The following is a 56,148-nucleotide window of genomic DNA, read 5'->3' as shown; positions in this document are numbered from 1 at the left end:
GCCTTGTCGACGCCCTCACGGGTGAGGTCCTTGGCCGCGCACGCCTTCTTCAGGGCCTCGCCGAACGCGGCGGCGGCGGTCCAGCCGGCCACCACGCCGTTGTCGAGGGAGTCCTTCGGGTAGGCGGCCTTGTAGTCCTCGACCAGCTTCTTGGCCTGGGGCGTGTCGGCCCCGATCGGCAGCGACGGCGAGGCCACGTAGTAGTTCGCCGTCAGGGCGGGACCCGCCTGGGTGGCGAGCAGCTGCGGGGCGAAGGCCGAGTTGTTGCCGATGATCGGCACGGGGAACTTGCCGGCCGCCGCGACACCCACCAGGGAGGCCGCCTGCCGCGGGCCCGCGCTGATCACGATGGCCTTCACCTTCGCCTGCTTCAGCGCCGCGACCTGTCCGGTCATGTCGTTGTCCGTCGGTTTGATCTTCTGCTCGACGACCTGGAGCCCCGCCTTCTTCGCCATGTACTTGGAGCCGGCCAGCGCGTTCTCGCCGTAGTCGCCCTCGAAGTACACGTGGCCGATCTTGTCGCCCTTCTTGAGGCCCTTCTCCTTCATCAGGAAGTCGATGGCGTTGATGGTCTCGATGTCGTACGTGGAGCCGATGACCCGGATGTACGGGCTGCCGAGCAGGGTCGCGGACCAGGCCTGCGGCAGGACCAGCCCCTTGTCCTGGCCGTCGATCCGCTGCTTGACCGCGGCGACGAACGGCGAGCCGATGAACTGCGTGAAGCCGAGCACCTTGGGCGCCAGCTCGGTGTACCCGGAGACGGCCTTCTGCGGGTCGTACCCGTGGTCGCGGACCGTGAGGGAGAGCTTGTAGCCGCAGACCCCGCCGCTCGCGTTGACCTGCTTCACATAGAGCTGCTGGGCCTGGGTGACGCTCTTGCCGAGGGTCGCGTACACCCCCGTCATGTCGGTGAGCACCCCGAGCGAGATCGTCTTCCCGGAGATCCCGTCACCGGTCTTCACCCCGCCCGCCGACTGCTTGTCTCCGTCGTCGTCCTTGGCCTTGGAGCTGCAGCCGGCCAGCACGAGCAGTGCCGCCAGTGCCCCGGCGGCCACCTTGGCCGTATGTGTCGTTCTCATCGTTCCTCCCCTGGAGTGGCCCCTGAACCGGGACTGACGCGGCGCCGGGCGGCCAGCCTGACCAGGCCGCCCGGCAGGAAGAGCACCACCGCCACGACGGCGGCGCCGTACAGGTACCGGGCTGCCTCGCCCGGTGCGATTCCGCCCGTCCCGGGGTCCGAGACAAGGGGCAGTGCATCGCTGTAGCGGGTCAGCAGCTGCGGCAGCAGCGAGACGAAGACGGCCCCGACCACCGCCCCGGCCACCGATCCGAGCCCGCCGATGACGATCATGGCGAGGTAGTCGAGCGAGAGCGTGATCCCGAAGTAGTCGGGCACGGTCCGCTGGAAGACCAGGGCGAGCAGGACCCCCGCCAGACCCGCGTACATCGACGACAGGACGAAGACGGCGGCGCGGTAGCGGGCGACCGGCACCCCCATCACCCCGGCGGCGATCCGGTGGTCGCGGATCGCGTTCATGGCGCGGCCGGGCCGGCCGCGCAGCACCCCCCGGGCGAAGAGGGCGCAGCCCAGCAGCAGCACCAGCCCCGCGTACCAGAGCTTCTCGGCGGAGCCGAACGGCACGGCGGCGACGACGACCTCCCGGTCGTCGAAGGTGAGGCCGAACAGACTGAGCGGGGGTACGTCGCGGCCGTTGAAGCCGCCCGTCAGGTCACGCGCGTTGAACAGCACGTGCTGGCCGATGAAGATCAGCGCCAGTGTGGCGATGCCGAGATAGGCGCCGCGCAGCCGGCCCGCGATCGGGCTGAACAGGCCTCCGGCGACACCCGCGACCAGGACGGCCAGCACGGCCGCCAGCCAGCTCGGCAGTCCCAGACCGGTCAGCCCGTCGCCCCCGTCGGCGGCGAACACGCAGTAGCCGTAGGCGCCGACCGCGAGGAAGAAGGCATGGCCCATGGAGAGCTGCCCGGTCGCGCCGGTGAGGAGATTGAGGCCGATCGCGCCGATGGCCGCGGCCATCGCGAACAGCCCGGCCTGGAGCCAGAAGCGGTCGAGATAGAAGGGCAGCGCCAGCAGCAGGACCGCACCGGCCACCCGGACCCAGGTCCGGACACCGGGCAGCCGGAGCGTGCGGTGACGAGCGGGCCGGGTGGTGCCGGTCGTCTCGTCACGGGCGAGGACGTCAGACACGGGCGAGCTCCTTGGTGCCGAACAGCCCGGCGGGCCGGATGAGCAGGATCGCGACCATGACCAGGTAGGGAGCGAGGTCGCCGAGGCCGCGTCCGAGGAAGGTGAGGTCGCTCTGGTAGCCGGTGGCGAGGGACTCGGTGATGCCGACGAGCAGCCCGCCGACCAGCGCGCCCGTCGTCGAGTCGAGGCCGCCGAGGATCGCCGCGGGGAACGCCTTCAGCGCGGCGAGGGAGGTGGCCCGTTCCAGTCCCGGTGTGGGGAAGACGGTCAGGAACAGCGCGGCGACGGCGGCGAGGCCTCCGGCCACCGCCCACGCGCCGAGCGACACCCGGCCCAGCCGCACACCCATCAGTGCCGCCGTCTCCGGGCTCTCCGCCGCCGCGCGCATCGCCACGCCCCAGGACGTGTACCGGAAGACCAGCAGGAAGGCGGTGATGAGCAGGGCCGCGGCGACGAACGCGGCGATCCGTGTGTGGGCGAGCGAGACCGGCCCGACGGTGAGCACGGCGTCGCCCCACGGGTCGCCGAGCGCGAGCACGTCGGTGCCGATGCGCCGGGTCAGTTCGGTGGTGAGCAGGATGTCGACGCCGATCGTGACGATGGCGAGGACGCTGTGGTCGGAGCCCCGGTAACGGCGCATCACCAGGAACTCCACGGCGGCCCCCACCGCCGCGGCGCCGGCGATGCCGACGAGGAGCGCGGGCCAGAAGCCGATGTCGTCGTGGAGGGTCGCGGTGACGTATCCGCCGGCGAGGAGCAGCGAGGCGTGGGCGAAGTTCACGACCTCTGTGGCCCGGAAGATGACGACGAAGCCGAGCGCGATGAGTGCGTAGACGGAGCCCAGCGAAATGCCGTTGAGCAGGAGTTCGGCGAAGGTGCTCATGAGGTGCTCTCCTCCTCGTCGGCGCGCTCGCCCAGATAGGCGCGCACCACCGCCGGATCGTTCTGTACGTCGTCGGGTGCGCCGTCGGCGATCCGGCGCCCGAAGTCGAGTACGGTCACCGCGTCCGCGAGCCGCATCACCACCCCCATGTCGTGTTCCACCAGCAGGATCGAGATGCCGAGGCTGTCGCGGACCCCCGCGACGACCGCGGCGGTGCGGCGCCGTTCGTCGGCGGTCATGCCGGCGACGGGCTCGTCCAGGAGCAGGATCCGGGGCTCCATGCACAGCGCCCGGGCGAGTTCGGCGAGCTTCTGCTGCCCGTACGGCAGTGATCCGGCGGGCCGGTCGAGGCAGTCCTCCAGGCCCACGAACGCGGCGATCTCGCGGACACGTTCGCGGTGCCGCCGTTCCTCGCGCGCCGCCGCGGGCAGCCGCAGCCCCGCGGCGAGGAAACCGGTGCGGGTCAACCGGTGGCGGCCGAGCAGCAGGGAGTCCTCGACGGTGGCGTGCGGCGGCAGGGCGAGATTCTGGAAGATCCGGGCCACGCCCAGTTCCGCGATGCGGTGGGGCGGCAGACCGGTGAGCTCGTGGTCGCCGAAGCGGACACTGCCCGACGCGGGCCGGCAGACACCGGAGAGCACGTTGAAGCACGTGGACTTCCCGGCGCCGTTGGGGCCGATGAGGGCGTGCACGGTGCCCGGCCGCACGGTGAAGCCGACCGCGTCCAGCGCGGTCAGCCCGGCGAACCGGACGGTGACGTCCCTGACGTGCAGCGGGGGGACGTCGGCGATCGTGCCGTGCGCGGGTGCGGGAGCTTCGGCGGCGTCGCCCGGCACGGCGACGCCGGAGGAGGGCTGGGCCTTGGCGGGGCCCGGTGTTGCGGCTGTTTCAGGTGTTTCCACTGGTGCTGTTCACCCCTTCCAGCGGGACAGGGCCGGCAGGCCGCCCGCTCGGGACACGTCGGCCGCCGCGTCCTCGTCGGTCACGCCCAGATAGCGGCGGCGCACCTCGTCGGAGGCGGCGAGCGTGTCGGCGGGGCCGGAGAGGGTCACCTCCCCCACCTCCAGGACGTAGGCGCGGGACGCCAGCCGCAGGGCGAGCGCGGCGTTCTGCTCGACGAGCAGGACGGAGGTGCCCTGTTCGTTGATCTCCCGCACGGTGTCGGCGATCCGGGCGGCCATCAGCGGGGCGAGCCCGAGCGACGGCTCGTCCAGGAGCAGCACCTTCGGGGAGCCCATGAGTGCCCGGCCGACCGCGAGCATCTGCTGCTCGCCGCCCGACAGCAGTCCCGCCCGCTGCTGGGCCCGGTCGGCGAGGACGGGGAAGAGGTCGTGCACTCGGCGCAGGGCACGGGCCCGCTCCGCCCGGCCGCCCGAGCCGCCGAGCGCGCCGGCACGCAGATTGTCCGCGACCGTCATACGGGCGAACACCCGCCGTCCCTCCGGGACTTGGGACACGCCTGCGGCGACCACCCGTTCCGGCGGCAGCCGGTCCAGTGGGCGCCCGCCCAGCGAGACCGTGCCGCCGGTCACCGCTCCCCCGTGGAAGGAGAGGGTCCGGCACACCGCCCGCAGCAGCGTCGACTTTCCCGCGCCGTTGCTGCCGAGAACCGCCACCACGGCGCCTTCGGGCACCTCCAGCGACACCTGACGCAACGCGCGCACGGGTCCGTATCCGACCGACAGATCCCGCACGAGCAGAGCGGATCCGCCCATGGCACCTCCCTTTCCTCGCTCGGTGTGGCGCTCACCTCAGCACCGGCGGGGACGCCCGTCCACGGGGTGCGGACGAAACGCGGCGGGAGCCCAGAGGTGACGTCGGCCGGTTGTGCGCGCGCACAACACCGCGTGTCAGGGGCCTGTCCGGCAGGGTGCCGCGGTGGCATCCTCCGGCCATGGGACGGCGCAGACCGCGGACCGGTCATGACTGGAAACTGCTCGGGGAGTCCTGCACGGCGCTGCTGGAGCGACTGCCCGAGCTCGTCGACGAGCACCTGCGTCAGCTCGCCGAGCACTCACCGGTCTACGGGCAGGTGCTGCCGTACGACCAGCAGTGGCAGGAGGCGGAGACGGCGATGCGCATCGGCATCCAGACGATCTCGGCACCGCGGGACTCCCCGCGCCGCGATCTGGAGCACGCCGAGGACGCGGGGCGCCGCCGCGCTCAGCAGGGACTCCCTCTGGAACTCCTCGTCCACGCCTACCGTGCCGCGGGCTATCTCGTGTGGGACGCGCTGCTGGAGGGGGCCGCGGGCCGGGAGCCGGAACGGCTCGCGGTGCTGATGCGGTCCGCGACGATGGTGTGGGCGGCCGTGGACGCGCAGGCCGCCGTCGCCTCCGATGCCTACCTCGCGACCGAGAAGGAGCTGCGGCGCCGCACCGACGAGCAGTTGCAGGCCCTGCTCGACGCCCTGCTCGAAGGCAAGGAGGCGCCCGGGCTGGCGGCGCGGGCCGCCGCGGGGCTCGACCTGCCGGAGCAGGGGCCGTACGCCGTGGTGGTGCTGCGGCCCGACCGCCGCGACGGACGGGACGCGTTCCCCCGGCCCATGCGGGGAGCGGGTCTGCGTTTCATCTGGCGGATGCGGACGGACTGCGAGGTCGGTGTGGTCGCGCTGGGCCCGGGGCAGGGCCTGGACGCCGTGGCGCAGCTGCTGGACGGACGCCATGCGGGGCCGGGTGGCATCAGTCCGGTGGTGTCGGGCCTCGCCGAGCTGGGCCGGGCGCGGCGGATGGCCGAGCTGGCGTTACGCACCTGTCCGCCGGACGCGACACATGTCGTACGCCTCGACCGGCGGATGCCGACGGCGCTGGTGGTGAGCCAGCCGGAGCTGGCGGGGCAGCTCGTGTCGGACGTGTTCGGCGAGCTGCTGGCGCTGGACCCGGCGGACCGGGCGGTGCTGCTGGAGACGCTCGACGTGTGGCTGGCCTGCGAAGGCTCCGCGGGCCGGGCGGCAGGGCAGCTGTACTGCCACCGCAACACGGTCTTCAACCGGCTGCGGCGGCTGGAACAGCTGACGTCGAGATCCCTGGCCCGGCCCCGCGACCTGATCGAGATGACGCTGGCGCTGGACGCGTACCGGCTGGCCGGGGGCGGGGCGGCGGCCTGAGGCGGCACGGACCCCTCCGGCCGGGGCGAGCGCCGCCCCCGCACCACGGATCCCGCCCCTCCGGCCCGCGCCGGCATCGCCCGTACCCGGAGAGCACTGCCCCCGGCAGAGGGCCCGCCGTCTCGGGGAGGATCACTGCCCCGGCCGCGGCCCCCTCACGGCGTCTCAGCCGAGGAAGTCCCGCCCGATGTTCTCCGCGACCCGCTCCAGGATGGGGCCGGCGTCCGCGATGCACTTCGCGACGTCGGGCTCGACCTCCGTCAGCGCGTACGCCCGCCTGATGCCGGCCTGTCCGAGCACCTCGGGAGGAAGGGCGAGGCGCCCGCAGACCGCGACGACCTCCTTGCCCGCCGCGCGTGCGGCGGCGGCGACGCCGGCCGGGGCCTTGCCGTGCAGGGTCTGCTCGTCGAGCGAGCCCTCACCGGTGACGACGAGGTCGGCGCGGTCGAGGGCCGGGGCGAAGCCGAGGACGTCGAGCATGACCTCGATGCCGGGACGGAAGCGGGCCCCGAGGACGAGCGCCCCGTACCCGATGCCGCCCGCCGCACCGGCGCCGGGCGCCGCCGCGTACTCGGCGGCCCGGGCACCGATCGCCTTCTCCAGGACCGTGGCGAAGTGCGCGAGCGCGGCGTCGAGAGTGGCCACGTCGTCGGGGCTCGCACCCTTCTGGGGGCCGTAGACGGCCGGGGCGCCCTTGGGCCCCGTCAGCGGGTTGTCCACGTCACTGGCGAGCACGAAGTCGACCGAGGAAAGCCGGGCGTCCAGCGCGGAGAGGTCCGCGCTCGCCACGTCGCGCAGCGCCGCGCCGCCGGGTGCGACCGGCTCGCCGTCCGCGTCCAGGAAGCGCGCTCCCAGCGCGGCCAGCATGCCCGCGCCGCCGTCGGTCGTGGCGCTGCCGCCGACGCCGAACACGATGGTGCGCGCACCGGCGTCCAGCGCGGCGCGCAGCAATTCGCCCGAGCCGTACGTCGACGCGGTGAGCGGCGCGAAGACCCCGGCGGGCAGCCGCTGCAGCCCGCTCGCCTCGGCCATCTCGACCACGGCGGTGTCTCCGCGCAGCGCGTACGCAGCGGTCACCTCGTCGCCGAGCGGCCCCGCGACGCGCAGCTCGCGCCGCTCGAACCCGGCCGCGACCGCCGCGTCCACGGTCCCGTCGCCTCCGTCGGCCACGGGCAGCGCCTCGACCTCGGCGCGCGGCGCGACCCGGCGCAGTCCGGCCGTCACCCGTTCCGCGACCTGCACGGCCGTCAGCGATCCCTTGAACTTGTCCGCGGCGATGAGCACACGCGGGGTCCGATTCACTGCAGCGTCCGCCACCTTGCATTCCCCTTGCTTTCCGGGCCTTGCTCACGTCAAGGCAGTCGCGCCGCTGCGACCTTAACCGGAGGAAGCCCCCGCCGTCATGCCCCGCCCACCTGCCGGAACCGTCCCGCTCCGTGGACCGCGACGGTCCGATCCGTGGATCACGGCGGCACGGCCCCCGGGGTCCGGTCCATGGATCACGGCGGCACGGCCCGGTCCGCGCCGCAAGGGGCCGGCACCCGGCGGCGTCCGGCGGCCCGGGGCGTGCGACGCGGCGAAATGGTCCGGCGCCCGGAGGCACCAGCCTCGCCGAACACCGCGCGCGGCCGCCCGTAATTGGGTAAACCGGAGCTATGACCCCTGTGGGCACTGAGCTCGCGGACCGCGTCCTCGGGGGCTGGCTGGGCCGGATCGCGGGCAACATGCTCGGCAAACCGGTCGAGCAGGGCGACCACTGGACGCGGGATCGCATCGACCGCTATCTGCGGCAGGCCGCGGCCCTGCCGCTCACCGACTACCTCCCCGAGCCGGCCGATGACGGCAACGGCGAGGAGTTCGCGCTGCGCCCGGAGTGGCGGAGTTGCGTGCGCGGCCGTATCCACGGCAGCTGCCGTGACGACGACGTGGACTACGCGATCCTCGGGCTGGACCTGCTGGAGACCCACGGGTTCTCCTTCAGCACCGAGCAGGTGGGCGACCTGTGGCTGCTGCGGCTGCCGTATCTGCAGACGTTCACGGCGGAGCGCGCCGCGTACCGCAACCTCGCGAACGGACTGAAACCGCCACTGACGGCCACCTACGACAATCCGTACCAGGAGTGGATCGGGGCGCTCATCCGCGCCGACGTCTACGGCTGGACCTGTCCTGGTCTTCCGCGCCGCGCCGCGGCTCTGGCCCGCCGGGACGCCGTCCTGTCGCACACCGGCAACGGCGTGTACGGGGCGATGTGGGCGGCCGCGCTGGTCTCGGCCGCGTTCACGGCACCGACCGTGCGGCACGCACTGGACACGGCGCTGACGGTGATCCCCGCGAGCAGCCGCCTCGCCCGCACGGTGCGCCGGGTGCTCACGCTCCACGAGACCCGGATGACCTGGGAGGACACGCTCAGCACGGTCGCCGAGGAGACCGCGGGCCTCGGCTGGATCCACACCGTCCCGAACGCCGCGGTCCTCACGGCGGGGCTGCTCTACGGCGACGGGGACTTCACCCGCACCATCACGCTGACCGTCCGCGGCGGCCTGGACACCGACTCGAACGGCGCGACGGCGGGCTCGGTCGCCGGGGTCCTGTGCGGGGCGGACGCGGTTCCGGAGCAGTGGAAGGACCCTCTGGAGGACACCGTGCGCAGTGCGGTGTTCGGCTTCGACGGGGTGCGGATCAGTGAGCTCGCGTCCCGCACGGTCGCTCTCGCAGAGGCCGGCAACGGTTCCTGAGCCCCTGGGCCGGTGGGCAGCTCGGCCGGTGGGCAGCTCGGCCGGTGGCCGAACTCACGCGGCTGAGCTCGCACTTCGCGCCGGTGAGTCCGGGGACGGGCGGCGCAGGCTGGTTACCCTTCGGGCATGACCACTCCGGACTTCGCCACGTACATCGCGGGTCTGCCCCGCATCCTCGCCGGGGCGGCCGCCCTGTTCCGCGACGCCGAGGGGCGGGTGCTGCTCGTCGAACCGAACTACCGGGAGGGCTGGGCCCTGCCGGGCGGCACCGTCGAGTCGGACGACGGGGAGACCCCGAGGCAGGGCGCGCGCCGGGAGACCGCCGAGGAGATCGGTCTGGACGTCGGCCTGGGCCGGCTGCTCGCGGTCGACTGGGTGCACGGGACGGCGCGGCCCCCGCTGGTGGCCTATCTGTACGACGGCGGCGTCCTCGACGAGAGCGCGCTCAAGTCGATCCGCCTCCAGGAGGAGGAACTGCTGTCCTGGCGTCTGGTGCCGCGCGAGGAGCTGACCGACCATCTGCCGGGCGCCCTGGGCCGACGGGTCCTGGCCGCCCTCGACGTCCTGGCGGACGGCGGGGGCACGGTGGAGCTGGAGAACGGCCACCGGGTGGGCTGACCGCCGTCCTCCAGTACTCCGCCTCGCCCCATCCGTGGCAGCCGCCTGTCTCACGGCGGAGTCGGCGTCCGGGCAGTGCGCCTCATGCAGCGTCGGATACAACCGCAGCAATATGACATGACCGGATCGACGTCGGCCGGCCGACCCGCGGGAGGGGCCCGGAGGTGCCCCCGAACGGCCGCACCTGGGGCCAACTGGGGCTGGTGGCCCGAAGACTGAGCCATCAGAACGCACGAGTTAGACCAATCTATGGAAAAAAGCCGTGTTGCGCCGGGGCTCACACCATGACCGGTCGCTCAGGGTCCAACCTCGCACTCGGATTCGGGACATCACCCGGACCTGATGAGGCAAGGAGCACCCTGATGAGTCCTGAGTACAGGACGACTTCACTTCTCGGGCCGCTGGCGCGGGACAGGTTCAAGAAGGCCGGAATGGTGGCCTCCCTCGCTCTGGTCCTGGCGACCAGCGTGGTGAGCCCCGCCGCCGCTTCGGCACGGGCCGTGAGCGACCACGCCACTGCGACGAGCCGCTCCGGCGGCGACAACTGCAAGGACGAGTCGAAGCCCGACAAGACGAAGTCCACCGTGCCGTACGGCGAGGACGGCAAGGACAAGTGCAAGGGCGCGACGGGTGCCACCGGCGCCACGGGGGCGACCGGCGCCACGGGCGACACGGGCGCCACTGGCGGCACCGGAGCCACCGGTGACACGGGTGCGACCGGCGGCACCGGAGCCACCGGTGACACGGGTGCGACCGGCGGCACCGGAGCCACGGGCGACACGGGTGCGACCGGCGGCACCGGAGCCACCGGCGGGACGGGCGCGACCGGCGGCACGGGCGCCACGGGAGCGACGGGGCCGTGCTCCGACATCGACGCTCAGCAGGACTCGAACAACTTCGAGCTCCGTGCCACCGAGGCCGCCGGAATCGTGTACGCAGGTGTCCACGACCTCCGGGGCAGCGACCCCCGGAACTTCCTCTGGACCGACCTCAGCGGCAACGACGACTACCCCAACGGTGGGGAGGACCCGAACGGGTTCCCCATCGGCACTCCCTGTGGGGTTTCCATCAACGGCCAGAACCAGGGTCAGGGCCAGAGCGGTGCCATCAAGATCGACACCGTCACCACGACGGGACAGGTCTGGGAGACGACCTGCGTGGTGAACGTCGGAAACGACCCGATCGACCTGACCTGCGACCAACCCTGGGTCGAGCTCAACCTCCAGCCTGAAGCCGGCGCGGTGAACGGCGGGCGGGACATCACCCCCATCCCGTGACCGGTCTGATGCGCACGGCTCGCGCGGCATGAGTCCAACCGGCCGGCACACCGCATGAGGGGCGTCCGACGGGTCGTGACAGACCGTCGGACGCCCCTTGAGGCATCTCGGAACGGACTAGTTCTCGTCCTTGCGTACGAGCAGGCTCACCGTCATACCCGTCACCGACGCGCTCGTGGACAGCTTGTACTGGCGCTGCAGGGCGTCCGCCTGCATCGGGTTGATGGCGGCGAAGGGGAAGTCGGCGCCCTGGGTCAGCAGCCAGATGCGGGGCTCGCCCTTGAGGCACTGGACCGGGACGGGGCACTCGACCGCGTAGAGGTCGTCGATCTCGGCGGGGGTCTTGGCCAGGAAGACGTCACGCAACTTCAGGTCGTGGGGCAGGTAGTACTGGACTCCGCCGTCGAGCTTCCAGGTGTTCGCACGGTCGTAGACGACCGCGTCTCCGGGCTGGTACCGCTGCTTGATCACGTCGGCCGCCGCCGCGTAGTCGAGGGTCACAGGGGCGTCATGCTCGTACGGCCCCCGCATCTGCTTCTGGTCGGACAGGGTGAGGACGGCCAGCGCCACGACGAGGGCCGCGGTGGCTCTCGGGGAACGGGAGGCCGCGGCGAGGCCGGCGCCGGCGAGGAGCGCCCAGGCCGGGAGGGTGAAGAGGACGTAGACGTTGCGGAAGTAGGAGACCTCGCCGTGCGAGGCGAGCCAGACGAGGACGGGGGGCAGAAGGGCCCAGGTACCGCACAGGAACAGGGGAGCCTTGCGCGGCGAGCGGGCCAGCAGGGCAAGGGCGATCAGCGCTCCGGCGCCCAGGGCGGAGGCGAAGACGTCACGCAGCATGGCGAGCAGTGCCCACGCGTCGGGCTCCGGGACCCAGTACAGCTGGCGATGGGCCTGGGAACGGCCGAGCAGGACGACCGGGGTGACGCAGCCGGCGGCGACCAGGAGGGCGAGGGCGGACTTCCACCACAGGGAGCGGTTCTGTCGCGCCTGGGCCGCGAGCACGCAGGCATGGGCGACCACGACGGACAGGGCGATCAGGTGGAGGAGTCCGACGACGGCCAGCGTGAGCGAGTAGGCGGCCCATCGCCAGGGGCTGCGGGGGTTGTCCAGCGCACGGAGCAACAGGAGCGTCGCCAGGGCGACCATGAAAATCACCAGAGCGTAGCTCCGGGCTTCCTGGCCATAGCGGCTCACTGCCGGGACGAGCGCGAAGAGAATTCCGGCGAGAATTCCGGCACGGTACCCGAAGAACCGGTGTCCGATGAGACTCACGACGGACGCGGCTCCGGCCACGGCCAATACAGTGGGAAGCCGCAGGGAAATGACGGAATCCCCGAAGATCCCCACCCACAGGTGCATCAGCAGATAATACGTGCCGTGCACGGCGTCGACGTTTTGGAGAGTGGCGAGGATCTGGCCGGTGCTGCGGTTCACCATGTCCCGGGTGACCAGTTCGTCGCGGCCCAGCAGCGAGTCGGCCATGCCGTGACCGACCAGGGCGAACGTGAGGGCGAACGGCCAGAGCCACAGCCCCGCCCGGCGACTTCTGGACTCGGCGGCCTCGACGCTCCGGTCTTCCTCGCGTGGAAGAGGGAGCGGCGCGGTGATTACCATGAAAATCTCCCATGCCCGACAGCAGCAACTGCTCACTTATACAGAGGCGCGGGCGGCGGGGATGGCAGGCAGGTCGAGCCACCACCTGTATGGCCGTCACACCTTCAGTTGCGGTCCTTGCATGGGGTTTCATAATTCACTAAAGTCGCCGACTGATCCTTTTCATCACAGAAAAGAAAAAGTCATGAAAACGGTCTGCCTCAATATGATCGTCAAGAATGAGGCGCATGTGATCAGACGCTGCCTCGAATCCGTGCGCCCCCTTGTCGACTCCTGGGTGATCCTCGATACGGGCTCGACCGACGGCACCCAGGACGTCATCCGCGAAGCCCTCGCCGACCTGCCCGGGGAGCTGTACGAGAGCCCGTGGAAGGGCTTCGACCTGAGCCGCAGCGAGGCGATCGGGCTGGCACGGGACCGTGCGGACTATCTCCTGTTCATCGACGCCGACGACGTGATGGAGACCGTTCCCGGCTTCACGATGCCGGAACTGTCCCACGACTGCTACGACTTCGAGGTACGCCACGGTTCCCTCGTCCACTGGCGCGCGACGATGGTGTCGACCCGCCTCCCCTGGCGGTACGTGGGCGTGCTGCACGAGTACCTGGAGTGCGACACCCGATTCGACCGGGCGACCTTCGAGGGCGCGTGCATGGTCATCATGGGCGGCGGCGGGCGTCTCCAGGGCAGTCAGCGGGAGAAGTACCTCCGGGATGCCGCGGTCCTCAAGGGCGGGCTCGCCAAGGAGCCGGACAACCCCAGGTACCAGTTCTACCTCGCCCAGAGCTGGCGCGACGCAGGTGAGACGGGGAAGGCGCTGGCCGCGTACGACCGGCGCGCCGGCATGGGCGGCTTCGCCGAGGAGGCGTTCTGCGCCCGGCTCTACGCGGCCCGGCTCGCGGTGGAGCTCAAGCGCCGATGGCCCGAGCTCATCTCCCGCTTCCTGGAGGCCCACGAGTCCCGGCCCACGCGGGTCGAACCGCTCGGCGAGCTCGCGCGCCTGTGCCGCGTGAAGGGAGAGCGCTGGCCGCTCGCGTACACGTTCGCACGACGTGCCGTCGACATCCCGCAGCCGCAGGACATCCTGTTCGTCGAGCACAGCTGGTACGAGTGGCGGTCGCTGGACGAGCTGGCGGTGTCGTCGTACTGGATGGGCGAGTACCGCGAATCGCTGGAGTGCTGCGAGAAGCTGCTGGACGGCGGGAAGCTGCCCGAGGAGCATCGTCCGCGCATCGTCGCGAACCGGGACTTCGCGCGGGGGAAACTGCGCTTGGGTGCCGGGTCGGGCGCACGGACACTCGTCGGTGGATGAGGTTCGTTCCGTGCGGGGCGAACGATATCCGTTCGACCCGGTCCCCGGCCCGACCTACCCTCGGTCCCATGAACAGGCCCCTCGTCGCCATTCTGAGCGGCGCCGGTATCAGCACGGACTCCGGAATCCCCGACTATCGCGGTCCCCAGGGGCTGTGGCGACGGGATCCCGAGGCCGAGAAGCTCGTCACGTACGAGTACTACATGGGTGACCCGGAGATCCGGCGCCGCTCGTGGCAGATGCGGCGCGGGAACCGGGCGTTGGAGGCCGAGCCGAACGCGGCGCACCGGGCGGTGGCCGAGTTGGAGCGGTCCGGGGCACCGGTGCGGGTGATCACGCAGAACGTGGACGGGCTGCACCAGCTGGCGGGCATGCCGGCACGCAAGGTGCTCGAACTGCACGGCACCGCGCGGGCCGTGGTGTGCACCGAGTGCCACGCGCGGGCGCCGATGGAGGACGCCCTCGCGCGCGTCGAGGCCGGCGAGGACGACCCGCCGTGCCTGGAGTGCGGTGGCATCCTCAAGTCGGCGACCGTCATGTTCGGCGAGCGCCTCGACCCGGTCGTCCTCGGCGAGGCGGTCGCGATCACCAAGGCCTGTCAGGTGTTCATCGCGGTCGGGAGCAGCCTCCAGGTGCAGCCGGCCGCCGGGCTCGCGGGGGTCGCCGCCGATCACGGGGCACGACTGATCATCGTCAACGCCGAGCCGACGCCGTACGACGACCTCGCCGACGAGGTCGTGCGGGAACCGATCGGCACGGCGCTGCCCGAGCTGCTGCGGGGGCTGGGGAGCTAGGGCGTTTTCGTTCGGCTCATCGGATCGTCGGTCCGGTACGTCGTCGACCGGTGCACGGTGGGCGCGGAGCGAGCCGTTGCTCCCGGACCGGCCACCGCTGCGGGGTGGCCGCTGTCAGAGCACGCCCACCAGCACGATGACCAGGGCAGGCAGTGCGATGAAGACGGTGCCGAGGTAGACGGCGAGGACCCACCGGTGCTCGGAGGCGACGCGGGCGAGGTTCTCGGCGCAGAACAGCGGTACGGGACGCAGGAGCGGTATCACGTAGATCACGACGATCGCGAAGAGGTTGTAGATCAGATGCACGAAGGCTGCCTGCAGGCCGATCTTCGCGTCCTGTCCGACGCCTGCGAACGCCGCGAAGACCACCGTGAACGTCGTGCCGAGATTGGAGCCGACGACGACGGGATACACCTGCGCCGGTGTCAGGATGCCTGTTCCGGCGAAGGGGACCAGCACGGACGTGGTGATGGTCGAGGACTGGGTGACGACGGTCACTCCCATGCCTGACGCCATGGCGAGGTAGGCGTTGCGGCCGACGGCCTTGATCAGGATGTCGCGGGCCCTGCCGACCATGAGCAGTTTGAGCAGTTTCCCCAGGTAGCGGACGGCGAGCAGGATCAGCACGGCGCCGATCACGATGGTGAACAGCGGACCGAGTGTGCTGCTGACGTGCGTGGTCGCGTGGATCACTCCGTGTTCCACCGGCCTGGTGGCCGCCCGGATGAAGTTGAAGTGGGCGGGGTTCGGCAGCCAGTCCGTGCCGTACAGCGCATCGGTGAACGTCCCGCTGATGTGTTCCAGCGGATGCCAGATCAGCTCGATCGGGAAGAAGATCAGCAGCGCGAGCCAGTTGTAGAAGTCATGGACGGTCGAGGCGCCCAGCGCCCTGCGGAACTCTGTGCGGTCGCCGATGAAGGTCAGTGCGACCAGGCTCGTCGTCACGGTGGTGCCGACGTTCGCGCCCAGGATGATGGGGATCGCGCCCTGGATGGGCAACGCGCCCGACCCCACCGCGGTGACAGCGATGGCCGTCGTCGTGGTCGACGACTGGATCAGGACCGTACCGAGAACGCCGACGCTCAGCCCTACCCACGGGTGCGCGGCGAAGGCGAACATGGTGTGCGCCGCGTCGGTGCCCAGCCCCGCGAAGCCGCGACTGATGATGCTCACGGCACAGATCAGCAGGTAGATCAGCCCGGCGACACCGCACCAGCCGAGGGCTTTGGCCCCTGCGGGGAGCTGGATGGCTCCGGCGCCGCTCTCGGCCGTGGGGGCCGTGAGCGCCGAGCCGCCGGAAGGGGTTCGCCCGGAGACGTCACCCTTTTTGTGGCTGTTGTCCGGCCCGCTGTCGGATGTGGCTTCCGCCATGGAACAAGGCTACGAGCTCCTGACGAGGGACGCGTGTGGCTGGGCGCCGTACGTGTGCCACGGACGGCCGGCGCCGTCGGCGACCGCGGTTTCTCCTGGCCCGACGCCAGGTGACCATGGTCGCCGGGCCGGCCGGGCCCTCAGAAGAGGGCTCCTCCGCTCTCGAAGTCGAGCAGTCGCTTCTTGCGGTCCAGGCCGCCGCCGTATCCGGTGAGGCTGCCGTCGGCGCCGACGACACGGTGGCAGGGCACGATGATGCCGATGGGGTTCTTGCCGTTGGCGAGGCCCACCGCGCGGGAGGCGCCGGGACTGCCGAGGGCGTCGGCCAGGTCGCCGTACGAGCGGGTCTCGCCGTAGGGGATGCGGCGCAGCTGGTCCCACACGCTGCACTGGAACGGCGTTCCCCGCAGGCTCAGTTCGAGGGTGAACTCCTTCAGTTCTCCCCCGAAGTAGGCCTCCAGCTGGTCGGCCGCCTCGTCGAAGAGCGAGTCGTCGCGGTCGCCGAAGGTCTCGTCCGACGGACGGTGGCGCTGGCCCACCATGTAGAGGTTGGACAGGACACCGTCCGTGGCGACGAGGGTCAGGGGTCCGTACGGGCTGTCGAGCACTGTGTGCCGTTTCGCTGTCATGTCGCGGAAGGTCCTTGGTCGTTGATCCTTGATCCGGTGGTCACACGGGGAGGAAGTTGATCGGGTGGCCGTCCGTCGCCCACAGGTACTGGACGGCGTACGCCCGCCACGGCCGCCAGGCCGCCGCGCGGGCGGTGAGCGCCGCGGGCGTGGAGGGCAGGCCGAGCTCCTGTGCGGCGCGGCGGATGCCGAGGTCGGTGGGCAGGAACGCGTCGGGGTCGCCGAGTGCCCGCATGGCGATGACGTCGACCGTCCAGGGGCCGAACCCCGGCAGGGCGAGCAGCCGGGCCCGGCTCTCCTCCCAGTCGCTCTCGACACCCAAGTGGAGTGTCTTGTCGGCGAGTTGGGTCACCAGCGTGGTGAAGGTGGTCCGCCGGGTGCGGGGCATGGCCAGCGACTCGGGGTCGACGGCGGCGAGCGCTTCGGGCGTCGGGAAGAGATGGGTGAGGCCGCCCTCCGGGTCGTCGACGGGATCGCCGTGCGCGGTGACCAGGCGGGCCGCATGGGTGCGGGCGGCGGCCGTGGAGACCTGCTGGCCCAGCACGGCGCGTACGGCGAACTCCGCCTCGTCGACCGTGCGCGGCACCCGCCGGCCGGGCGCCTTGTCGACGAGCGGGGCGAGCAGCGGGTCGGCGCGCAGCCGGTCGTCGACGGCGACCGGGTCGGCGTCGAGGTCGAGCATGCGGCGGCAGCGGCTGATCGCGACGGGCAGGTCGCGCAGGTCGCTGAGGGTGAGCCGGCACGCGATGTGGTCCGGCATCGGCGTCAGCGCGGCGATCCCGTGTCCGTACGGGAGCCGCAGGGTCCGCCGGTACGCCCCGTCGCGCCACTCCTCCACGCCGGGTACGGCGGTCGCGGCGAGGTGGCCGAAGAGGTTGTCGGGGTTGAGCGGGGCGCGGAAGGGGAGCCGGAGGCTGAGCACGCCCGGTGTGGCGCCGGCGCCGTTCTTCGGCCGGCGGGCGCGCAGTTCGCTCGGGGAGAGCGCGAAGACCTCGCGCACGGTGTCGTTGAAGGTACGGATCGAGGAGAAGCCGGCCGCGAAGGCGATCTCCGCCATCGGCAGGGGTGTGGTCTCGATGAGCAGCCGGGCGGTCTGGGCGCGCTGGGCCCGCGCGAGCGCGAGGGGTCCGGCGCCCAGCTCGGCGAGGAGTTGCCGTTCGATCTGTCGGGTGCTGTAGCCGAGCCGGCCGGCGAGACCGGGGACGCCCTCGCGGTCGACGACGCCGTCACCGATCAGGCGCACCGCGCGGGCGACGACGTCGGCGCGCTGGTTCCACGCGGGAGAGCCGGGGCTGGTGTCGGGCCGGCATCGCTTGCAGGCCCGGAAGCCGGCCTGCTGGCAGGCGGCGGCGCTCGGGTAGAAGGTCATGTTCTGCGGCTTCGGCGGTACGGCCGGGCAGCTGGGCCGGCAGTAGATCCGCGTCGTCAGCACCGCGGTGAAGAACCATCCGTCGAAACGCGCGTCCTTCGACTGGACGGCACGCACGCAGCGCTCGATGTCGGTGTGCATTCCGTTCCGCATGCCTCCAGCATCGGGCACCGGCGAGGGCGGGGCTGGCGAAAAAGCGACATGTACGTCGGCCTGCCTGCGGGCGCCCGGACCGCCCCGCTCACCGGCGCCACGCGGACGCGCGCAGGAGCCGTAGCCCGTTGAGTCCGACCAGCACGGTGGAACCCTCGTGACCTGCGACGCCGAGCGGCAGCGGCAGGTCTCCGAGGAGGTCCCACAGGACCAGGACGGTGATGAACGCACCGGCGAGGACGAGGTTCTGGACGACCAGGCGGCGGGCGTCCCGGGACAGGCGTACGACGGCTGGGATCGCCGCGAGCTCGTCGCGGACCACGACGGCGTCGGCCGTCTCCAGCGCGAGGTCCGAGCCGGCCCGGCCCATGGCGATGCCCGCGTGCGCGGTGGCCAGGGCCGGGGCGTCGTTGACGCCGTCGCCGACGAAGAGGACCTTGCGGCCCGCGAGGCGGCGTACGGCCTCGGCCTTGCCCTCGGGCAGCAGCCCGGCGCGCACGTCGGTGATGCCGCCGGCCCGGGCCACGCCGGCGGCGGCCCGCCGGTTGTCGCCGGTGAGCAGTACCGGCGGCCGGCCCGTGAGCGCGGTGAGCGCCGCCACGGTCCCGGCGGCGTCGGGGCGGAGCCGGTCCGCCAGGGACAGCGTGCCGACGGGGGTGCCGTCGCGGGTCACGAGCACGACCGTGTGGTCGGTGTCGGGGGTGCCACCGTCGGCCGCGGCTCCGGCGTCGCCGTCGTCGGTCACGTACGGGCCCCTGGCCGCGGCTCCGGCGTCGAGCGCACCGCCGTCGGCCGCGGCCCCGGCGTCGAAGGCACTGTCGTCGGTCGCGTCTGCACCCTTGGCCGCGCCACCGGCGTCGAGGGCACTGTCGTCGGCCGCGTACGGGCCCCTGGCCGCGGCTCCGGCGTCGAGGGCACCGCCGTCGGCCGCGGCGCCGGCGCGGGTGTCCGGCCTGCCGACGGTGACGACGGCGCCCTCGACCGTGGCGGTGACGCCCTGACCCGGGCGTGCGGCGAAGTCGCGGGCGGGCGCGAGGCGCAGGCCACGGACCCGGGCGGCGGCCACGACGGCGCGGCCCAGCGGGTGTTCGCTCCGGTGCTCCGCCGCGGCGGCCAGCGCGAGCAGGGCGTCCTCGTCCAGGCCGGAGCCGGGTGCGGGACGCACGGCGGTGACCTCGGGCGCGCCTTCGGTGAGCGTGCCCGTCTTGTCGAGGGCGGCGGTGTCGATCTCGCCGAGGCGTTCCATGGCGAGCGCCGACTTCACCAGGACGCCGTGCCGGCCGGCGGTGGCGATGGCGGACAGCAGCGGAGGCATGGTGGCCAGGACGACCGCGCACGGCGAGGCGACGATCATGAAGGTCATGGCGCGCAGCAGCGCGCCGGTGAGGTCGTCGCCGAAGGCGAGGGGCACGGCGAAGACGGCGAGCGTGGCCGCCACCACGCCCACCGCGTACCGCTGTTCGGCCTTCTCGATGAACAGCTGGGTGGGCGCCTTGGTGCGGGACGCCTCCTCGACGAGGGTGACGATCCGGGCGATCACCGAGTCGGCGGGGTCGCGGTCGACGCGGACGCGCAGCGAGCCGGTGCCGTTGAGGGTGCCGGCGAAGACGTCGTCGCCCCGGGTCTTGAGGACCGGAAGGGGTTCGCCGGTGATCGTCGCCTGGTCGGCCTCGCTGACGCCGTCGAGCACCTGCCCGTCGGCGCCGATGCGCTCGCCGGGGCGGATCAGGAGCACGTCTCCGACGGCGAGGCGCGCGGTGGGCACGGTCTCCTCGCCGTCCAGGGTCTGCCGCGTCGCCGTGGCGGGCGCCAGATCGAGCAGGCCCCGTACCGAGTCGGCGGTGCGGGCGGTGGCCAACGCCTCCAGGGCGCCGGAGGTGGCGAAGATGACGATGAGCAGGGCGCCGTCGAGGACCTGTCCGATCGCCGCCGCTCCCAGGGCCGCCACGATCATCAGCAGGTCGACGTCGAGGGACTTCTCGCGCAGCGCGCGCAGCCCTTCGAGGGCGGGCTCCCATCCTCCGGCCGCGTAGGCGACGGCGAAGAGCGGGCCGTGGGCCCAGACGGGCGCGCCGCCGAGGTCGAGCGGCAGCGCGAGCAGGAAGGCGGTGGCCGCGAGGAGTGCCCAGCGGGCTTCCGGCAGTGCGAGCAGGCGCGTCCGGCGGCGCGGGGTCGTCAGGGCGGGGCGGTCGGTGACGGGTGCTGGTGAAACGAGGGCGGGAGACACACGGGCACCATACAGGAATGCATGAAGACTCATTCATCTCTTCATGTGTGATGGGTAAGATACGACCATGGGTCATGGAGCCGTCACCGCAGCGCAGGACGCCATCCCGCGGGTACGCCTGGACGCGGCCAACGTCGCCAAGGTGGCCACCACGCTCCAGGCGCTGTCGACACCTTCCCGCCTGCTGATCCTCGCGCGGCTGCGCGAAGGGCCGCTCCCCGCCACGGAGTTGGCCGCCGAGGTGGGGATGGAGCAGTCGGCGTGCTCCCACCAGCTGCGCCTGCTGCGCAATCTGGGGCTGGTCGTCGGTGAGCGCAGGGGCCGCTCGGTGGTCTACGCGCTGCACGACCACCACGTCGCCGAACTCCTCGACCAGGCGGTCTATCACGTCGAGCACCTGCGGCTCGGCCTGAGCGACACGGCCGAGTGACGTCCCGCCGGACGGGACACGGGTGGGGTCAGCGGGCCGCTTCGCCCTGAGCCACCTCGACCTGGTGGTGGAAGGCGAGTACCCCGGCCACCGAGGCGCCGGCCGACACGCAGGCGCAGACGATCACGAGCAGGGCCAGCCAGGAGGCGGCGCGGGAGCGGCGCCGGGGAGCGGCGAGGAGGGCCGCGACGCGCCGGGGCACGGGTCCCGCGGTGACCGCGGGGGCGAAATCGGGGCGGTCCGAGCGGACCGCCTGCGTGGCCAGCGCGGCACGGGCGATGGCCCGCGCGGTCAGCTTCCGGTCCCCCACCACGGCGGCGGCCGCCTCGTCGGCGGCGCGCTCCGCGGCGAGCGCGACGGCCGCACGGACCGGGCGCAGACCTGGATGGCAGTGCGCGGCGAGCTCGGCCGCGAGGAGGAAGCGGTGGTGACCGTAGTTGTTGTGGGCGCGTTCGTGGGCGAAGAGCACTTCGCGTTCGCCGGGGGCGAGGCTGCGAAGCATCGCGGTGGTGACGACGATGCGGTGCGGGCGGCCCGGCAGGGCGTAGGCGTCCGGGTGCGGTGAGTCGATGACGCACAGGTCGCCCGCGGCGGGGCGGCGGTCGGCCTGGGTGCGGGCCACCCGGAAGGCACGGAGCTGGCGCCCTGCGGAGCGGGCGAGGGTCCAGGCGCCGACGGTGAGCACGCCGGTGGCGCCCGCGGCGGCGGGGAGGACGACCAGGTCGGACGCGGTGCGCAGCGGATGGACGAGTTCGCCGAGGCTCGCGAGGACCGGCACCTCGAGCAGGCCGTTGAGGACGAGGGCGCCGAGCGCCGCCACGGACGCGCCGGCCAGCACGAGGACCGCGCAGGTCAGCGTCCACAGCGCGGTCACCGGCGCGAGCCGGTCGAGACAGCGGCGGGCGAGCGGCGGCAGCGCGAAGGGCAGCAGCAACGGGAGGAAGAGCAGGGCCGTCATCGCCCACCCGTTTCCGGCAGGCACTCCCCGCCGGGCTCCGTCACACCGTGCTCGGCCGTTCCGGGGGAGCCGTCGGACTCCAGCAGGTCGCGCAGGAGGCGTTCGTCGTCGGGGCTGAGCTGGGCCACGAACCGGGCCAGGGCGGTCCCCCGGTCGTCGTCCCGGTCCAGCTCGGTGTGCATGCGCCGGGCGGTCAGGCCGTGCGGGTCCTGGACGGGGAAGTACGCGTAGCCGCGGCCCTGGCGCTCACGGCCGACGATTCCCTTCTCGTGCAGCCGGGACAGGATCGTCGTCACCGTCGTCCGGGCGAGGCCGGAGTCCAGCTCCGCCTGGACGCGCCCGGGCGTCAGGGGTGCGCCCGCGGCCCAGAGGGCGGCCAGCACGCCGGCCTCGAGCTCGCCCGCCGGCCGGCGTTCGTCCTTCGCACTGCTCATGGACACGATCCTCATCCCGTCATCGTCTACAGTCCAGTAGACCATCTACGGGATTGTAGTCACCGAGGTGCGCCTCGATGCTTCGACGGTACGCGCCCGTCGCGCGTGAGCGGTCGCGCGCGGACGACCGCCCCCGTGGCCGGCCCGGCCCCGCGGTGGCTCACAGGATCCGGCGTCGCACCAGTACGCCCAGCGCCATGAGGCCCGGGAGCAGGGGCAGCCAGGTGGTGAGCAGCCGGTAGCCGAGGACGGTCGAGGCCGCCGCGCTGCCGGACGCCCCCGCGAGAGTGAGCGCCAGGGCGAGGGCGGCGTCCAGCGAACCGAGGCCGCCGGGAGTGGGCAGCAGGACGGCGGCACCGCTCGCGGCGAGGTAGGCCAGGGCCACCTCGACCGGGGGCAGCGGCAGGCCGACGGACTGGGCCACGGCGACGACGACGGCCGCGTGCAGTCCGGCGAACGCGAGCGAGCCGCCCCACAACGCGGCCGCCCGCCCGGGGACCTCGTGCACCGCGCGGACGTCCGCGAGCACCGCCCGCAACGCGCGCCGCAGGAGCCCCGAGAGCGCGATCACGGCGGTGGCGAGCACCAGGACGGTCACGGCCCATGCCGCCGGGGAGACATGCGGAAGGCGCAGGGTGCCGGGGCAGGCGGGCGCCAGCGCGGCGATCAGCAGAGCGCGGGCCACGGCGCCGGCGGTCGCCTTGACCGCGAGCGCGGTCGCCGACCTGGGCACCGGCAGCCCGCACCGGTTCAGGAAGCGGAAGGTGACCGCCCCTGATCCCAGTCCCGCGGGCAACAGATGGTTGGCGGCGCAGGCCGCGAACTGGACCGCCACCAGGCGTCCGGTGGGCAGCGGCCGGACCACGGCGCCCTGTTGGGCGAGGGCCGAACATGCCCAGGTCGCCAGGGTGGCCGCGGCCGCCACGAGCAGCCAGCCGCGGTCGGCGTGGGCGAGCCGACCCGCCGCGGTCTCGATCACCGGCCAGTGACGCCAGGCCAGACAGCCGGTGCAGAGCAGGACGACCAGCGCGACCCCGGCCTGCCAAGGCGTCCGCCGGACGAGGGCGGTCGGGGCGGTGCCGGGTGGGGAACTCATGAGGCCCGGCCTCCCGGTCCGGTGGGGGCGAGGTAGGCGAGCAGGATGCCGACGCGATGGTGTTCCCAGGTCCTGGCGAACGCGGGCGGTCGCCCGCGCCGGGAGGTCAGCACCGCGACCGGCCGGCTCCGTCCGGTCCGCGCGAGGGCCTTCCCGGTCGTGTTCGCGTTGTGCCCCGAGGTCGCGACGGACGCGCACCCGGCGCGGAAGGCGATCGGGACGGCGTCCCGGCCGGTCAGGACGCACGGCGGCCGTACACCCAGCTCGCGCAGGTCGGCGGCGGCGCGGGCCCAGTCGCGACGGGAGTCCGTGGCCTCGCGGACGGTGTCGTCCAGCACGGCGTACTGGACCGCCAGATGGCCGGCGAGGCCGAGCACGACCGCGGTCACGGCCGCCGGGCGCCACGCGCCGCGCGCGACGGTGACGAGACGGACGAGGGCGCCGGCGACCGGGAGGGAGAGGAGCGCGTAGGCGGGGAGCAGGAAGCGCGGGGCGGCGTAGCCGATCATGAACAGATACGGGAACGCGGCCGTCGCGGCGCAGGCCAGCGGGAGCAGCGTGCGCGCCGTGCGCCGGGCCCTGACCGCGGCCACGAGACCTGCCGCGGCCAGCGGGAGCAGCGCGAACCACCACACCATCACGGCGGTGTCGGGCATCGCACCGGTGCAGGGGCGGCACAGGATACGTCCGCCCAGGCTGCGCATCTGGTCGTCGACGGCGATGTTCCAGCCCAGGCCGCCCTGGATGCGGGAGCCGTCGGCGAGCCTCTGGCCGAGACCTCCGTAGCCGGTGTACGCCTCGACGACCCACTCGGCCGCGCCGGCCACCAGGCCCGCGACCAGCGCGACGGGCAGCCAGGGCCGCCCTCGGCGCAGCTCCGGCACCGCGAGGACGAGCAGCGGGAGGGTCGCCCAGACCGCGTCGGTGGGCCGCATCCACGCCATCAGCGCGGCGCCCAGCCCCACGCCCCACAGCGCCGCCCGGTTCCGGGGGGCGGCGCGTGCCCGCAGGAAGCAGGCGACGCACAGCAGGGCTCCGACGGCGACCCAGTAGTTGGGCATGGCCTGCGGGCCGTAGAAGAGGGTCACCCACAGGGTCGCGAACAGGGCGCCGGCCAGGGCGAGCAGCCGCCCCGGGAACAGGTGCCGCCAGGCGCACAGCGCCACGAAGAGGCCGAGCCCCGACAGCAGGGCCAGATACACCCGCAGGAGGGCCGTGGACGACGACCAGGAGGCGACGGGGGCGACGAGCAGGGGGACGCCGCGGGCGCGGGGTGCGCTGAAGAAGGCCGCCGGTGCGTGCCCGCTGACCTGGCTGACATAGACGGTCTCGTCCCAGCCGAGTCCCATGCCGGGCCCCACCAGCAGCAGTTGGGCCAGAGTGAAGGCGACGGCCACGAGGGCGATCCCGCGCCGTCCGCCGGAGTGCCGAGCGGGCGGGTGGCCCGACGGCGGACCGGCCGCCCTTTCGGCACCGGCGAGCGGAATGTCCGCGGTCCTGACCATCGTCCACCCTCCAGCCCTACAAGCTGTAGGGTTCCCACGCCCTACGCGACGCAGGGCAGGGGTCAGATCCGTGAAATCATGGACAAATTACCGCGCGTCTCAGGGCCTCGCAGTCCGGGAACGGCATCCGGGGCGAGCGCCTCCACCCGCCTCGGTCCCCGTCTCCCCCGAGGCCCGGACCGGCCTCCGCTCCCCCTACGCGCTGTAAGGTGGCGACCATGGCTGGCACGAGCCCCCACGGCAGAGCGGACCGGCGCCGCGCGGGCGAGTTGGAGAGCGCCGTGCTCGCCACCCTCTGGGCCACCGACGACGCCCTGACGCCCGCCGAGATCCAGGGCGAGATCGGCGGCGATCTCGCCTACAACACCGTGCACACCATCCTCAAGCGCCTGTACGACAAGGGGTTGGTGCGCCGCGACGTCGACGGGCGGCGCGGCGCCTACCGGCCCACGAAGGACGCGGCCGAGATGACCGCCGACGCCATGCACGAGGCGCTCGACCGCGGGCCCGATCCGATCGCCGCCCTCCGGCACTTCGTCACCGGGCTGAGCCCGCGGGAGGAAGCGGCCCTGCGCGAGCTGCTCGACGGGGACGAGCCGTGAGGTTCGACGTCCATGCGGCGGACGTCTCCCTCGCTCGCGTCCCGTCCACCAGGTGACCGGTCGCTCGCGTCAGCGGCCGGCGGCCGGACGCCGTGGGACGCCTTCCGCGGCTGCCTTCCGGGACACGGCCGACCGGACCCTCGGCGGCTACTTCTCCTCGGAGGGGACCTGTGCGGCGAACGCCCGGTAGGCGGACTCGTCGAAGAGGACGAAGGTGACCTCCTCGACCTCCGTCGGGGTGGCCCGGACCGTCTCCACGGCGATCCTGGCGGCGTCGTCCATCGGCCACCCGTAGATGCCGGCGGACACGGCCGGAAAGGCGACCGTGCGCGCGCCGAGTTCGTCGGCGACGCGCAGGGACTCGCGGTAGCAGGACGCGAGCAGCGCCGAGCGGTCGTCCTCGCGGCTGTACACCGGTCCCACGGTGTGGATCACCCAGCGCGCGTCCAGTTCGCCGGCGGTGGTGGCGACGGCCCGGCCGGTGGGCAGGCCCTTGCCGTACTGCGAGGCGCGCAGCTTGCGGCAGTCCTCGAGGATGGCGGGGCCGCCGCGGCGGTGGATGGCTCCGTCCACGCCTCCGCCGCCGAGCAGCGAGGAGTTCGCCGCGTTGACGACGGCGTCGACGCTCTGCCGGGTGATGTCGCCCTGGACCAGCTTGATCGCGGTCATGCCTGTCTGAGTCTCCTCCACACGGCCTTCGCCGCGTTGTGCCCCGACATGCCGTGGACGCCCGGGCCCGGTGGGGTGGCGGACGAACAGATGAAGACGGCCGGGTGGGGGGTGCTGTAAGGGAACAGGGACAGTCTGGGGCGCAGCAGGAGCTGAAGCCCGGAGGCGGCGCCGCAGGCGATGTCACCGCCCACGTAGTTCGCGTTGCGGGTGGCCAGCTCCGGCGGGCCCGCTGTCGCGCGGGCGAGTACGCGGTCGCGGAAGCCGGGCGCGAAACGCTCCAGCTGCCGCTCGATCGCGTCCGTGAGGTCACCGCTCCAGCCGTTCGGCACGTGTCCGTACGCCCAGAAGACCTGCTTGCCCTCGGGCGCGCGGGTGGGGTCGGCGACGCCGGGCTGCACGGTGATCAGGAAGGGGGTGTCCGGTGCCCGGTCCTCTCGGGAGGCCGCGTGCAGCGCGCCGGCGATCTCCGCACGACTGCCGCCGACCTGCACGGTACCGGCGGCGCGCGCCTCCTTCGCGGTCCAGGGCACGGGCCCGTCCAGCGCGTAGTCGATCTTGAACACGCTCGCCCCGTACCGGTAGTGCTCGTAGAACCGGCCGAGCCCCGCGATACGGGCCAGGGCGGTGGGCGAGGTGTCGAAGACGTACGCGCGGGCGGGCGGCAGGTCGTCGAGGCGCTTGACCTCGTAGTCGGTGTGGACGGTGCCGCCGAGGTCCTTGAGGTACGCGGCGAGCGCGTCGGAGATGGACTGCGAGCCGCCGCGGGCGACCGGCCAGCCCCGGGCGTGCGCGGCCAGCGCGAAGACGAGGCCGACGGCACCGGTGGCGAAGCCGCCGAGCGGGGCGATGACATGGGCGACGAGGCCCGCGAACAGCGCCTGGGCCCGCTCGTCGCGGAAGCGGCGCATCAGCCAGGTCGAGGGCGGCAGCCCCGTGAGGCCGAAGCGGGCGAGGGTGACCGGGTCCCGGGGCAGCGCGGTCAGCGGCAGCGACATGAAGTCCTGCGCCAGCGTGTCCCACTTGGTCAGGAAGGGCGCGACCAGACGGCGGTACGCCCCGGCGTCGCGCGGGCCGAACGACGCGGCCGTCTCGGCGACGGACCGCGACAGCACCGCCGCCGTGCCGTCCGTGAAGGGGTGCGCCATGGGCAGCTCGGCGTGCAGCCACTCCAGGCCGTACCGCTCCAGGGGCATCGCTCGGAACGCGGGCGAATTGATGCCCAGCGGGTGCGCCGCCGAGCAGGGGTCGTGGCGGAAGCCGGGCAGGGTCAGCTCCTCGGTCCGCGCTCCCCCGCCCACGGTGTCCCGGGCCTCGAAGACGGCCACGGAGAAGCCGCGGCGGGCCAGCTCCACGGCAGCGGTCAGTCCGTTCGGCCCCGCACCCACCACGACGGCATCGAGCATCGACGGCACCTTCGGACTCCTTTGTCAGCCGATGGCCACTGGGGATCAGGATATGCCGCGGGACCGACAGCCTTGGCGGCGCGGGGGGTTGGGAAGGGGACACCTCCCGACGTGCGCGGGGCGGTCCACGCCCCCGGGGGCTCGGCGGAGGCACCGGCGAGCTCCCGAGCCCGCCCGGCGGCGCCCTGGTCCCGGCGCCATCGGCTCCCTGCCCCGGGCGCCCTCGGTCCAGCCCCCGGACCAGGCCCGGCGGCGGAACCGGGTGCGTCCGGGGCAGGGCCGTGTCTTTTCGAGGGGCCACTCCCCCATCGGGTTCGGGACGGCCGCGCACGACGGACTCCGCAGACGGCGGCGCACGACGGACTCCGCACGGGCAGTGGTGCCCTCACCGGGGCCGGGCCGCGGCGGCGGACTCCGGGGGCTGCGCCACGGCAGGGGCTGGGGCCGGGCCACTCCGGGAGGGCGGACGCCGACCGGGCCGCAGCGGGCCTCGGTGTCGACCGGGCGGGCCGAGCACATCGACGGCGCCGAACGGGCCGGCCGCCGGGCGGGCTCCGGTGTCACCCGCAGCCGAGCTCGTCGACGGCGGGCTCGGTGTCACGCCGGCCGACCTCACCGGCAGCCAGGACCGGGGCCGTGACCATGCGTAACCCCGGATGGCCGAGCTCGCCGCCGATCGGGGCGGGGCGCTCCGGCCGGGAGGGGCCGGGTCGGCGTCGGGTAAGGCTCACGCCGACAGCAGGGCCACCACGCGGCGGGCCGTGGCCTCGTCCCGGGCCGCGGTGAACGGCAGCGCGTTGCCCCCCGTCACGCGGAACGGCTCACCCGTGAGGGTCAGGTGGGCACCGCCCGCCTCCTCGACGAGGAGCAGGCCGGCGGCATGGTCCCACGCCGCCTCCCATGAGAACGCGACCGCGTCCAACTCCCCTCGTGCCACGGCCAGATACTCAAGGCCGGCCGAGCCGCAGGGACGCGGGACGACTCCCTCGGCGCGCAGGCCGGTCAGCGCGCGCTTCTGGTCGTCCGTGGTGTAGTCCGGGTGGGACGTGGCGACGTCCAGGTCGCGGCCGGGCACCGGCGAGCCGGAGCGCAGGCGCACGCCGTCGAGGAAGGCGCCCCGGCCGCGGATGGCGACGGCGAACTCGTCGCGCGCGGGGGCGTACGTCCAGGAGGCGAGCACGACTCCGTCCCGGGCGAGCGCGACGAGCGTGCAGAAGCCGGGATCGCCGTGCACGAACTGACGGGTGCCGTCCACGGGGTCGACGATCCAGACCGGCTCGGAGCGCTGTATCGCCTCGTAGGTGGCGGGGTCGGCGTGCACCGCTTCCTCGCCGACGACGACGGAGCCGGGCAGCAGTGCGGTGAGGACACCGGTCAGATACTGCTCGGCCTTGCGGTCGGCGTCCGTCACCAGGTCGTGCGGGCCGGACTTCTGGTCGATCTCGTGCGCTCCGAGCTGCCGGAAGCGGGGCATGATCTCGGTCGCCGCCGCCTCGCGGACCGCTTCTTCGACGTCGGAGCTGCGCCGGGCGAGAAACTCGTCGATGGTTTCGATGTCTTCGATCATGGCTCCATGAGAGCACGCGCCGCTGACAATCCCCGCATGCCCGGTGCACTCCGGGTGGAATCCGGATGAACTCCGAGGGGTCCCGCCGTCAGCGTCCGACCGCGTACCCCTGCATCCCCCGCGGATTCGCCGCGGCCGACAGCACGCCCGTCGCGGGGTCCCGCGCGACCGCGCACAGACGTCCCTCCGACCACGCCTCGCCGACCTGGACGTCGTGGCCGCGACGCCGCAGCTCGTCGACGACCGCCTCGTCCGTGCGGGACTCGACGGTGAGGCTGCCGGGGTGCATGCCGCGCGGGTAGAAGGAGCCGGGGAAGCTGTCGTTGTGCCAGTTCGGGGCGTCGATGGCGCCTTGGAGGTCGAGACCGCCGCGTACGGCGGAGCGCAGCGCCACGGCCAGGAAGAAGTGCGTCTGCCACTGGTCCTGCTGGTCTCCGCCCGGTGTGCCGAACGCCATGACCGGGACGCCGTCCCGCAGGGCGAGCGACGGGGTGAGCGTGGTGCGGGGACGGCGCCCCGGTGTGAGCGAGTTGGGCAGTCCCTCCTCCAGCCAGGTCATCTGGAGCCGTGTGCCGAGCGGAAAACCCAGTTCGGGCACGACGGGGTTGGACTGGAGCCAGCCACCGCTGGGCGTGGCGGCGACCATGTTGCCCCAGCGGTCGACGACGTCGAGGTGGCAGGTGTCGCCCCGGGTGCCGCCGTCGGCCGCGACCTCGGGTTCCGGGGCCGTGCGGGCCGACCGTGCCACGGTGGGTTCGCCCGCGCCGGGCGCCGCGAGCGCGTCGAAGCCGGGTTCCCACGGAGCGGGCACGCGCGCGTGCCCGCTCAGCCGCGGGACGCGTCCTCCGGGGCTGCCGGGACGCAGCTCGTACGACGCCTTGTCGCCGACGAGCGCCCGCCGCTCGGCGTTGTACGACTCGGAGAGCAGCTCGTCGAGCGGTACGTCGTCGGCGTCCCCGTACCAGGCCTCCCGGTCGGCCATGGCGAGCTTGCAGCCCTCGACGAGCAGGTGGACGTACTCGGCGGAGCCGTACGCGGGCAGTTCGGGCGGCAGCAGGGCCAGCTGCTGCAGCAGGACCGGGCCCTGGCTCCAGGGGCCCGCCTTGCACAGGGTCCAGCCGCGCCAGTCGTAGGTCACGGGCGGTTCGTAAGTGGCGGACCAGCCCGCGAGGTCCGCGGCCGTCAGGGTGCCGGTGTGGCGCTCGCCGCTGGTGTCCAGGGTGGGGCGGCGGGCCTGGCGCACCAGGGCCTCCGCGATGAAGCCGGAGCGCCAGACCCTGCGCGCGGCCTCGATCTGTTCCACCCGGCCGGTCTCCTCGGAGACCTCGGCGAGGAGCCGGCGCCAGGTCGCGGCCAGGGCGGGGTTGCGGAACAGCTCGCCGGGGCGGGGCGCCCTGCCGTCCGGCAGGTACACCTCGGCCGAGGTCGTCCACTCCGTCTCGAACAGCTCGCGCACCGTCTCGACGGTCTCGCCGACGCGTTCCACGGGCGCGTGGCCGTCCTCGGCGTATCCGATGGCGTACGCGAGGACGTCGGCGAGCGGCTTGGTGCCGTGGTCGCGCAGCAGGAGCATCCAGGCGTCGAAGGCTCCCGGCACGGCGGCGGCGAGCGGCCCGGTGCCGGGCACCAGGTCCAGCCCGAGCCCCCTGTAGTGGGCGACCGTCGCACCCGCGGGCGCCACACCCTGGCCGCAGAGCACCCGTACCTCGCCGCCGGCCGGGGCGAGGATGATCGGGACCTCGCCCGCGGGTCCGTTGAGGTGGGGTTCGACGACGTGCAGGACGAAGCCCGCGGCGACGGCGGCGTCGTACGCGTTGCCGCCGTCCTCCAGGACGGCCATCGCGGACTGCGAGGCGAGCCAGTGGGTCGAGGACACCATGCCGAAGGTGCCCTGGAGCGTCGGTCGGGTCGTGAACATGCCTGCCACCTCGCTGTGCCGAACGATCAACCTCGCCCCCGACTATGGCACTTGCCGCGGCCCGGACGGCAGGCCGGCCCGGCCGGAACGGACGGGCGCCTTCCGGGACGTCCGACGGACCGGACCCGCCGGTCCGGAAGAGCCCGGAATGATCGGAATCATTCGCCGCCGGCCGTCGTTGCTCCTCGTGGAACTGAACGGAGGCGGATCGGTGCACGGTGAGTACAAGGTCCCCGGCGGCAAGCTCGTCGTGGTGGATCTGGACGTCGAGGGCGCGGTGCTGCGCCACGCGCGCGTGGCGGGCGACTTCTTCCTCGAACCGGACGAGGCGCTGGACGCCGTCAATCACGCGCTGGAGGGTGCGCCGGCCGACACCGACGCGGCGGGTCTCGCCGCCCGTATCGACGCCGCACTGCCCGAGGGCACGGTCATGTACGGCCTGACGTCGGAGGGCATCGGGATCGCGGTGCGCCGGGCGCTGGCGCACGCCACCGACTGGACGGACTACGACTGGCAGTTGATCCACGAGGGGCCGCAGTCCCCGGCCCTGCACATGGCACTGGACGAGGTGCTGACCATGGAGGTGGCCGCGGGCCGGCGTGCGCCGACGCTGCGGGTGTGGGAGTGGGGCGCCCCGTCCGTGATCATCGGCAGTTTCCAGTCCCTGCGCAACGAGGTCGACCCGGAGGGCGCCGCCCGGCACGGCATCGAGGTGGTCCGCCGCATCTCCGGCGGCGGCGCGATGTTCGTGGAGCCGGGCAACACCATCACGTACTCGCTCTCGGTGCCGGAGGCCCTGGTCCAGGGCCTGTCGTTCCAGGACAGCTACGCGTATCTCGACGACTGGGTGCTGGGCGCGCTCGGTGACATGGGGATCAAGGCCTGGTACCAGCCGTTGAACGACATCGCGACGGATCAGGGGAAGATCGCGGGCGCCGCGCAGAAGCGGGTGGTCGGGCCCGGCGGCGGTCCGGGCGCCGTGCTGCACCACGTGACCATGTCGTACGACATCGACGCCGACAAGATGCTCGAAGTGCTGCGCATCGGGCGGGAGAAGCTCTCCGACAAGGGGACGAAGAGCGCGAAGAAGCGGGTCGACCCGCTGCGGCGTCAGACGGGACTGGCGCGCGAGGCGGTCATCGAGCGGATGATCGACTCCTTCCGCGGGCGGTACGGGCTGGTGGACGGCAAGGTGACGCCGAAGGAGCTGGCGCGGGCGCAGGAGCTGGCCCGCTCGAAGTTCGGCGCCCCGGAATGGACCGCGCGGGTGCCGTGAGCGGTGCCGCGCGCGGCTCCCGCCCCGGGATGGACCGCGCGAGTGCCGTGACTGATGCCGCGCGGCTCCTCCCGCCAGGGGGTTTCGTTTGGATCAGGTCGGATCGTCCGCGGCGTCCGGTGCGGTGCATCGCAAGGCGGAGGGTCACCTGCGTACTGGGCGTACTCGGGTGGTCCGACAACGCGGCGAGGTGCCGTGCCGGGCGTCGCGGACCCGGGCTGATCCAAACGAAGCCCCCTAGGGGGCCGGTGCCCAGGCCGTCGTGCCCAGGGTGTTCTCCGGGCCGATGTCGAGGGGGTCCGGCAGGCGTACGGTCGTGGTGCTCCGTCCCGCGGCCGGGGCGACCCGCAGGTAGGTGCCGTCCTCCGCGGCCATCCGCCAGTACAGGCCCGCCCGCGCGCTCTCGCCGGGACCGAGCGTGAGTGCCTCGGGGCCGGGGTCCTCGGGTGCCATGGCCACCTGGTCGGTGCCCTCCACGGTCCGCACGCCGGGGATCGGGGCGCCCTGCGCGTCGAGGACCCGGACGGACGGGTACCCCTTCAACTCGTACGCCTTCTTGCCGCAGTTGGTGAGCGTGATGGTCATGGCGCGCAACCCCATGGCCGCGTCGACGGGGCCGGTGCCGACGCGCAGGCCGGACGGCGGGCAGCCGCGGTCCTGCTGGACCGGGACGGCAGGTGACGCCTCCGGCCCTCCGGGGACGGCGGGTGACGTCTCGGAGACCGCGGGGGCGGACGGCTGGGTGGCGCGGGTCCGTGTGGCCGCGGGGGTGGGTTCCCGTGCGGGGTTGCGCTCGCGGTCCAGCTCCGCGGAGAGCCCGCAGCCGCTCAGGGTGAGCGCCAGCAGACAGGCGAGAGCGGCGGGACGGATTCGCTTCCGGTGTGTCGCGATCACGGACCGATGATCGCACGAGGCGGCCTCGACGGACGTCCTCACTCCGCGTGCCCACGCGCCGTGACGAGGCCCGACTCGTAGGCGAAGACGACCAGTTGGGCGCGGTCGCGGGCTCCCAGCTTCGTCATCGCGCGGCTGATGTGGGTCTTGGCCGTCAGCGGACTGATCACCATGTGCGCGGCGATCTCCTCGTTGGTCAGGCCGCGCGCGGCGAGCGCGGTGACCTCGCGTTCACGACGGGTGAGGCATTCGAGTCCCGGCGCCGTGGCCCGGTCGGGGGGACGGGCCACGAACTCCCCGATCAGCGTCCGGGTCACGGACGGGGACAGCAGCGCCTCGCCGAGCGCGACGACCTCGATGGCCTGGAGCAGATCGGCCGGTTCGGTGTCCTTGAGCAGAAAACCGCTGGCTCCGGCCCGCAGCGCCTCGAAGACGTACTCGTCCAGGCCGTAGTTGGTGAGGATGACGACGCGTACGCCGGAGAGCGCGGGGTCGGCCGCGATACGGCGGGTCGCCTCGATGCCCGTCATCACGGGCATCTGCACGTCGACGAGGGCGATGTCGGGGATCTGCGCGCGGACGAGCGCGAGCCCCTGCTCGCCGTCGGCGGCCTCGCCCACCACCTCGATGCCGTCCTCCGCCTCCAGCAGGGCGCGGAAGCCGGCGCGCATGAGGGCCTGGTCGTCGACGAGCGCCACCCTGATCACGGGGCGTCCCCGGGCGGGCACAGTGGAAGGGCGGCCCGGACCGAGAAGCCGCCCTCGGTGCGCGGGGCGGCGTGCAGGGTGCCGCCCAGGGCCTGGACGCGCTCGCGCATTCCGGTCAGTCCGATGCCGGGGACGGGTGCGCAGGAGGTCCGCGCGGTGCCGTCGTCGTCGACGCGAATCGTCAACTCCTGCTGCGCGTAACCGAGTTCGACCAGGACCTTGGCGGGTCCCGCGTGCCGGGCGGCGTTGGTGAGGGCCTCCTGCACGATGCGGTACGCGGCGCGGTCCACGGTCGCCGTCAGGGGCCGTTCCTCGCCGGTCACCCGGAGGTCGACGGCGAGGCCCGCGGCGCGCGCCCGCTCCACGAGCACAGCCGGCGTTCCGGTCGGCTCGTCGGTGCGCAACACCTCCAGGGTGGAGCGCAGTTCACGCATCGCCTCGCCGCTCGCCTCCTGGATGGCGAGCAGCGCGGGCGGTATCTCGTCGCCGCGTTTGCGGGCGAGGTGCACGGCCACCCCGGCCTGGAGCTTGACGATCGAGATGCTGTGCGTGAGCGAGTCGTGCAACTCCCGTGCGATGCGCAGCCGTTCCTCGCCGGCGCGCCGCAGGGCCGCCTCCTCGCGGGTGCGTTCGGCCTCCAGGGCGCGCTGCTCCGTCTGCCGCAGGTACGCCTGCCAGTTCCGGTCGGCGAGGCCGGTGACCAGGGCGCAGAGGAACCAGCCGGTGAGCAGCGTCGTCCGCTCCACGAGCTCCTGGGTCGTGGGGCCCGCGGTCGCGAAGCCCGCGAGGAACGCGACGCTCGCCAGCGCGGCCACTCCGCGGCGACCGGCTCGTGCCGCCGTGTGGACGGCGCTCAGCACCGGGAGCGCGGACAGCGAGCCGGGATGGGCGTGCACGACGTACGCGGTGGTGGTGACCGTGGTGATCGCCAGCACGGCGCGCGGGGTGCTGCGGTAGGCGGCGAGGGCCAGTGAGCCCAGGGCGACGAGGGCGAGGTCGACGGGGGTCGTGTCGGCGTCGAAGGCGGCCGCGGTCAGCACGAGCGCGCCGACGACGACCGCGAGGGCCGTGTCGGCCAGGCGCCTGCGGGTGGCCCGGTCGAGCTGCATGTTCGGCACTTTATGCGGCGGGGACGACACCCGCGTCAGACCTGTGGAGGGCGCCCGGAGTACTCCCGGCGGAGTAGACCGCGCCTTTCCCGGGCCCGGTGGAGCAGCCCGCATCGCCTCCGGGTGTACGACGCCCCCGGGGCCCCGGCCGGGCCAGGGTTCTCACGGCACAGCACACGGCATCCGGCGCCGCCGAAGGTGCCGCTCCCGCCCGAACCAGGAGGCATGACATGCCGCTCTCCAGCCCCTTCCGGTACACCACCCCACCGCCGCCCGACGCGGCGACGGGACGGACCGCCGAGGTCTACGCCCAGCTCTCCGACGACTTCGGCATCGCGCGTCCGCCGACCTTCGTGGTCCTCTCCTCCGCACCCGAACTCATGGCCGCCTCCTGGGCGTTGATGCGCGAGTCGCTCGTCGCGGGCGCCGGCGCGCGGGCGGACAAGGAGCTCGCGGCACTCGGGGTGTCCCAGGCGAACCGCTGCCCGTTCTGTGTGGACGCGCACACGATGCTGCTGCACGCCACCGGCGACCACGCGCTCGCGGAGTCCGTGGCCCGCGGCGACACGCCTGCCGACGCGGAGCACGCGCGTGTACTGGCCTGGGGCCGGGCGACCCGGACCCCCGGCGCGCGGGAGCTGAGGCCGTACCCCTTTCCTGCCGCGCACGCCCCCGCGTTCATCGGCACCGTGCTCTCCTTCCACTTCATCAACCGGATCGTGTCGGCGCTGCTGACGGAGAACCTGCTGCCGGGCAACATCCAGCGGTTCCGGGCGGTGCGGAGTCTGGCGGGGCGCTCGTTCGCGCGGACGGTGCGCCGCCGCCCGGCCCCGGGCGCGGGGACGTCGCTGCTCGACACCACGGACCCCGGTCCCGGCTGGGCGCTCGGCACCTCCGTCGGTCCCGCCTACGCCGCCCTGCGCGACGCCGCCCTGCAGGGCGCGGGACTTCTCGACGAGGCCGACCGGCTGCTCGTACGGGACGTGGTCGGGCGGTGGGACGGCACGCACCCGCCGCTCGCGTGGGACGCCCTGCCGGGCCGGTCCCGCCCCGGGGCACGTCTCGCGCTGCTGGCGGCCCTCGCTCCGTACCGGATCACGGACGAGGACGTGACGGCGTGGCGCGGACCGGAGCATTCCGACCATTGTCTGGTGCATCTCGTGGCGTACGGCGCGTTCGCCGCCGTCGACCGCATCGAGAGCGCCCTGCCCGTGCGCCGGGTCCGGGAGGCGTCGTGACCGCGATCGCCAACTCCGTGCAGGCGGAGGCCTGGAACGGCCCCGTCGGAGCGCACTGGGCCGCCCATCAGGAGCGGTACGACACGATGGTCTCCGGCGTGAACGAGGCGCTGTTCGCGGGCGCGGACATCGCACCGGGCGACCGCGTCCTGGACGTGGGCTGCGGCGCCGGGGCGACCACGCGGATCGCGGCACGGCTCGCCGCGACCGGGCACGCGGTCGGGGTGGACATCTCGGCGCCGCTGATCGCCAGGGCTCGGGAGATCACCGCGGCCGAGGGCGTCCCGAACGCGGCGTACGAGCTCGCCGACGCGCAGGTCCACCCCTTCCCGCCCGCCGGGTACGACGTGCTGATCAGCCGGGGCGGTGTGATGTTCTTCGCGGATCAGGCGGCCGCGTTCCGGAATCTGGCACGGGCGTTGCGGCCCGGCGGGCGACTGGCGTTCGTCTGCCCGCGGCCGGCGGGTCCGGACGTGGAGGAGTCGCGGGCCCTCGGCCTCTTCGCGCGCCTCCTGGAAGGAGCCGCACGGGCCGCCGGACCGCGCTCCGGTGCGCACGACGGGACGGACCCGGCCTCGGAAGCCGGTGCCCGCACCGGGACGGACGCCGCTCCGGCCCCGGAGGACCGGCGTACCTCTGAGACCCGGCCGTCCGCTCACGCCGCGATGACCGCGATGGCCTCGCTCTCCGACCCGGCACGGATCCGCGAGGCGCTGAGCGTGTACGAGGACGTGGCGGTGACGCCGGTCGACACGGAGACGGTGTGGGGACGCGACGCCCCGGACGCGGTGCGCTTCCTGCTGTCCCGCACGCCGGGTCGGCCGATCGCGCCCGACACCCGCGCCGCGCTGGAGGACACCCTGCGCCCGTACGAGACGGCCCGCGGCGTCCGGCTCCGGGCGGCGGTGTGGCTCGTGACCGCACGGCGGAGCGCGCGACGGAGCGTCTGACGGACCGTGAGCCGGTGTCCCGCTGTCACCGCACGGGCGTGGTGTCCCCGCAGTCACCGCACAGGCACGGAGCGAGTTGGCACTACCGCCCCACATGGACTCGTGTGACACTGGCGTCCCGTCCGCAGTGCGGACCCGCTCCGCACCGTCCCCCACGAGAAGTGAGCCGTGCGTTCTCTTCCTCTGCCGCTCGCCCTCACCGCGCGTCTGCTGCCGGTGGCCGTGCTCGCCTCGGCGGGCTGGGCCCTGACGTCCGGCCCGTTCGCCGCGACCCCCACCGCGGAGCATAAATCGCCCCAAAAGAAGACCAGTACGGCATCCGCTCCGTCGACATCGGCGGCCACCAAGACGTTCACGGCGTCGCCCGCGCCCTGCGGAAGCGTGCCGACGGCCACGCTCAAGTCCCTGGTCCCGGGCGCCAAGACGGCAGGCCAGGAGATCCCGTCGACGGACAAGTCGGTGCGCCGCACCTGCTCCTGGAACGCCCTGAAGGGGTTCGACTACCGCTGGCTCGACGTCTCGTACGAGATCAAGGAGTCGGACCAAGCGGCACAGAAATCGTACGAGGGGCGCATCGCGGACAAGAGCGGCGGAGGGGCGGTTCCCGGGCTCGGTGACTCGGCGTACTCCGTCGTGAACCTCACCACCGAGGACAAGCAGCAGACCCGTGAGGGGGTGGTGATCGCCCGCGCGTCGAACGCGGTGGTGATCATCACCTACAACGGCAGCGACTTCGAGACGAAGAAGGCGCCCGGCACCGACGAGATCAACAAGGGCGCCATCAAGGCGGCCAAGGCGGCGGTGGCCGCGCTGGAGGACGGTCAGAAGGGCTGACCGTCCTCCGAAGCGCGCGTCAGGCGGCGGTCTCCTGCCTGCGGCGCAGCAGCGTCAGCAACAGGTACAGCACCAACGAGGTGCCGAGGCCGACCGCCCAGCCGTAGTCGGCCAGGGGTTCCAGCGCGGGGATCGGCCGTCCGTCGACCAGCGGATGGAAGTCGGCGCCGCCGACGGCCAGGACGCCGCCGGTGACGAAGGCGACGACGGCCCGCCAGTTCCAGCCGCCGTCGTACCAGTAACGGCCGCCCGTGCGATACAGGTCCACCAGGTCGAGCCGGGTACGGCGCAGGATCCAGTAGTCGGCGATGAGGATGCCGGCGACCGTGCCGAGCAGGCCGCCGACGAGGCCGAGCCAGGTGAAGATGTAGCCCTGCGGGTCCGCGTACAGCTTCCACGGGAAGATGAGCACGCCGAGCACGCAGGTGACGAGCGCCCCCGCACGGAAACTGACCTTCCGCGGCGCGACGTTGGAGAAGTCGAAGGCCGGTGAGACCAGGTTGGCCGCGATGTTCACGGACAGGGTCGCCACCAGCACGGTCACCAGCGCGTACAGCAGGCCCACCACGTTGTCGGTCTTGGCGGCGAGCTGGACCGGGTCCCAGACCGGCTTGCCGTAGACCGCCTGCGAGCCGGAGGTCACCAGCACGGAGAGGAAGGCGAAGAGGGTCATCGTGGTCGGCAGGCCGAGAGCCTGGCCCCACGTCTGCGCCTTCTGGCTCCTGCCGTACCGGGTGAAGTCCGGGATGTTCAGGGACAGCGTGGACCAGAAGCCGATCATGCCCATGAGGGAGGGCCAGAACAGCTTCCAGAAGTCCCCGCCCCAGCCGAGCGCGGAGGGCTGGTCGAACAGCGGACCGAGGCCGCCGGCCTTGCTGCTCATCCACCACAGCATCACACCCGCGCCGACGAGCACGAAGGGCGCGGCCCAGTTCTCGAAGCGGCGGATCGTCTCCATGCCCCGGTAGATGATCGCGACCTGGAGCGCCCAGAAGATCGCGAAGGACAGCCACATCGTCCAGGCATGGCCGCCGATCTGCGAGGCGTTCGCCCAGCCGTCGCCGAAGAGCTTCCCGGCGAGGAAGTAGATGGCCTCGCCGCCGATCCAGGTCTGGATGCCGAACCAGCCGCAGGCCACCAACGCCCGCACCACGGCGGGGAGGTTGGCGCCGCGAATACCGAAGGAGGCGCGCGCGAAGACCGGGAAGGGGATGCCGTACTTGGGTCCGGCGTGCCCGGTGAGGAGCATCGGGACCAGCACGATCAGATTGGCGAGGGCGATGGTGAGGACGGCCTGCTTCCAGTCCATGCCGACGGCGATCAGGCCGGAGGCCAGGGTCCAGGTGGCGGTGTTGTGGGCCATGCCGACCCACAGCGCCGAGAAGTTGTAGGTGGTCCAGGTGCGCTTCTCGGTGGGGACCGGCAGCAGGTCCTCGTTGGCGTACGGGCCGCTGGGCTGCGGCGAACCAGGAGCGATCTCCACCCGGCCGTCGGCGAGGGTGACTTGGGAGGTCGGCGGTATGGCCGTGGGAGCGATGTCGGTCATGGGCAGGCCAATCGAAGGAGGTGGGACGGGAGAGGCCGTGCGGGTGGCGCCGTTGGGGGGGTGCACTCCTTGGGACACCAGTGGCGGTGTCCCGTGACGAACCTGCTCGGAGCGCCCTGACCCCCTTCCCGGGACGGCGGGAAGGGGGAGTTCACAGGGGATGTACGGGGGCGGGGAGCCCCTACGGGGTCGGGACGCCGCTAGCCGTTGACGGCGGGGATGACCTCGTCGCCGTACGCGTCGATGGTGGCCTCCTGCGCGTCGTGCATGTCGTAGACGGCGAACTGGTCGACGCCCAGCGCACGGAGCGCGTTCAGCTTCTCGATGTGCCGCCCGGGTGTGCCGATCAGGCAGAACCGGTCGACGATCTCGTCGGGCACGAACGCGGTGTCGGGGTTGTCGGCGCGCCCGTGGTGGGAGTAGTCGTAGCCCTCGCGGGCCTTGATGTAGTCGGTGAGTTCGTCGGGTACGGCGCCGGAGTGCTCGCCGTACTTGGCGACGAGGTCGGCGACGTGGTTGCCGACCATGCCGCCGAACCAGCGGCACTGTTCCCGTGCGTGGGCGAGCGCCTCGGGCGAGTCGTCCTCGGTGACGTACGCGGGCGCCGCCACGCAGATCTTCACCTCGGACGGGTCGCGGCCGGCCGCGGCCGCCGCGTCCTTCACCGCCTTGACCATGTACTCGGTGAGGTAGAGGTCCGCGAGCTGGAGGATGAAGCCGTCGGCCTCCTCGCCGGTCATCTTGAGGGCCTTCGGGCCGTACGCGGCCATCCAGACGGGGAGTTCGGCGCCGGGCCGGACCCAGGGGAACCTGACGACGGTGCCGCCGAGGTCGGCCTCGTCGCCGCGCGCGAGTGCGCGGATCACCTTCATCGCCTCGCTTATCCGGGCGAGGGTGTTGGGCTTGCGTCCGGCGACGCGCATCGCCGAGTCGCCGCGCCCGATGCCGCACACCGTGCGGTTGCCGTACATGTCGTTGAGCGTCGCGAAGGTGGAGGCGGTGACCTCCCAGGTGCGCGTTCCGGGGTTGGTGACCATCGGTCCGACCGTCAGCCGCTCGGTGTGCGCGAGGATCTGACTGTAGATCACGAAGGGTTCCTGCCACAGCACGGCGGAGTCGAAGGTCCATCCGTAGGTGAAGCCGTTGTCCTCGGCCCGCTTCATCAGCTCGATGACGCGGGAGGCAGGGGGGTCGGTCTGCAGGACGAGTCCGAAGTCCATGGCGCCACTCCTGGTCGCTCAGAGAAGGTACTGACAGGTGGAGCGGGGGGTGTAGACGCCGTGCCCCGCGCGTCCCGTGAACTCCCGCTCGGTGATGACCGGTTCGCCGCGCGAGAGCACGGACTCGACCCGTCCGGTGACGCGCTTGCCCTCGTACGCCGAGTAGTCGACGTTCATGTGGTGCGTCTCGACCGACATGATCTGTTCGGCGTGCGGGTCGTAGATGACGACGTCGGCGTCCGCGCCGGGCGCGATCGTGCCCTTCTTCGGGTACAGGCCGAACATGCGCGCCGGGGTGGCGCAGGCGATCTCGATCCACCGGCGGCGTGAGATGTGCCCGTCGACGACGGCCTGGTGGAGCAGGTCCATGCGATTCTCGACGCCCGGCAGGCCGTTGGGGATCTTCGAGAAGTCGCCCCGGCCGAGCTCCTTCTGGCCCACGAAGCAGAAGGGGCAGTGGTCCGTCGAGACGACCTGGAGGTCGTTGGTGCGCAGCCCCCGCCACAGGGCCGCCTGGTGCTCCTTGGGGCGAAGAGGCGTGCTGCACACGTACTTCGAGCCCTCGAAGTCGGGCTCGGCCAGGTTGTCCGTCGACAGGAACAGGTACTGCGGGCAGGTCTCGCCGAAGACGTTCAGGCCCTCGTCACGCGCCCGTGTCAGCTCCGCGACGGCCTCCTGCGCCGAGACGTGCACGACGTACAGCGGGGCGCCCGCGACCTGGGCCAGTTTGATGGCGCGGTGGGTGGCCTCCGCCTCCAGGAGCGCCTTGCGGACCTCTCCGTGGAAGCGCGGGTCGGTCTCGCCGCGCGCCAGCGCCTGTTCGACGAGTACGTCGATCGCGATGCCGTTCTCTGCGTGCATCATGATCAGTCCGCCGTTCTCGGCGGAGCGCTGCATGGCGCGCAGGATCTGGCCGTCGTCGCTGTAGAAGACGCCGGGGTAGGCCATGAACTGCTTGAAGGAGGTGACGCCCTCCTCCACCAGCAGGTCCATCTCCTTGAGCGTCTCCTGGTTCACGTCGGAGACGATCATGTGGAAGCCGTAGTCGATGGCGCAGTTGCCGTCGGCCTTGGCGTTCCAGGTGTCGAGGCCCTCGCGCAGCGAGCGGCCGACGCTCTGGACCGCGAAGTCGATGATGGTCGTGGTGCCGCCCCAGGCCGCGGCCCGGGTGCCGGTCTCGAAGGTGTCGGAGGCGAAGGTCCCGCCGAAGGGCAGTTCCATGTGGGTGTGGGCGTCGACGCCGCCCGGGATGACGTACTTTCCGGTGGCGTCGATGGTCCGTTCGGCCGTCCACGCCTCGGCCGCGGGAGTGCCTGTCGCGGCGAGGGCGGCGATCCGGCCGTCCTCGATCAGGACGTCGGCGTGGATCTCGTCGGACGCGGTGATGACGAGTCCACCACGGATGACGGTACGGCTCATGCTCCCTCTCCTTCCGGTCGTGCGTGCACTGAGGGAATACCGAAGCTGTCAAGGGCTGGGGTCAACGCTGTTTCCTCGGGGGAAAGCCGGTGGGACGGGCCGGTCCGCGCGCGGGTCCGCGGGCCCGGCCCCCCGTGCGCCGGGCCCGCGGGACGCGGCGTGGCTACGGGGCGGTCAGCGGCCCGTACGTGCCCGGGGCGCGGTCGCGGTAGAACTGCCAGCGGTCGCGGACCTCTCGGAGCTTGGCGAGGTCCAGGTCGCGGACGACGAGCTCCGTCTCCTTGTCGCCCGCCACCTCGCCGACGAACTGGGCTTCCGGGTCCACGAAGTACGAGGTCCCGTAGAAGTCGTTGTCGCCGTACTCCTCGACGCCGACCCGGTTGATCGCGCCGATGAAGTATTCGTTGGCGGCGGCCGCCGCCGGCTGCTCCAGCTGCCACAGATAGCCGGACAGGCCGCGGGAGGTGGCCGACGGGTTGAAGACGATCTCGGCACCGGCGAGGCCCAGCGCGCGCCAGCCCTCGGGGAAGTGCCGGTCGTAGCAGATGTAGACCCCGATCCTGCCGACCGCCGTGTCGAACACGGGCCAGCCGGAGTTGCCGGGCCGGAAGTAGAACTTCTCCCAGAATCCCGGGACCTGGGGGATGTGGGTCTTGCGGTACTTGCCGAGGTACGAGCCGTCGGCGTCGATCACGGCCGCGGTGTTGTACAGGACGCCGGGCTGCTCCTCCTCGTACATCGGCAGGACGAGGACGAGGCCCAGCTCCTTCGCCAGCGCCTGGAAGCGGCGCACGATGGGGCCCTCGGGGATCTGCTCGGCGTACGCGTAGAACGCCTTGTCCTGGACCTGGCAGAAGTACGGCCCGTAGAACAGCTCCTGGAAGCACAGGACCTGGGCGCCCTGCGCGGCCGCGTCGCGGGCCGCCTGCTCGTGGACCTGGATCATCGATTCCTTGTCGCCGGTCCATGCGGTCTGGAAGACGGCGGCGCGGATCACTCTGCTCATCGGGACCTCCGGTCGCTCGGTGTGCGAGGAGCCTAGGAAGCCCGGACGGCGCCTTTGAGTTGCACCGTGTCACGTCTGAGACGCCCGGCCGTTCCACCGTGTCACCCTTGCGTGGTCCCATGTTTCACCTGAGTCGTCCGGTGTTTCCGTGTCGTTGCCCGTCGTGCTCCCACCGGTGGCGCGGGGCGTGCTCCCGGTGCTGTTGCGCGTCGTGCGCGAGCAGTGCGATGTGTACGGACGCGGCCTGTTCGAAGTCGTCCAGGTCGACGCCCAGACGCGTCTGTATGGCCTCCAGCCGGCGGTACAGGGCGGGCCTGCTGACGTGGTGGAGCTGAGCGGTGCGCGACTTGTTGCGGCCGGTCGCGAGGTACGTCCGCAGCACCGGCAGCAGCTCCTGCTCCACGTCGGCCCCGTACAGCAGCCCGTCGAGCTCCCGCTCGGCGAAGGACTGGACGTGCGGATCGTCGCGCAACAGCCGGACCAGGCCGCGCAGATGCACGTCCCGCAGGCGCACCAGCACCGGCCGGTCCTCGTCGGCGGGCGCGTCGGCGGCGGCCTCGGCGACGTGCAGGGCCTCGCGCAGGCCGCCCGGTACGTCGTCCCAGGCGATGCGCGGGGAGGCGGCGGCCACGGTCGTACGGGTGCCGGTCTCGTGGCGCAGCCGGGCAGCGAAGTGCGCGGCCAGCGCCTCCGCGTCCTGGTCGCGGGCGAGGCTGAGCAGGACGGCCGTGGCCCCGTCCGCGAGTTCGGCGACGAGCCCGGGAAGGCCCACCAGCCTGAGGACGCGGTCGAGTTGTGCCGGGTCGCCGTCCGGCACGACCAGCGGGACGAACGTCCGCCGGTTGACGGGCAGTCCGGCCGCCCGCGCCCTGGGCAGCAGTTGCCGGACCGGTACGACACCGCTCACCAGATCGGTCAGCAGGCCCTGCGCCGACTCCTCCTCCCAGGTGTGCACGGAGCCGCCGAGCATCCGGTGCAGGACCAGCGCCTCGGCGGCGCGGTCGGCGAGCAGCCTCCCGGTCGCGTCGTCGCCGCGGTACCCGCACAGCACGATGCGGCCCCAGCGCTCTCCGCGCCCGCCCAGCTCGGCGCGGATCCACCCGTCGCCCTCGCTGCCGCCCGCCTGCCGCGCGATGCGCTCCCAGTCCCGCAGCACGTCGTCCACCGCGGACCGCTCGCCCGCCGTGGCGAGCACCCGGTGCGCGAGATTGGTGACGACGACGGGGCAGGCGGCGTGCCCGGCGATCTCGTCGAGCATCCGTTGCAGGGGGGCGCCCGCGGTGACGAGCCCGGTGAGCGCCGTGCGCACGGCCTCGGAGAGGCTGACGGCCGCGAACTTGCTGCGCACCAGCCGGGACTGCACCTCCTCCGTCAACTCGGCGAAGGGGAACGGCCGGTGCAGCACCACCATGGGCAGCCCGCACCGCTCGGCGGCCCGGCGCATCACGTCGGGCGGTGCGGGGAAGGCCCGGCCGAGCCCGAGGACGACGGCCGCGGCCTCCGCGCGGTGCAGGGAACGGATGTACTCGGCCTGCGCGTCGGGGTCGCCGGCGAGCAACACGCCGGTGGTGAGCACCATTTCGCCGCCGCTGAGCATGACGCCCACGTCGGCCGCCTCGGCGACGTGCACCCAGCGCACCGGCCGGTCGAGGTGGCCCGCCCCGGCCACCACCTCGGGCTCTCCGGCGAGCACCCGGTCCAGGGTGAGGACCTGGCGTACCGACAGGGCGGGTTCCAAGGCGGTGGTCATGGCGACGTTCCCCTTATGTCCTTGGCTCGGTTCGCTCCGGGGCGCCGTCGCCCGTGCCGGGGAGGCCGGCCGTGCTCGGCTCTCCTTCGCCGTGCTGCTACTGGGCGCGCCGCAGGGCGCGCTCCAGGATCGCCGCGCCCTCCTCCGCCTCCGCGACGGTGAGGGACAGCGGCGGAGCGATGCGCAGCACGCTGGTGTTGTGGCCGCCGCCCTTGCCGATCAGCAGGCCCTCCTCGCGGGCCGCTTCGAGGACGGCCGCGGCCGCTTCCGGGTTCGCCTCGTCGCTGCCCGGCCTGACCAGTTCGACGCCGATCATCAGCCCGCGGCCGCGGACCTCGCGTACGCCGTCGAGCTGCGCGGCGATCGCGCGGAGCCGCTCGATGAGCAGACCGCCGACGCGCCGGGCGTTGCCCTGGAGGTCGTGTTCGAGGAGGTAGCCGAGGTTCGCGAGCCCCGCCGCCATCGTGACCGGCGAGCCGCCGAAGGTGGAGATGGAGTTGGAGTCGAGGCTGTTCATGATCTCGGCCCGGGCGACGACCCCGCCGATGGACATGCCGTTTCCGATGCCCTTGGCGAAGGTGAGCATGTCCGGGGGGCCCGCGTCCGCGTGCGCCTGCCAGCCCCAGAAGTGGTCGCCGGTGCGGCCCCATCCGGTCTGCACCTCGTCCGAGATCCACAGCACGCCGTGCCGGTCGAGGACTTCGCGGAAGGCCGCGTACAGGCCGTCCGGGGGCGTGGTGAAGCCGCCGACGCCCTGGATGGGTTCGGCGATCAGGGCCGCGGGCGGGCGGACATGGCCGAGCAGGTCCTCCAGGTCGTCGACGCACGCCGCGATGAACTCGGCGTCCCCGAGCCCCGCGTAGGGGCCGCGGGTGCGCACGCCGCCGTGGACGTAGAGCGTCTGGAGGGGCGAGAGCGAGGTCGGTGACCAGCTCTTGTTGCCGGTGATGCCGACGGCGCTGAAGGAGCGGCCGTGGTAGCTGTTGCGCATCGCCAGGATCTGGTTGCTCTGCCGGTGGGCGGTGGCGAGCAGCAGGGCGGTGTCGTTGGCCTCCGTGCCGGAGGTGGTGAAGAAGACCCGGGCGTCGGGGATGCCGGACAGCTGGGCGATCCGCTCGGCGAGTTCGACCATCGGCCGGTTGAGGTACAGGGTCGAGGTGTGGATGATCCGGCCGGCCTGTTCGCTGACGGCCTTGGTGACCTCGGGCAGGGCGTGCGCGGTCATCGTGGTGAGGATGCCGCCGAAGAAGTCCAGGTACTTGTTGCCCTGGGCGTCCCAGACGTGCCGGCCCTCGCCGTGGGTGATCTCGATCGGGTCCTCGTAGTAGAGGGCGAGCCAGTCCGGCAACACCGCCTTGTACCGCGCGTACAGGTCCGTCACGGCTGCACCAGCCCTTCGTACGCGTCGGGACGGCGGTCCCGGTAGAACGCCCATTGCTGACGTACTTCCTCGATCAGGTCGAAGTCGAGGTCGCGGACGACCAGTTCCTCGGTCTTGTCGCTCGCGGGGTCCCCCACGAACTGTCCGCGCGGGTCGACGAAGTACGACGTCCCGTAGAAGTCGTTGTCCCCGTACTCCTCCTGCCCGACGCGGTTGATCGCCGCGATGAAGTACTCGTTGGCGACGGCCGCCGCGGGCTGTTCCAGCTGCCAGAGGTAGGCGGAGAGACCGCGCGAGGTGGCGGAGGGGTTGTACACGAGCTGGGCGCCGTTCAGGCCGAGTTGCCGCCAGCCCTCCGGGAAGTGCCGGTCGTAGCAGATGTAGACGCCGATCCTGCCCACCGCGGTGTCGAAGACGGGCCAGCCCAGGTTCCCCGGTTTGAAGTAGTACTTCTCCCAGAAGCCCTTCACCTGGGGGATGTGGTGCTTGCGGTACTTGCCGAGGTAGGTGCCGTCGGCGTCGATCACGGCCGCGGTGTTGAAGTAGAAGCCGGACTGCTCGACCTCGAACACGGGCACCACGACGACCATGCCGGTCTCGCGGGCGAGCTCCTTCATGCGGGTGACGGTCGGGCCGTCCGGCACGGGCTCCGCCCAGCGGTAGTGCTCGGGCTCCTGGACCTGGCAGAAGTACGGGGCGTTGAAGACTTCCTGGAATCCGATGACCTTGGCGCCCTGGCGGGCCGCTTCGCGGGCGTGTTCCTCGTGCTTGGCGACCATGGATGCGGTGTCGCCGGTCCAGGTGGCCTGGACCAGGGCGGCACGTACGACGTTGGCCATGAGCTGCTCCTTCGACGGGACGTCAGAGAGCCTCTACGCCCGTAGACAAAGGCTGTAGAGGCTCGAAAGTAAGCCCCGGGGAGAGCCTTGCCAAGACCATCGTCGTTAACCCGCTGAGTCGATCACGTTTCTTACCCCAGCGGGTGAGTGACGGCACGGGTGCCCCGTCGGAAACACCCGCTCGGGGGCAGCGGTGGCGGTCGGGCGCCCGCCGGTGGGTGGGTCGGGGCCGTGCCGGTGATCCGCCCGTCGCAGCCCTTGTGTGGTCCGGTGGGTCAGTGCGGTGGGGTCGTGTTGCCGTCCGCAACGGGCATGTGATGCACCGGCACGGCCCCTTCGGTGAGACAGCGACTGCGGGTGCGTCCATCGCGGGTTCCCGCCAACCTCTGGAGCCGGGGGCACCTTGCAGCCCGTCCGGCGATTGAGGACGAGGCCGTTCAGGCCGATCGGGGGTCCGGGGGCGGAGCCCCTGGGGGCTTGGGACGGGTAGCGGAGGGGGCGAAGGAACCCGGGGGGCGCCCCCTACCGCGGGCGGGGCCGCGCTACCCGCAGGCGCGCCCCTCTCACGCGGGTCAGGCCGTGTGGCCCGCCACTCTGAGGGCGTGGACCAGGTCCCAGTGACGCTCGTCCGACACCTCCCGCGCGGCCTCCAGGAGCAGCGGGACCAGCCGCTGCGGGTCCGCTTCCGCGCTGCGGGCCGCCTCCTCCGGGGTGCGTACGCGGACGTACGCGCCGAGCAGCGCGCGGATCTCGCGGTCGCGGCCGTCCTCCGCCAGGCCGAGCACGGCGGCCCCGATCTCCGGTGCCGGCCGCGCGACGCCCTGGCGCAGCATCTGGCGACCGTCGGCGCTCCGGCCCGCGGCGGTGAGCGCGTCGGCGGCGGCGACCAGTCGGTCGGCGGGCAGGGAGGCCGCCTCCCACAGCAGCGTCGCCCAGTCCGCGTCGAGGCCCGCGCGGTGCAGTTCGGCCGCGAGCAGCGGGAAGCGAGCGGCGGGCCAGTACGCGGCCTCGACGAGCAGGGCGTGCGCCTCGCCGCTCCGCCCCTCGCCGCGCAGCCGCGTCAGCACCGCCACGGTCTCGGAGGTGGCCCGCAAGGCGTCTCCGTCCACCGGGGCCGTGCGTGGCTGTTCGGGTTCCTCGGCGGCCCCCGCGAAGCGGGCACCCCGGGGCGTGCGCCGAGCGCTCGGTGCGGCCGGGGCGGGCAACGCCTGCACGGCCTGGGGTACGGCCTCGGGGGCGTCGTCCTGCTCCATCATCCCGGCGAAGCGGGCGCTGCCCCGGGGCCGGCGTTTCGATCGCTGCTTGGGGACGGGCGCCATGGTCTCGGCCGTGGGGCGAGGGCTTCCGGACGCTTCTGCGGGCTCTTCGGCGGGCCTCGGGCCGCGCGAGGCCCAGGAAGGATCCTGGGGGCTCGCCAGGGGCTCCGCGGACGCGTGCGGGCTGCTGTGCGGGGCACTGGCACCGGCACTGAGTGGGGCGTGCGGGTGGTGTGCGGCCTCGGCCGGGTCGCTCCACGTCTCTGCCTGCGGGTCGCCGTATCGGGTTGCCTGCGGGGTGCTGTATTCGGCTGCGTGCGGGTCGCTGTGTGCGGTCGTCTGCGGGCGGCGCACCGTACCCCGCGCGTCGGCACCAGCACCAGCCTCCCACCGGACGTCACCCGTCGTCGTGGGCAGGCCGTCCGGTGCGCGTGCCGGCAGCGCGTCGCCGCTCGCCCTGGGCGGAAAGGCGAGCGCGCCCTGCGGGCGCAGGGCGCGGCGGTCGAGGTCGACCATGCGGCGTCGGAGCTCCGCGCAGCGGGCCGAGGCGCGTTCATGGTCGTCGTGGGCCCAGGCGAGGTCGAGGCGGATCGACTCGGCCTCCTCCGCGGAGCCGGCCGAGGGGAGCTGCCGGTTCAGTTCGGCCTGGCGTTCCGCCGCGTAGCGCTGTTCGCGGAGCATGACGTCGAGTCGGTCGCTGAGGGCGTCGCGGCCGCCCGGCCGGGCGTCGTACGCGGCGAGCGAGGCGCCGTGCAGGGCGCGGGCCCGCTCGCCCTCCTGGTCGGCCGCACGGTCGCCGAACTCGGCGGCGAGGTCCTGGAGGAGCGCCGCCACGACGTCCCAGGGCGGGACCTCCCAGCCGTCCAGGCAGGCCCGCATGCCGTCGGGGTCTCGCTGCCAGAAGACCCCGCACCAGCCGCCGGCCTGGTCGAGCCGTGCCATCAGCCCGTTCAGATACTCGGCAAAATCCCGCATTTGCACCGGGAGTTGTCCTACGGCCATCACACGACTCCCTGCCCGAACGGACCACTTCGGTCCGGTAGACAACACGAGTCGTGTTACGGGACGGCTACGGGGAGTTTGCGGACGGGACGCAGAGGGCTCCCGCACGGGGCGCACGGAGGTGTGCGGCCCCGCGCGGCCGACGCGTCACGCCGCCACGGCCGGCGCGCACCGCGCGACGAGGTCGTCCATGGACAGCCCGAGCGCCTGAGCCAGCGCCGCCACCGTGAAGAAGGCGGGGGTGGGCGCGCGCCCGGTCTCGATCTTGCGCAGGGTCTCGGCGGAGATCCCGGCGACGGCCGCGACCGCCGCCATGCTGCGGGCACCTCGGGCCTCGCGCAGCAACTGCCCGAGCTGCTCGCCGCGTTCGCGTTCTTCGGGGGTCAAGGGGGTACGCACCATGCCGCCATTCTAATACCGGTATAGTAATTGGCATGGTGGAACTGAAGACGGACACGTCGATGGACGAGATGTACGAGGCGGGCCAGGTCGTGGGCCGTGCGCTGACGGCGGTGCGGGAGGCCGCGGCGGTCGGCGTCTCGCTCCTGGAGCTGGACGAGGTGGCGCACCAGGTCCTGCGGGACGCGGGCGCGAGCTCGCCCTTCCTCGGGTACCGCCCCTCTTTCGCCCCCACGCCGTTCCCCGCGGTCATCTGCGCCTCGGTCAACGACGCGATCGTGCACGGCGTGCCGGACCACTACCGGCTGCGCGACGGCGATCTGGTCTCCATCGACTTCGGCGCCGAACTGAACGGCTGGGTGGGCGACTCGGCGATCAGTTTTGTGGTCGGCACGGCGCGGGCCGCCGACGTACGCCTGGTGGAGACCGCCGAGCGGGCGCTCGCCGCGGGTATCGAGGCCGCGGTCGTCGGCAACCGCATCGGGGACATCGCGCACGCCGTCGGCACGGTCTGCCGCGCGGCGGGGTACGGCATCCCGGACGGGTTCGGCGGCCACGGCGTGGGCCGCCGGATGCACGAGGACCCGCCGGTCCCGAACGAGGGCCGCCCCGGGCGGGGGCTCCCGCTGCGGCACGGCATGGTCCTCGCCATCGAGCCCATGCTCATCGGCGGCGGCACCGACGGCTACCACGCGGCTCCCGACGGCTGGACCCTGCGCACGAACGACGGCTCCCGAGCGGCCCACGCCGAGCACACGGTGGCCATCACGGACGCGGGGCCGCGCATCCTGACGGCCCGCTGACCGGCCCGTCGGGCACGGGGCGCGGACGACGCGGGGCCGGTCCCGCCGACCCCGTCGCCGTACCGCGCCCGTGGGCTACGAAGCCGGGCGCACCACCATGGCCGAGCCTCCGCCGCGGCGCACCTTCTCCGCCGCGGCCAGCCACTGGCCGTTCGGCAGGCGCTGGACGCCCGTCGCCGCGCCGATCTCGGGGTTCAGCTTGAAGGAATGCCCGATGGCGGCCAGCTGGGCGCTGGTCGCGCTGTCGTACAGGCCCGGTTCGAGTTCCGTCTGAGCCGCGTTGCGTTGGCTGGCCCGCGGCGCGGCGATCGCGTCCACCAGCGGCATCCCGCGGTCCACGAACTCGGTCAGGGTCTGCAGGACGGTCGTGATGATGGTCGCGCCGCCGGGCGAACCGAGCGCCACAACGGGCCGGTCGTGCTTGTCCAGGACGATGGTCGGCGAGATCGACGAGCGCGGACGCTTGCCGGGGCCCGGCAGGTTGGGGTCGTGCACCGCCGGGTTCGCCGGCGTGAAGGAGAAGTCCGTCAGCTCGTTGTTGAGGATGAAGCCGCGGTGCGGGACCGTGATGCCGCTGCCGCCCGTCTGCTCGATGGTCAGCGTGTACGAGACGACGTTGCCCCACTTGTCGGCGACCGTCAGGTGCGTGGTGTTCTCCCCCTCGTACGTCGTCGGGGCGGCCTTCCAGGCGGCGGAGCAGGCCGCCGGGTGGTCCGGGTCACCGGGTGCCAGCGGGCTGGTCAGTACGGCGTCGTCCTTGATCAGGCACGCGCGCGAGTCCGCGTACTTCTGCGACAGCAGTCCGCGGGTGGGCACGTCCTCGAAGGCGGGGTCGCCCACCCAGCGGCCGCGGTCGGCGAAGGCGATGCGGCTCGCCTCTATGTAGCGGTGCAGGTACTGCACGTCACTGGCCTTCGAGAGGTCGGACCGCTCCAGGATGTTGAGCGCCTCCCCGACCGTGGTGCCCCCCGAGGAGGACGGGGCGATCGAGTAGACCTTCAGACCGCGGTAGGAGACCTTCGTCGGGGCCTGCCGCTTCGCCTCGTAGGCCTCCAGGTCCTTGAGGGCGAGCTTTCCGGGGCGCGCGTTGTAGCCGGACGCCGGGTCGACCGGCGGCTTGTTCACGGTGTCGACGATCTCCCGGCCGAGCTTGCCGCCGTAGACGGCGTCGACGCCCTTGCTGCCCAGCTCTTCGTAAGTACGCGCCAGATCGGGGTTCTTGAAGGTGGAGCCGACGACGGGGAGGGAGCCGCCGGGGAGGAACAGCCGGGCGGTGTCCGGGAAGTTCTTGAAGCGGGCCTGGTTGGACTCGGTCTGCGAACGGAAGGTCGCGTCGACCGTGAAGCCGTCGCGGGCGATGCGCTCGGCCGGAGCGAGCACGCTCGTCAGCCGTTTGCTGCCCCAGCTGTCCAGCGCGGTCTGCCAGGTGGCGGGCGTGCCCGGTGTGCCCACGCTCAGCCCGCTGGTGACTGCGTCCGCGAAGGCGAGGGGTCTGCCGTTCTCCACGAAGAGGTTCGAGTCGGCGGTCGACGGTGCCGTCTCGCGGCCGTCGATCGTGTGCACCGTGCGGGACTTGGCGTCGTAGTAGACGAAGTAGCCGCCTCCGCCGATTCCGGACGAGTAGGGCTCGGTGACACCGAGGGCCGCCGCGGTGGCGACCGCCGCGTCCACGGCGTTGCCGCCCTTCTTCAGTACCTCGATGCCTGCCGCGGAGGCGTCCGCGTCGACGCTCGCCACCGCGCCGCCGTACCCGACCGCGACGGGCACCTTGTCCGGCGTGACGGGTGCGCCCTTCACCCCGGCGGAGGGCGGCGCCGCCGCACCGACCGAGACCACCGCGGCCGAAACCGCCAGGACCGCCAGATTCCGCGCAACAGAGCGACTCATCCGTACCTCCAGTCATCAGCCGTCCGCGCAGCGTAACTTCAGCGCACCGTCCCCGTCAGGACCCCCTCGAACACCGTTCCGCATTCCCGCTAGCATGCGCGCCCATGAATGACGACGTCCGCAACATCGTCCTCGGCGTGGTCGCCGCCGGCCTCAGTGCCGCGCTCGGCTGGCTCACCCGTACCTACCTGTGGAAGCGCAAGCTGCGCCGCAAGCAGGCGTTCTTCGGACTGCCGGACAACTCCGAGTCGCTCCTCGTGGTCAACCGTGAGGCGGGCGGGCCTGAACTCACGGTAATGCGCCACGACGTGTTCGCGCTGCTCGAACTGTCCGCGCTGATCAAGGACTGCGGTGCGCATGCCCAGGTCATCGCGCACGACACGGCGCAGCAGGGCTTCGGCGAGCGCACCGAGTTCTGCGTGGGCGGACCGTCGTCCAACCGCCGGATGGCCGCGCATCTGCATTCGCTGCTCCCGGGCATCCGCGTCAACGTCGACCCCGAGCCGGGTCCGGACCGCGGGGCCTTCCAGATCGGCAGCGAGCGCTACCGCCTGGAGTCGGGCAAGAGCGAGTACGTGATCCTCGCCAGGCTGGTCGCGGGTCAGGACCGTGCGACGAGACCGGTCTTCCTCTTCTGCGGCCAGCGGGCGATCACCAATCAGGCGGCGACCCGTTATCTCGCCCGCAATCACGAGCGCCTCGCGCGCAAGCACAACAACGGCTCCTTCGTCCTGCTGCTGAAGGTCGTCAACTCCCAGGCGTACGGCCCCGATGTCGTCGAGGTCGTCGCGGACGTCACCCGGGCCGCCCAGAGCCCGCTGCCCACGCCCGCCCCGCCGCGGAACTCGCACCGGGCCGCCACGTAGCCCGAGGGGCGTTCCCGCACGTGCCGCCGGGCTCCCCGGCGGCACATTTCGTGCCCGGCGTCCAGCACCTGGAGTGCACACTTCGACCCCCTCGGCACTCACTGAATGCACAGTTCAACAATCGTTACTCCCACGTAACTTACCGGCGGGTTACCTCCAGTAAGAGGGCGAGGTTACCGTCGGGTCACTTTGCGCTGACACGAGTGAGGAGTGACCCGTGGGACACGGTCGCAACGCCCTGCGCACGTCCGCCGCCGGCGCCGTCTCGGCGACGCTGCTCGCCGCCGGTCTCGGCCTGGCCCCCGCCGCCTCGGCCGCCGCCGGCACGCCCGGTATCCGCTTCGTCGACATCTCCGGAGACGGGGGTACGGTCCTCAAGGCCAACGTCGTCACCCCCGCGGGCGCCGACGGCACCCGCAGCTATCCGCTCATCGTGCTGCCGACGAGCTGGGGCCTGCCCCAGGCCGAGTACCTCGTCCAGGCCCAGAAGCTCGCGAACTCCGGCTACGTGGTGGTCAGTTACAACGTCCGCGGCTTCTGGCAGTCGGGCGGCGAGATAGAAGTCGCGGGTCCGCCCGACGTCGCGGACGCCTCCAAGGTGATCGACTGGGCGCTCGCGAACACCCCGTCCGACGCGCGGAAGGTCGGCATGGCGGGCGTGTCCTACGGCGCGGGCATCAGCCTGCTGGCCGCGGCGCACGACGAGCGGATCAAGGCGGTGGCCGCCCTCAGCGGCTGGGCCGACCTCATCGACTCGATCTACTCGGGCCGCACCCAGCACGCGCAGGCCGCCGCGCTGCTGGACGGCGCCGGCGCGCTCACGGGCCGGCCGAGCGCCGAACTCCAGCAGACCTTCAAGGACTTCTTCTCCTCCGACCTCTCCAAGGAACAGAGCCTCATCGCCTGGGGCAAGAAGCGCTCCCCGCAGACCTACGTCGACCGGCTCAACGCCAACGGCGCGGCGATCATGCTCGCCAACGCATGGGGCGACACGATCTTCCCGCCCAATCAGTACGCCAAGTTCTACGAGGAGTTGACCGGTCCCAAGCGGCTGGAGTTCCGGCCCGGCGACCACGCCACGGCCGAGGCGACCGGACTGTTCGGACTCCCCAACGACGTGTGGACGGACACCGGACGCTGGTTCGACCACTATCTCAAGGGCACGGACAACGGCATCGACCGTGAGCAGCCGGTCCAGCTCAAGTCGCGCTCCACGGGCGGCTACGAGGGCTACCCGGACTGGAAGTCGGTCGGGAAGGTGTCGAAGAAGCTCGCGCTGCCGGGCACGACCACCATCCACGCGAACGTGGACTCGGGCGCCGACGGCGGGATCGTGTTCCTGTCCAGCATCCTGGACCAGCTCGCCCAGTTGCCCCCGACGGCCTCGATCCCGCTGCTGCCGCGGTGGTGGGCGGCGGTCTGGCAGTCGGAGAGGTACGCGAGCGCGCAACAGGTGCGTGGCACCGCCAGGTTGCACACCACGGTCACCGCGACCAAGGAGAGCGGCACCCTCGTCGCGTACCTGTACGACGTGGGCCCGCTCGGCCTCGGCAAGCTGGTCAGCAACGCGCCGTACACCTTCCACGGGCAGACGCCCGGCAAGCCGTTCGGCGTGGACCTGGAGTTGTACTCCACGGCCTACGACGTTCCGGCAGGGCATCGCCTCGCCCTGGTCGTCGACACGGTCGACCCGCTCTACATCGAGCACAACCCGTCCGGCGCGCAGCTGACCTTCTCCTCGCCGGCGTACGACCCGTCGTATGTGACGGTGCCCCTGCGCGAGCAGTGATCTCCGGCTGCCGCCGGCCGGGCCTGGCCCTGTGAGCTGCTGCTCCCCCTACGGTCTCGGGGCCGTGGGGGGACCCCCACCCGGCAGCAGCGTCCCTGGTTCGGCCGGTGCCCCGTGCACGGCCTCGGTCTTGGGACCGTGCCGCTCCCGCCGGGCCGCCCCGAGGGCGAACCAGTGGTGCGGCATGTACGTCCCGGTGCGCGACGGCGGGGGCGCCACCGGCACGAGGACGAACGGCACATCGTAGTCGACGTTCCGCGCGAGCGGCTTCCCGGTGCGGACGAGCGCCCTGTCGGCCGGCAGCGGCCGGACCTCATGGGCGCACACGTGTGGTGCGGACATGTGCGGCACTCCCCGTTCAGTGCTTGAGCATCTCGGAAAAGAAGTCCTTGGCGCGGTCACTGCGCGGGTCGGTGAAGAACTCCTCGGGGGTGCGGTCCTCGACGGTGCGGCCGTCGAGCGTGAACACGACGCCGAAAGACCATGCCGGCCTCGGCGCGGAGCCGGGCCGAGGCCTCGCTCTCGTCGGGGAGCGGCCGGCCGTCGAGCTCGATCGTCCCTGATGCGATGGTCTCCAGACGGTTGATCGTTCTGTGCAGGGTGGATCCGCCCGGTCCCGACGGGCCGGTGATCACCACCACCTCCCCCGTGCCGACCGTGAGGCTGACGTCTTGCAGGACATGTGGCTCCCCGAGGTACTTGTTCACGTCGTGCAGCTCGATCAACGGATCGACAGCCATACCGGACCTGCCCGCTTTCAGCTCTGTCGATCACGCAAACTATCGACGCAAAAGGGGACTTACGGGACGACACGCACTCGCGACCATTAACCGTATTTGAGGCTGCATAACGGTCGGATCACGGCGCCGGGCGAGCGGGGCCACCCCACCTCGCCCCGGCGCCGCGAGGGCACGGCCTCCGGATCGCACCCGGTCAGCGGGGGTGCGGAACCTTCCCCCACGGGGTGCACCCCGGACGGCGGTCCCCTGAGCGCCCCCTCGGACGATCCGATCGTCGGCCTGGGCGTGTCGCCGGTCGGCGCCCACGAGGACCAGAGGCTTCGTTTGGATCAGCCCGGGTCCGAACGAAACCCCC

48 protein-coding genes and 1 pseudogene (1 of these 49 only partly in view) are annotated in these 56,148 nt (G+C 72.5%); 15 read left to right on the top strand and 34 right to left on the bottom strand.

Annotated elements, in window-relative coordinates; translation table 11 throughout:
- The 5 genes from BKI49_RS30915 to BKI49_RS30895 form a co-directional block, all read right to left on the bottom strand.
- A protein-coding gene (locus BKI49_RS30915; protein WP_095937574.1) for an ABC transporter substrate-binding protein crosses the window boundary here: on the bottom strand, positions 1–1,079 show its 5' portion. The gene continues 184 nt to the left of window position 1, outside the view; the window shows 1,079 of its 1,263 coding nt (coding positions 1–1,079); its start codon is at positions 1,077–1,079; its stop codon lies off the left edge, out of view.
- Positions 1,076–2,209: a branched-chain amino acid ABC transporter permease gene (locus tag BKI49_RS30910; RefSeq protein WP_373557611.1), complete on the bottom strand. Its 1,134-nt coding sequence runs from the start codon at positions 2,207–2,209 to the stop codon at positions 1,076–1,078. The genes BKI49_RS30915 and BKI49_RS30910 overlap by 4 nt, the downstream gene beginning before the upstream one ends.
- A complete protein-coding gene (locus tag BKI49_RS30905) occupies positions 2,202–3,092 on the bottom strand; it encodes a branched-chain amino acid ABC transporter permease (protein ID WP_028801879.1) in 891 nt (296 codons plus the stop codon). The genes BKI49_RS30910 and BKI49_RS30905 overlap by 8 nt, the downstream gene beginning before the upstream one ends.
- Positions 3,089–3,883: an ABC transporter ATP-binding protein gene (locus BKI49_RS30900; protein ID WP_095937647.1), complete on the bottom strand. Its 795-nt coding sequence runs from the start codon at positions 3,881–3,883 to the stop codon at positions 3,089–3,091. Before BKI49_RS30900 ends, BKI49_RS30905 begins: the two co-directional genes overlap by 4 nt.
- Positions 3,884–4,003: 120 nt before the next feature.
- Entirely contained in the window at positions 4,004–4,807 is an 804-nt protein-coding gene (locus BKI49_RS30895) for an ABC transporter ATP-binding protein (RefSeq protein ID WP_095937573.1), read from the bottom strand.
- 179 nt (positions 4,808–4,986) lie between these two features.
- Between BKI49_RS30895 and BKI49_RS30890 the strand changes: the two genes are divergently transcribed.
- A complete protein-coding gene (locus BKI49_RS30890; RefSeq protein WP_095937572.1) occupies positions 4,987–6,198 on the top strand; it encodes a PucR family transcriptional regulator in 1,212 nt (403 codons plus the stop codon).
- 165 nt (positions 6,199–6,363) lie between these two features.
- Here the strand turns inward: BKI49_RS30890 and BKI49_RS30885 are convergent, their stop codons facing one another.
- Positions 6,364–7,500: a glycerate kinase gene (locus BKI49_RS30885; RefSeq protein WP_095937571.1), complete on the bottom strand. Its 1,137-nt coding sequence runs from the start codon at positions 7,498–7,500 to the stop codon at positions 6,364–6,366.
- Positions 7,501–7,853: 353 nt separating this feature from the next.
- Here BKI49_RS30885 and BKI49_RS30880 point away from each other — a divergent pair, with 353 nt between their 5' ends.
- From BKI49_RS30880 to BKI49_RS35465, 3 genes are all read left to right on the top strand, one after another.
- Positions 7,854–8,933 (top strand): ADP-ribosylglycohydrolase family protein, encoded by a 1,080-nt coding sequence (locus tag BKI49_RS30880; RefSeq protein WP_095937570.1) that lies wholly within the window; start codon positions 7,854–7,856, stop codon positions 8,931–8,933.
- Between the two features lie 126 nt (positions 8,934–9,059).
- A complete protein-coding gene (locus tag BKI49_RS30875; RefSeq protein ID WP_095937569.1) occupies positions 9,060–9,551 on the top strand; it encodes an NUDIX domain-containing protein in 492 nt (163 codons plus the stop codon).
- 362 nt (positions 9,552–9,913) lie between these two features.
- A complete protein-coding gene (locus tag BKI49_RS35465) occupies positions 9,914–10,828 on the top strand; it encodes a hypothetical protein (protein WP_095937568.1) in 915 nt (304 codons plus the stop codon).
- A gap of 117 nt (positions 10,829–10,945) precedes the next feature.
- Here BKI49_RS35465 and BKI49_RS30865 read toward each other — a convergent pair whose 3' ends face one another.
- The gene (locus BKI49_RS30865) at positions 10,946–12,442 is read right to left on the bottom strand and encodes a glycosyltransferase family 39 protein (RefSeq protein WP_095937567.1); all 1,497 of its coding nucleotides are present in this window, start codon (positions 12,440–12,442) and stop codon (positions 10,946–10,948) included.
- A gap of 205 nt (positions 12,443–12,647) precedes the next feature.
- Between BKI49_RS30865 and BKI49_RS30860 the strand changes: the two genes are divergently transcribed.
- Positions 12,648–13,754: a tetratricopeptide repeat-containing glycosyltransferase gene (locus tag BKI49_RS30860; protein ID WP_095937566.1), complete on the top strand. Its 1,107-nt coding sequence runs from the start codon at positions 12,648–12,650 to the stop codon at positions 13,752–13,754.
- Between the two features lie 68 nt (positions 13,755–13,822).
- The gene (locus tag BKI49_RS30855) at positions 13,823–14,548 is read left to right on the top strand and encodes an SIR2 family NAD-dependent protein deacylase (protein WP_095937565.1); all 726 of its coding nucleotides are present in this window, start codon (positions 13,823–13,825) and stop codon (positions 14,546–14,548) included.
- A gap of 114 nt (positions 14,549–14,662) precedes the next feature.
- On the opposite strand, the gene BKI49_RS30850 is transcribed toward BKI49_RS30855, so the two are convergent.
- From BKI49_RS30850 to BKI49_RS30835, 4 genes are all read right to left on the bottom strand, one after another.
- Positions 14,663–15,919, bottom strand: coding sequence for a thymidylate synthase (locus BKI49_RS30850; protein WP_257005026.1), 1,257 nt, complete (start codon positions 15,917–15,919; stop codon positions 14,663–14,665).
- Positions 15,920–16,059: 140 nt separating this feature from the next.
- Positions 16,060–16,548 (bottom strand): methylated-DNA--[protein]-cysteine S-methyltransferase, encoded by a 489-nt coding sequence (locus BKI49_RS30845; RefSeq protein ID WP_095937564.1) that lies wholly within the window; start codon positions 16,546–16,548, stop codon positions 16,060–16,062.
- Positions 16,549–16,588: 40 nt separating this feature from the next.
- Complete coding sequence (locus tag BKI49_RS30840; RefSeq protein WP_306453584.1) at positions 16,589–18,070, bottom strand: AlkA N-terminal domain-containing protein; 1,482 nt, start codon at positions 18,068–18,070, stop codon at positions 16,589–16,591.
- Between the two features lie 88 nt (positions 18,071–18,158).
- A complete protein-coding gene (locus BKI49_RS30835; protein WP_095937562.1) occupies positions 18,159–20,330 on the bottom strand; it encodes a heavy metal translocating P-type ATPase in 2,172 nt (723 codons plus the stop codon).
- A 34-nt stretch (positions 20,331–20,364) separates the two neighbouring features.
- On the opposite strand from BKI49_RS30835, the gene BKI49_RS30830 reads away from it, so the two are divergent.
- Positions 20,365–20,727, top strand: a complete 363-nt coding sequence (locus tag BKI49_RS30830; RefSeq protein ID WP_095937561.1) for an ArsR/SmtB family transcription factor — start codon at positions 20,365–20,367, stop codon at positions 20,725–20,727.
- 28 nt (positions 20,728–20,755) lie between these two features.
- On the opposite strand, the gene BKI49_RS30825 is transcribed toward BKI49_RS30830, so the two are convergent.
- From BKI49_RS30825 to BKI49_RS30810, 4 genes are all read right to left on the bottom strand, one after another.
- Positions 20,756–21,685, bottom strand: coding sequence for a M48 family metalloprotease (locus BKI49_RS30825; protein WP_095937560.1), 930 nt, complete (start codon positions 21,683–21,685; stop codon positions 20,756–20,758).
- The gene (locus tag BKI49_RS30820; RefSeq protein ID WP_095937645.1) at positions 21,682–22,119 is read right to left on the bottom strand and encodes a BlaI/MecI/CopY family transcriptional regulator; all 438 of its coding nucleotides are present in this window, start codon (positions 22,117–22,119) and stop codon (positions 21,682–21,684) included. The genes BKI49_RS30825 and BKI49_RS30820 overlap by 4 nt, the downstream gene beginning before the upstream one ends.
- A 160-nt stretch (positions 22,120–22,279) precedes the next feature.
- Positions 22,280–23,215 carry a lysylphosphatidylglycerol synthase domain-containing protein gene (locus BKI49_RS30815; RefSeq protein WP_095937559.1) on the bottom strand — a complete coding sequence of 312 codons (936 nt, stop codon included), beginning with the start codon at positions 23,213–23,215 and terminating at the stop codon, positions 22,280–22,282.
- The gene (locus BKI49_RS30810) at positions 23,212–24,720 is read right to left on the bottom strand and encodes a hypothetical protein (RefSeq protein WP_095937558.1); all 1,509 of its coding nucleotides are present in this window, start codon (positions 24,718–24,720) and stop codon (positions 23,212–23,214) included. The genes BKI49_RS30815 and BKI49_RS30810 overlap by 4 nt, the downstream gene beginning before the upstream one ends.
- A 218-nt stretch (positions 24,721–24,938) precedes the next feature.
- Here BKI49_RS30810 and BKI49_RS30805 point away from each other — a divergent pair, with 218 nt between their 5' ends.
- Positions 24,939–25,322, top strand: a complete 384-nt coding sequence (locus tag BKI49_RS30805; RefSeq protein WP_095937557.1) for a BlaI/MecI/CopY family transcriptional regulator — start codon at positions 24,939–24,941, stop codon at positions 25,320–25,322.
- Positions 25,323–25,469: 147 nt separating this feature from the next.
- On the opposite strand, the gene BKI49_RS30800 is transcribed toward BKI49_RS30805, so the two are convergent.
- The 4 genes from BKI49_RS30800 to BKI49_RS30785 form a co-directional block, all read right to left on the bottom strand.
- Positions 25,470–25,991, bottom strand: coding sequence for an O-acetyl-ADP-ribose deacetylase (locus tag BKI49_RS30800; protein ID WP_095937556.1), 522 nt, complete (start codon positions 25,989–25,991; stop codon positions 25,470–25,472).
- A complete protein-coding gene (locus BKI49_RS30795; RefSeq protein ID WP_095937644.1) occupies positions 25,988–27,397 on the bottom strand; it encodes a phytoene desaturase family protein in 1,410 nt (469 codons plus the stop codon). Before BKI49_RS30795 ends, BKI49_RS30800 begins: the two co-directional genes overlap by 4 nt.
- A 727-nt stretch (positions 27,398–28,124) precedes the next feature.
- A complete protein-coding gene (locus BKI49_RS30790; protein ID WP_095937555.1) occupies positions 28,125–28,964 on the bottom strand; it encodes an inositol monophosphatase family protein in 840 nt (279 codons plus the stop codon).
- An 88-nt stretch (positions 28,965–29,052) separates the two neighbouring features.
- Positions 29,053–30,882 carry a gamma-glutamyltransferase family protein gene (locus BKI49_RS30785; RefSeq protein ID WP_095937554.1) on the bottom strand — a complete coding sequence of 610 codons (1,830 nt, stop codon included), beginning with the start codon at positions 30,880–30,882 and terminating at the stop codon, positions 29,053–29,055.
- Between the two features lie 211 nt (positions 30,883–31,093).
- Here BKI49_RS30785 and BKI49_RS30780 point away from each other — a divergent pair, with 211 nt between their 5' ends.
- Entirely contained in the window at positions 31,094–32,158 is a 1,065-nt protein-coding gene (locus tag BKI49_RS30780) for a lipoate-protein ligase LplAB (RefSeq protein ID WP_095937643.1), read from the top strand.
- Positions 32,159–32,395: 237 nt separating this feature from the next.
- Here the strand turns inward: BKI49_RS30780 and BKI49_RS30775 are convergent, their stop codons facing one another.
- The 3 genes from BKI49_RS30775 to BKI49_RS30765 are packed head-to-tail and all read right to left on the bottom strand — an operon-like array spanning position 32,396 to position 34,868.
- Complete coding sequence (locus tag BKI49_RS30775; RefSeq protein ID WP_257005025.1) at positions 32,396–33,052, bottom strand: DUF4232 domain-containing protein; 657 nt, start codon at positions 33,050–33,052, stop codon at positions 32,396–32,398.
- Positions 33,053–33,090: 38 nt separating this feature from the next.
- Positions 33,091–33,759, bottom strand: coding sequence for a response regulator (locus BKI49_RS30770; protein WP_095937641.1), 669 nt, complete (start codon positions 33,757–33,759; stop codon positions 33,091–33,093).
- On the bottom strand, positions 33,756–34,868 hold the full coding sequence (locus tag BKI49_RS30765) for a sensor histidine kinase (RefSeq protein ID WP_179332639.1): 1,113 nt from the start codon (positions 34,866–34,868) through the stop codon (positions 33,756–33,758). Before BKI49_RS30765 ends, BKI49_RS30770 begins: the two co-directional genes overlap by 4 nt.
- Positions 34,869–35,098: 230 nt before the next feature.
- On the opposite strand from BKI49_RS30765, the gene BKI49_RS30760 reads away from it, so the two are divergent.
- The 3 genes from BKI49_RS30760 (at position 35,099) to BKI49_RS30750 (ending at position 37,890) form a co-directional block, all read left to right on the top strand.
- Positions 35,099–36,106, top strand: coding sequence for a carboxymuconolactone decarboxylase family protein (locus BKI49_RS30760; RefSeq protein ID WP_095937552.1), 1,008 nt, complete (start codon positions 35,099–35,101; stop codon positions 36,104–36,106).
- A complete protein-coding gene (locus BKI49_RS30755; protein WP_257005024.1) occupies positions 36,103–37,056 on the top strand; it encodes a class I SAM-dependent methyltransferase in 954 nt (317 codons plus the stop codon). Before BKI49_RS30760 ends, BKI49_RS30755 begins: the two co-directional genes overlap by 4 nt.
- Before the next feature lie 168 nt (positions 37,057–37,224).
- Positions 37,225–37,890, top strand: coding sequence for a hypothetical protein (locus BKI49_RS30750; RefSeq protein ID WP_095937551.1), 666 nt, complete (start codon positions 37,225–37,227; stop codon positions 37,888–37,890).
- A 19-nt stretch (positions 37,891–37,909) separates the two neighbouring features.
- Here the strand turns inward: BKI49_RS30750 and BKI49_RS30745 are convergent, their stop codons facing one another.
- From BKI49_RS30745 to BKI49_RS30705, 9 genes are all read right to left on the bottom strand, one after another.
- The gene (locus BKI49_RS30745; RefSeq protein ID WP_095937550.1) at positions 37,910–39,436 is read right to left on the bottom strand and encodes an NCS1 family nucleobase:cation symporter-1; all 1,527 of its coding nucleotides are present in this window, start codon (positions 39,434–39,436) and stop codon (positions 37,910–37,912) included.
- 200 nt (positions 39,437–39,636) lie between these two features.
- The gene (locus BKI49_RS30740) at positions 39,637–40,656 is read right to left on the bottom strand and encodes a TIGR03842 family LLM class F420-dependent oxidoreductase (protein ID WP_095937549.1); all 1,020 of its coding nucleotides are present in this window, start codon (positions 40,654–40,656) and stop codon (positions 39,637–39,639) included.
- An 18-nt stretch (positions 40,657–40,674) separates the two neighbouring features.
- A complete protein-coding gene (gene hydA / locus BKI49_RS30735) occupies positions 40,675–42,075 on the bottom strand; it encodes a dihydropyrimidinase (protein ID WP_095937548.1) in 1,401 nt (466 codons plus the stop codon).
- 163 nt (positions 42,076–42,238) lie between these two features.
- Entirely contained in the window at positions 42,239–43,081 is an 843-nt protein-coding gene (locus tag BKI49_RS30730; protein WP_095937547.1) for a nitrilase-related carbon-nitrogen hydrolase, read from the bottom strand.
- A 124-nt stretch (positions 43,082–43,205) separates the two neighbouring features.
- A complete protein-coding gene (locus tag BKI49_RS30725) occupies positions 43,206–44,831 on the bottom strand; it encodes a PucR family transcriptional regulator (RefSeq protein ID WP_257005023.1) in 1,626 nt (541 codons plus the stop codon).
- A 97-nt stretch (positions 44,832–44,928) separates the two neighbouring features.
- On the bottom strand, positions 44,929–46,212 hold the full coding sequence (locus tag BKI49_RS30720; protein ID WP_095937546.1) for an aspartate aminotransferase family protein: 1,284 nt from the start codon (positions 46,210–46,212) through the stop codon (positions 44,929–44,931).
- Positions 46,209–47,051 carry a nitrilase-related carbon-nitrogen hydrolase gene (locus tag BKI49_RS30715; RefSeq protein WP_095937545.1) on the bottom strand — a complete coding sequence of 281 codons (843 nt, stop codon included), beginning with the start codon at positions 47,049–47,051 and terminating at the stop codon, positions 46,209–46,211. The genes BKI49_RS30720 and BKI49_RS30715 overlap by 4 nt, the downstream gene beginning before the upstream one ends.
- Positions 47,052–47,623: 572 nt before the next feature.
- Positions 47,624–49,309, bottom strand: coding sequence for a hypothetical protein (locus BKI49_RS30710; RefSeq protein WP_095937544.1), 1,686 nt, complete (start codon positions 49,307–49,309; stop codon positions 47,624–47,626).
- Positions 49,310–49,456: 147 nt separating this feature from the next.
- Positions 49,457–49,711 (bottom strand): helix-turn-helix domain-containing protein, encoded by a 255-nt coding sequence (locus BKI49_RS30705; RefSeq protein WP_095937543.1) that lies wholly within the window; start codon positions 49,709–49,711, stop codon positions 49,457–49,459.
- Between the two features lie 32 nt (positions 49,712–49,743).
- Here BKI49_RS30705 and map point away from each other — a divergent pair, with 32 nt between their 5' ends.
- On the top strand, positions 49,744–50,511 hold the full coding sequence (map, locus tag BKI49_RS30700) for a type I methionyl aminopeptidase (protein ID WP_095937542.1): 768 nt from the start codon (positions 49,744–49,746) through the stop codon (positions 50,509–50,511).
- A gap of 75 nt (positions 50,512–50,586) precedes the next feature.
- Here the strand turns inward: map and ggt are convergent, their stop codons facing one another.
- The gene (gene ggt, locus BKI49_RS30695) at positions 50,587–52,398 is read right to left on the bottom strand and encodes a gamma-glutamyltransferase (protein ID WP_095937541.1); all 1,812 of its coding nucleotides are present in this window, start codon (positions 52,396–52,398) and stop codon (positions 50,587–50,589) included.
- A gap of 104 nt (positions 52,399–52,502) precedes the next feature.
- Here ggt and BKI49_RS30690 point away from each other — a divergent pair, with 104 nt between their 5' ends.
- Both BKI49_RS30690 and BKI49_RS30685 read left to right on the top strand, forming a co-directional pair.
- Positions 52,503–53,264, top strand: coding sequence for a hypothetical protein (locus BKI49_RS30690; protein ID WP_095937540.1), 762 nt, complete (start codon positions 52,503–52,505; stop codon positions 53,262–53,264).
- 217 nt (positions 53,265–53,481) lie between these two features.
- On the top strand, positions 53,482–55,053 hold the full coding sequence (locus BKI49_RS30685; RefSeq protein WP_095937539.1) for a CocE/NonD family hydrolase: 1,572 nt from the start codon (positions 53,482–53,484) through the stop codon (positions 55,051–55,053).
- 48 nt (positions 55,054–55,101) lie between these two features.
- Here the strand turns inward: BKI49_RS30685 and BKI49_RS30680 are convergent, their stop codons facing one another.
- Together BKI49_RS30680 and BKI49_RS30675 are read right to left on the bottom strand one after the other, a co-directional pair.
- On the bottom strand, positions 55,102–55,395 hold the full coding sequence (locus BKI49_RS30680) for a hypothetical protein (protein WP_095937538.1): 294 nt from the start codon (positions 55,393–55,395) through the stop codon (positions 55,102–55,104).
- A 131-nt stretch (positions 55,396–55,526) separates the two neighbouring features.
- Positions 55,527–55,793, bottom strand: a pseudogene (locus BKI49_RS30675) (ATP-binding cassette domain-containing protein); the annotation flags it as partial.
- Positions 55,794–56,148 lie beyond the last annotated feature (355 nt).

This window comes from Streptomyces sp. Tue6028 (assembly GCF_002300165.1).
Taxonomy (GTDB): Bacteria; Actinomycetota; Actinomycetes; order Streptomycetales; family Streptomycetaceae; genus Streptomyces; species Streptomyces siamensis.
This window is presented reverse-complemented; position numbering and strand designations above follow the sequence as displayed.

What these genes read in the sequence shown, in the direction of transcription:
- BKI49_RS30715 (WP_095937545.1), bottom strand. Translation starts at nt 47,051, where the DNA reads ATGGCCAACGTCGTACGTGCCGCCCTGGTCCAGGCCACCTGGACCGGC.
- BKI49_RS30865 (WP_095937567.1), bottom strand. Translation starts at nt 12,442, where the DNA reads ATGGTAATCACCGCGCCGCTCCCTCTTCCACGCGAGGAAGACCGGAGC.
- BKI49_RS30890 (WP_095937572.1), top strand. Translation starts at nt 4,987, where the DNA reads ATGGGACGGCGCAGACCGCGGACCGGTCATGACTGGAAACTGCTCGGG.
- BKI49_RS30860 (WP_095937566.1), top strand. Translation starts at nt 12,648, where the DNA reads ATGATCGTCAAGAATGAGGCGCATGTGATCAGACGCTGCCTCGAATCC.
- BKI49_RS30875 (WP_095937569.1), top strand. Translation starts at nt 9,060, where the DNA reads ATGACCACTCCGGACTTCGCCACGTACATCGCGGGTCTGCCCCGCATC.
- BKI49_RS30880 (WP_095937570.1), top strand. Translation starts at nt 7,854, where the DNA reads ATGACCCCTGTGGGCACTGAGCTCGCGGACCGCGTCCTCGGGGGCTGG.
- BKI49_RS30765 (WP_179332639.1), bottom strand. Translation starts at nt 34,868, where the DNA reads ATGCAGCTCGACCGGGCCACCCGCAGGCGCCTGGCCGACACGGCCCTC.
- BKI49_RS30855 (WP_095937565.1), top strand. Translation starts at nt 13,823, where the DNA reads ATGAACAGGCCCCTCGTCGCCATTCTGAGCGGCGCCGGTATCAGCACG.
- BKI49_RS30745 (WP_095937550.1), bottom strand. Translation starts at nt 39,436, where the DNA reads ATGACCGACATCGCTCCCACGGCCATACCGCCGACCTCCCAAGTCACC.
- BKI49_RS30835 (WP_095937562.1), bottom strand. Translation starts at nt 20,330, where the DNA reads ATGAGTCTTCATGCATTCCTGTATGGTGCCCGTGTGTCTCCCGCCCTC.
- BKI49_RS30845 (WP_095937564.1), bottom strand. Translation starts at nt 16,548, where the DNA reads ATGACAGCGAAACGGCACACAGTGCTCGACAGCCCGTACGGACCCCTG.
- BKI49_RS30805 (WP_095937557.1), top strand. Translation starts at nt 24,939, where the DNA reads ATGGCTGGCACGAGCCCCCACGGCAGAGCGGACCGGCGCCGCGCGGGC.
- BKI49_RS30830 (WP_095937561.1), top strand. Translation starts at nt 20,365, where the DNA reads ATGGGTCATGGAGCCGTCACCGCAGCGCAGGACGCCATCCCGCGGGTA.
- ggt (WP_095937541.1), bottom strand. Translation starts at nt 52,398, where the DNA reads ATGAGTCGCTCTGTTGCGCGGAATCTGGCGGTCCTGGCGGTTTCGGCC.
- BKI49_RS30820 (WP_095937645.1), bottom strand. Translation starts at nt 22,119, where the DNA reads ATGAGCAGTGCGAAGGACGAACGCCGGCCGGCGGGCGAGCTCGAGGCC.
- BKI49_RS30825 (WP_095937560.1), bottom strand. Translation starts at nt 21,685, where the DNA reads ATGACGGCCCTGCTCTTCCTCCCGTTGCTGCTGCCCTTCGCGCTGCCG.
- BKI49_RS30810 (WP_095937558.1), bottom strand. Translation starts at nt 24,720, where the DNA reads ATGGTCAGGACCGCGGACATTCCGCTCGCCGGTGCCGAAAGGGCGGCC.
- BKI49_RS30785 (WP_095937554.1), bottom strand. Translation starts at nt 30,882, where the DNA reads ATGTTCACGACCCGACCGACGCTCCAGGGCACCTTCGGCATGGTGTCC.
- BKI49_RS30760 (WP_095937552.1), top strand. Translation starts at nt 35,099, where the DNA reads ATGCCGCTCTCCAGCCCCTTCCGGTACACCACCCCACCGCCGCCCGAC.
- BKI49_RS30850 (WP_257005026.1), bottom strand. Translation starts at nt 15,919, where the DNA reads ATGGCGGAAGCCACATCCGACAGCGGGCCGGACAACAGCCACAAAAAG.
- BKI49_RS35465 (WP_095937568.1), top strand. Translation starts at nt 9,914, where the DNA reads ATGAGTCCTGAGTACAGGACGACTTCACTTCTCGGGCCGCTGGCGCGG.
- BKI49_RS30680 (WP_095937538.1), bottom strand. Translation starts at nt 55,395, where the DNA reads ATGTCCGCACCACACGTGTGCGCCCATGAGGTCCGGCCGCTGCCGGCC.
- BKI49_RS30710 (WP_095937544.1), bottom strand. Translation starts at nt 49,309, where the DNA reads ATGGCCGTAGGACAACTCCCGGTGCAAATGCGGGATTTTGCCGAGTAT.
- BKI49_RS30815 (WP_095937559.1), bottom strand. Translation starts at nt 23,215, where the DNA reads ATGAGTTCCCCACCCGGCACCGCCCCGACCGCCCTCGTCCGGCGGACG.
- BKI49_RS30895 (WP_095937573.1), bottom strand. Translation starts at nt 4,807, where the DNA reads ATGGGCGGATCCGCTCTGCTCGTGCGGGATCTGTCGGTCGGATACGGA.
- map (WP_095937542.1), top strand. Translation starts at nt 49,744, where the DNA reads ATGGTGGAACTGAAGACGGACACGTCGATGGACGAGATGTACGAGGCG.
- BKI49_RS30705 (WP_095937543.1), bottom strand. Translation starts at nt 49,711, where the DNA reads ATGGTGCGTACCCCCTTGACCCCCGAAGAACGCGAACGCGGCGAGCAG.
- BKI49_RS30725 (WP_257005023.1), bottom strand. Translation starts at nt 44,831, where the DNA reads ATGACCACCGCCTTGGAACCCGCCCTGTCGGTACGCCAGGTCCTCACC.
- BKI49_RS30790 (WP_095937555.1), bottom strand. Translation starts at nt 28,964, where the DNA reads ATGATCGAAGACATCGAAACCATCGACGAGTTTCTCGCCCGGCGCAGC.
- BKI49_RS30840 (WP_306453584.1), bottom strand. Translation starts at nt 18,070, where the DNA reads ATGCGGAACGGAATGCACACCGACATCGAGCGCTGCGTGCGTGCCGTC.
- BKI49_RS30730 (WP_095937547.1), bottom strand. Translation starts at nt 43,081, where the DNA reads ATGAGCAGAGTGATCCGCGCCGCCGTCTTCCAGACCGCATGGACCGGC.
- BKI49_RS30795 (WP_095937644.1), bottom strand. Translation starts at nt 27,397, where the DNA reads ATGCTCGATGCCGTCGTGGTGGGTGCGGGGCCGAACGGACTGACCGCT.
- hydA (WP_095937548.1), bottom strand. Translation starts at nt 42,075, where the DNA reads ATGAGCCGTACCGTCATCCGTGGTGGACTCGTCATCACCGCGTCCGAC.
- BKI49_RS30690 (WP_095937540.1), top strand. Translation starts at nt 52,503, where the DNA reads ATGAATGACGACGTCCGCAACATCGTCCTCGGCGTGGTCGCCGCCGGC.
- BKI49_RS30905 (WP_028801879.1), bottom strand. Translation starts at nt 3,092, where the DNA reads ATGAGCACCTTCGCCGAACTCCTGCTCAACGGCATTTCGCTGGGCTCC.
- BKI49_RS30740 (WP_095937549.1), bottom strand. Translation starts at nt 40,656, where the DNA reads ATGGACTTCGGACTCGTCCTGCAGACCGACCCCCCTGCCTCCCGCGTC.
- BKI49_RS30800 (WP_095937556.1), bottom strand. Translation starts at nt 25,991, where the DNA reads ATGACCGCGATCAAGCTGGTCCAGGGCGACATCACCCGGCAGAGCGTC.